This is a genomic window from Peptococcaceae bacterium (assembly GCA_024655825.1).
In the GTDB taxonomy this organism is placed as follows: Bacteria; Bacillota; Peptococcia; order DRI-13; family PHAD01; genus JANLFJ01.
This window is the reverse complement of the sequence record JANLFJ010000014.1, coordinates 1-56,424: the sequence shown is the minus strand read 5'-3', so window position 1 is coordinate 56,424 and position 56,424 is coordinate 1. Positions and strand designations below refer to the sequence as shown.

General features: G+C 58.0%; 66 protein-coding genes. 7 read left to right on the top strand and 59 right to left on the bottom strand.

All coding sequences use genetic code 11. From position 1 onward, the window contains the following. Positions 1–81: 81 nt before the first annotated feature. From NUV48_07210 to NUV48_07185, 6 genes are all read right to left on the bottom strand, one after another. Entirely contained in the window at positions 82–1,194 is a 1,113-nt protein-coding gene (locus NUV48_07210) for a PD-(D/E)XK nuclease family protein (protein ID MCR4441929.1), read from the bottom strand. A 75-nt stretch (positions 1,195–1,269) separates the two neighbouring features. Further along, the gene (locus tag NUV48_07205) at positions 1,270–2,241 is read right to left on the bottom strand and encodes a DUF3854 domain-containing protein (protein ID MCR4441928.1); all 972 of its coding nucleotides are present in this window, start codon (positions 2,239–2,241) and stop codon (positions 1,270–1,272) included. 14 nt (positions 2,242–2,255) lie between these two features. Continuing rightward, complete coding sequence (locus NUV48_07200; GenBank protein MCR4441927.1) at positions 2,256–4,214, bottom strand: hypothetical protein; 1,959 nt, start codon at positions 4,212–4,214, stop codon at positions 2,256–2,258. 35 nt (positions 4,215–4,249) lie between these two features. Beyond that, positions 4,250–5,650 carry a MoxR family ATPase gene (locus tag NUV48_07195; protein ID MCR4441926.1) on the bottom strand — a complete coding sequence of 467 codons (1,401 nt, stop codon included), beginning with the start codon at positions 5,648–5,650 and terminating at the stop codon, positions 4,250–4,252. Positions 5,651–5,747: 97 nt separating this feature from the next. Next, positions 5,748–7,385 carry a hypothetical protein gene (locus NUV48_07190; GenBank protein MCR4441925.1) on the bottom strand — a complete coding sequence of 546 codons (1,638 nt, stop codon included), beginning with the start codon at positions 7,383–7,385 and terminating at the stop codon, positions 5,748–5,750. A 720-nt stretch (positions 7,386–8,105) separates the two neighbouring features. Then, entirely contained in the window at positions 8,106–8,480 is a 375-nt protein-coding gene (locus NUV48_07185) for a hypothetical protein (GenBank protein ID MCR4441924.1), read from the bottom strand. 114 nt (positions 8,481–8,594) lie between these two features. On the opposite strand from NUV48_07185, the gene NUV48_07180 reads away from it, so the two are divergent. Beyond that, positions 8,595–8,951, top strand: coding sequence for a hypothetical protein (locus NUV48_07180; protein MCR4441923.1), 357 nt, complete (start codon positions 8,595–8,597; stop codon positions 8,949–8,951). A gap of 165 nt (positions 8,952–9,116) precedes the next feature. Here NUV48_07180 and NUV48_07175 read toward each other — a convergent pair whose 3' ends face one another. From NUV48_07175 to NUV48_07150, 6 genes are read right to left on the bottom strand one after another with little or no spacing between them, the layout of a single operon-like run. After that, positions 9,117–9,941 (bottom strand): replication-relaxation family protein, encoded by an 825-nt coding sequence (locus NUV48_07175; GenBank protein ID MCR4441922.1) that lies wholly within the window; start codon positions 9,939–9,941, stop codon positions 9,117–9,119. A 17-nt stretch (positions 9,942–9,958) separates the two neighbouring features. After that, positions 9,959–10,789, bottom strand: coding sequence for a M48 family metalloprotease (locus tag NUV48_07170; GenBank protein ID MCR4441921.1), 831 nt, complete (start codon positions 10,787–10,789; stop codon positions 9,959–9,961). Continuing rightward, positions 10,776–11,654, bottom strand: a complete 879-nt coding sequence (locus tag NUV48_07165; protein MCR4441920.1) for a topoisomerase C-terminal repeat-containing protein — start codon at positions 11,652–11,654, stop codon at positions 10,776–10,778. The genes NUV48_07170 and NUV48_07165 overlap by 14 nt, the downstream gene beginning before the upstream one ends. Then, a complete protein-coding gene (locus tag NUV48_07160) occupies positions 11,647–12,255 on the bottom strand; it encodes a hypothetical protein (GenBank protein MCR4441919.1) in 609 nt (202 codons plus the stop codon). Before NUV48_07160 ends, NUV48_07165 begins: the two co-directional genes overlap by 8 nt. Positions 12,256–12,289: 34 nt before the next feature. Continuing rightward, positions 12,290–13,156 carry a hypothetical protein gene (locus NUV48_07155; protein ID MCR4441918.1) on the bottom strand — a complete coding sequence of 289 codons (867 nt, stop codon included), beginning with the start codon at positions 13,154–13,156 and terminating at the stop codon, positions 12,290–12,292. A 45-nt stretch (positions 13,157–13,201) separates the two neighbouring features. Beyond that, positions 13,202–14,602 (bottom strand): TraM recognition domain-containing protein, encoded by a 1,401-nt coding sequence (locus NUV48_07150; protein ID MCR4441917.1) that lies wholly within the window; start codon positions 14,600–14,602, stop codon positions 13,202–13,204. Between the two features lie 169 nt (positions 14,603–14,771). On the opposite strand from NUV48_07150, the gene NUV48_07145 reads away from it, so the two are divergent. After that, positions 14,772–14,897 carry a hypothetical protein gene (locus tag NUV48_07145; protein ID MCR4441916.1) on the top strand — a complete coding sequence of 42 codons (126 nt, stop codon included), beginning with the start codon at positions 14,772–14,774 and terminating at the stop codon, positions 14,895–14,897. Positions 14,898–15,077: 180 nt separating this feature from the next. Here NUV48_07145 and NUV48_07140 read toward each other — a convergent pair whose 3' ends face one another. From NUV48_07140 to NUV48_07105, 8 genes are all read right to left on the bottom strand, one after another. Further along, on the bottom strand, positions 15,078–15,431 hold the full coding sequence (locus NUV48_07140) for a hypothetical protein (protein ID MCR4441915.1): 354 nt from the start codon (positions 15,429–15,431) through the stop codon (positions 15,078–15,080). Beyond that, positions 15,428–16,477: a MarR family transcriptional regulator gene (locus NUV48_07135; protein MCR4441914.1), complete on the bottom strand. Its 1,050-nt coding sequence runs from the start codon at positions 16,475–16,477 to the stop codon at positions 15,428–15,430. Before NUV48_07135 ends, NUV48_07140 begins: the two co-directional genes overlap by 4 nt. Before the next feature lie 435 nt (positions 16,478–16,912). Then, complete coding sequence (locus NUV48_07130; protein ID MCR4441913.1) at positions 16,913–17,677, bottom strand: helix-turn-helix domain-containing protein; 765 nt, start codon at positions 17,675–17,677, stop codon at positions 16,913–16,915. A 79-nt stretch (positions 17,678–17,756) separates the two neighbouring features. Beyond that, on the bottom strand, positions 17,757–18,056 hold the full coding sequence (locus tag NUV48_07125) for a hypothetical protein (protein MCR4441912.1): 300 nt from the start codon (positions 18,054–18,056) through the stop codon (positions 17,757–17,759). A gap of 314 nt (positions 18,057–18,370) precedes the next feature. Beyond that, on the bottom strand, positions 18,371–19,360 hold the full coding sequence (locus tag NUV48_07120) for a ParM/StbA family protein (GenBank protein ID MCR4441911.1): 990 nt from the start codon (positions 19,358–19,360) through the stop codon (positions 18,371–18,373). After that, positions 19,266–19,976, bottom strand: a complete 711-nt coding sequence (locus tag NUV48_07115; protein ID MCR4441910.1) for an HD domain-containing protein — start codon at positions 19,974–19,976, stop codon at positions 19,266–19,268. The genes NUV48_07120 and NUV48_07115 overlap by 95 nt, the downstream gene beginning before the upstream one ends. A 51-nt stretch (positions 19,977–20,027) precedes the next feature. Beyond that, on the bottom strand, positions 20,028–20,708 hold the full coding sequence (locus NUV48_07110; protein MCR4441909.1) for a hypothetical protein: 681 nt from the start codon (positions 20,706–20,708) through the stop codon (positions 20,028–20,030). Between the two features lie 32 nt (positions 20,709–20,740). Then, a complete protein-coding gene (locus tag NUV48_07105) occupies positions 20,741–20,980 on the bottom strand; it encodes a hypothetical protein (protein MCR4441908.1) in 240 nt (79 codons plus the stop codon). A gap of 76 nt (positions 20,981–21,056) precedes the next feature. Between NUV48_07105 and NUV48_07100 the strand changes: the two genes are divergently transcribed. Beyond that, on the top strand, positions 21,057–21,272 hold the full coding sequence (locus tag NUV48_07100; GenBank protein ID MCR4441907.1) for a DUF3231 family protein: 216 nt from the start codon (positions 21,057–21,059) through the stop codon (positions 21,270–21,272). A gap of 5 nt (positions 21,273–21,277) precedes the next feature. Here NUV48_07100 and NUV48_07095 read toward each other — a convergent pair whose 3' ends face one another. The 11 genes from NUV48_07095 to NUV48_07045 form a co-directional block, all read right to left on the bottom strand. Next, complete coding sequence (locus NUV48_07095) at positions 21,278–22,420, bottom strand: methyl-accepting chemotaxis protein (protein ID MCR4441906.1); 1,143 nt, start codon at positions 22,418–22,420, stop codon at positions 21,278–21,280. Between the two features lie 410 nt (positions 22,421–22,830). Further along, positions 22,831–23,205: a hypothetical protein gene (locus tag NUV48_07090; protein ID MCR4441905.1), complete on the bottom strand. Its 375-nt coding sequence runs from the start codon at positions 23,203–23,205 to the stop codon at positions 22,831–22,833. Then, entirely contained in the window at positions 23,202–23,489 is a 288-nt protein-coding gene (locus NUV48_07085; GenBank protein MCR4441904.1) for a helix-turn-helix domain-containing protein, read from the bottom strand. The genes NUV48_07090 and NUV48_07085 overlap by 4 nt, the downstream gene beginning before the upstream one ends. Positions 23,490–23,560: 71 nt before the next feature. Further along, on the bottom strand, positions 23,561–23,935 hold the full coding sequence (locus tag NUV48_07080; GenBank protein ID MCR4441903.1) for a copper amine oxidase N-terminal domain-containing protein: 375 nt from the start codon (positions 23,933–23,935) through the stop codon (positions 23,561–23,563). Between the two features lie 100 nt (positions 23,936–24,035). Beyond that, positions 24,036–26,891, bottom strand: a complete 2,856-nt coding sequence (locus NUV48_07075) for a hypothetical protein (protein ID MCR4441902.1) — start codon at positions 26,889–26,891, stop codon at positions 24,036–24,038. Between the two features lie 22 nt (positions 26,892–26,913). Next, entirely contained in the window at positions 26,914–27,786 is an 873-nt protein-coding gene (locus NUV48_07070; GenBank protein ID MCR4441901.1) for a hypothetical protein, read from the bottom strand. Between the two features lie 14 nt (positions 27,787–27,800). Further along, a complete protein-coding gene (locus tag NUV48_07065) occupies positions 27,801–28,841 on the bottom strand; it encodes a hypothetical protein (protein ID MCR4441900.1) in 1,041 nt (346 codons plus the stop codon). A gap of 419 nt (positions 28,842–29,260) precedes the next feature. Then, positions 29,261–31,426 (bottom strand): hypothetical protein, encoded by a 2,166-nt coding sequence (locus NUV48_07060; protein ID MCR4441899.1) that lies wholly within the window; start codon positions 31,424–31,426, stop codon positions 29,261–29,263. A 13-nt stretch (positions 31,427–31,439) separates the two neighbouring features. Continuing rightward, a complete protein-coding gene (locus NUV48_07055; GenBank protein MCR4441898.1) occupies positions 31,440–32,102 on the bottom strand; it encodes a hypothetical protein in 663 nt (220 codons plus the stop codon). Continuing rightward, entirely contained in the window at positions 32,044–32,460 is a 417-nt protein-coding gene (locus tag NUV48_07050; protein MCR4441897.1) for a hypothetical protein, read from the bottom strand. The genes NUV48_07055 and NUV48_07050 overlap by 59 nt, the downstream gene beginning before the upstream one ends. Before the next feature lie 17 nt (positions 32,461–32,477). Then, positions 32,478–33,437: a glycosyltransferase family 2 protein gene (locus tag NUV48_07045; protein MCR4441896.1), complete on the bottom strand. Its 960-nt coding sequence runs from the start codon at positions 33,435–33,437 to the stop codon at positions 32,478–32,480. Between the two features lie 173 nt (positions 33,438–33,610). On the opposite strand from NUV48_07045, the gene NUV48_07040 reads away from it, so the two are divergent. From NUV48_07040 to NUV48_07025, 4 genes are all read left to right on the top strand, one after another. After that, positions 33,611–33,784: a type II toxin-antitoxin system HicA family toxin gene (locus NUV48_07040; GenBank protein MCR4441895.1), complete on the top strand. Its 174-nt coding sequence runs from the start codon at positions 33,611–33,613 to the stop codon at positions 33,782–33,784. A 32-nt stretch (positions 33,785–33,816) separates the two neighbouring features. Next, entirely contained in the window at positions 33,817–34,203 is a 387-nt protein-coding gene (locus tag NUV48_07035; protein MCR4441894.1) for a type II toxin-antitoxin system HicB family antitoxin, read from the top strand. Between the two features lie 110 nt (positions 34,204–34,313). After that, a complete protein-coding gene (locus NUV48_07030; protein MCR4441893.1) occupies positions 34,314–34,535 on the top strand; it encodes a DUF433 domain-containing protein in 222 nt (73 codons plus the stop codon). Positions 34,536–34,546: 11 nt separating this feature from the next. Next, positions 34,547–34,924: a DUF5615 family PIN-like protein gene (locus NUV48_07025; GenBank protein MCR4441892.1), complete on the top strand. Its 378-nt coding sequence runs from the start codon at positions 34,547–34,549 to the stop codon at positions 34,922–34,924. Between the two features lie 56 nt (positions 34,925–34,980). Here the strand turns inward: NUV48_07025 and NUV48_07020 are convergent, their stop codons facing one another. The 28 genes from NUV48_07020 to NUV48_06885 all read right to left on the bottom strand — a co-directional run. Beyond that, positions 34,981–35,178 carry a hypothetical protein gene (locus tag NUV48_07020; GenBank protein MCR4441891.1) on the bottom strand — a complete coding sequence of 66 codons (198 nt, stop codon included), beginning with the start codon at positions 35,176–35,178 and terminating at the stop codon, positions 34,981–34,983. A 16-nt stretch (positions 35,179–35,194) separates the two neighbouring features. Further along, on the bottom strand, positions 35,195–35,941 hold the full coding sequence (locus NUV48_07015; protein ID MCR4441890.1) for a hypothetical protein: 747 nt from the start codon (positions 35,939–35,941) through the stop codon (positions 35,195–35,197). A gap of 40 nt (positions 35,942–35,981) precedes the next feature. Beyond that, positions 35,982–36,893 (bottom strand): hypothetical protein, encoded by a 912-nt coding sequence (locus NUV48_07010; GenBank protein MCR4441889.1) that lies wholly within the window; start codon positions 36,891–36,893, stop codon positions 35,982–35,984. Between the two features lies 1 nt (position 36,894). Beyond that, complete coding sequence (locus NUV48_07005) at positions 36,895–38,247, bottom strand: ATPase, T2SS/T4P/T4SS family (GenBank protein ID MCR4441888.1); 1,353 nt, start codon at positions 38,245–38,247, stop codon at positions 36,895–36,897. Further along, positions 38,225–38,974, bottom strand: a complete 750-nt coding sequence (locus tag NUV48_07000; GenBank protein ID MCR4441887.1) for an RcpC/CpaB family pilus assembly protein — start codon at positions 38,972–38,974, stop codon at positions 38,225–38,227. Before NUV48_07000 ends, NUV48_07005 begins: the two co-directional genes overlap by 23 nt. Further along, the gene (locus NUV48_06995) at positions 38,961–39,458 is read right to left on the bottom strand and encodes an A24 family peptidase (protein ID MCR4441886.1); all 498 of its coding nucleotides are present in this window, start codon (positions 39,456–39,458) and stop codon (positions 38,961–38,963) included. Before NUV48_06995 ends, NUV48_07000 begins: the two co-directional genes overlap by 14 nt. 44 nt (positions 39,459–39,502) lie before the next feature. Then, positions 39,503–40,057, bottom strand: coding sequence for an A24 family peptidase (locus NUV48_06990; protein ID MCR4441885.1), 555 nt, complete (start codon positions 40,055–40,057; stop codon positions 39,503–39,505). Between the two features lie 71 nt (positions 40,058–40,128). After that, complete coding sequence (locus NUV48_06985) at positions 40,129–40,881, bottom strand: Fic family protein (GenBank protein MCR4441884.1); 753 nt, start codon at positions 40,879–40,881, stop codon at positions 40,129–40,131. 18 nt (positions 40,882–40,899) lie between these two features. Beyond that, on the bottom strand, positions 40,900–41,163 hold the full coding sequence (locus tag NUV48_06980) for a Txe/YoeB family addiction module toxin (protein ID MCR4441883.1): 264 nt from the start codon (positions 41,161–41,163) through the stop codon (positions 40,900–40,902). Then, positions 41,163–41,408, bottom strand: a complete 246-nt coding sequence (locus tag NUV48_06975) for a type II toxin-antitoxin system Phd/YefM family antitoxin (GenBank protein MCR4441882.1) — start codon at positions 41,406–41,408, stop codon at positions 41,163–41,165. Before NUV48_06975 ends, NUV48_06980 begins: the two co-directional genes overlap by 1 nt. Positions 41,409–41,501: 93 nt before the next feature. Continuing rightward, complete coding sequence (locus tag NUV48_06970; GenBank protein MCR4441881.1) at positions 41,502–41,903, bottom strand: pilus assembly protein; 402 nt, start codon at positions 41,901–41,903, stop codon at positions 41,502–41,504. Between the two features lie 16 nt (positions 41,904–41,919). Beyond that, on the bottom strand, positions 41,920–42,594 hold the full coding sequence (locus tag NUV48_06965; GenBank protein MCR4441880.1) for a Tad domain-containing protein: 675 nt from the start codon (positions 42,592–42,594) through the stop codon (positions 41,920–41,922). Beyond that, the gene (locus tag NUV48_06960) at positions 42,594–43,064 is read right to left on the bottom strand and encodes a pilus assembly protein (protein ID MCR4441879.1); all 471 of its coding nucleotides are present in this window, start codon (positions 43,062–43,064) and stop codon (positions 42,594–42,596) included. The genes NUV48_06965 and NUV48_06960 overlap by 1 nt, the downstream gene beginning before the upstream one ends. A 91-nt stretch (positions 43,065–43,155) precedes the next feature. Further along, positions 43,156–45,162, bottom strand: a complete 2,007-nt coding sequence (locus NUV48_06955) for a PQQ-binding-like beta-propeller repeat protein (protein ID MCR4441878.1) — start codon at positions 45,160–45,162, stop codon at positions 43,156–43,158. A gap of 12 nt (positions 45,163–45,174) precedes the next feature. Continuing rightward, positions 45,175–45,753 (bottom strand): copper amine oxidase N-terminal domain-containing protein, encoded by a 579-nt coding sequence (locus tag NUV48_06950; protein MCR4441877.1) that lies wholly within the window; start codon positions 45,751–45,753, stop codon positions 45,175–45,177. A gap of 250 nt (positions 45,754–46,003) precedes the next feature. Further along, positions 46,004–47,053 (bottom strand): helix-turn-helix domain-containing protein, encoded by a 1,050-nt coding sequence (locus NUV48_06945; protein ID MCR4441876.1) that lies wholly within the window; start codon positions 47,051–47,053, stop codon positions 46,004–46,006. Positions 47,054–47,225: 172 nt separating this feature from the next. After that, positions 47,226–48,074 carry a topoisomerase C-terminal repeat-containing protein gene (locus NUV48_06940; GenBank protein ID MCR4441875.1) on the bottom strand — a complete coding sequence of 283 codons (849 nt, stop codon included), beginning with the start codon at positions 48,072–48,074 and terminating at the stop codon, positions 47,226–47,228. Positions 48,075–48,724: 650 nt separating this feature from the next. Further along, the gene (locus tag NUV48_06935) at positions 48,725–48,892 is read right to left on the bottom strand and encodes a hypothetical protein (protein ID MCR4441874.1); all 168 of its coding nucleotides are present in this window, start codon (positions 48,890–48,892) and stop codon (positions 48,725–48,727) included. Positions 48,893–48,913: 21 nt separating this feature from the next. After that, complete coding sequence (locus tag NUV48_06930; GenBank protein ID MCR4441873.1) at positions 48,914–49,753, bottom strand: type II secretion system F family protein; 840 nt, start codon at positions 49,751–49,753, stop codon at positions 48,914–48,916. Positions 49,754–49,760: 7 nt separating this feature from the next. Next, the gene (locus NUV48_06925) at positions 49,761–50,615 is read right to left on the bottom strand and encodes a type II secretion system F family protein (protein ID MCR4441872.1); all 855 of its coding nucleotides are present in this window, start codon (positions 50,613–50,615) and stop codon (positions 49,761–49,763) included. Between the two features lie 51 nt (positions 50,616–50,666). Continuing rightward, positions 50,667–50,840, bottom strand: coding sequence for a hypothetical protein (locus tag NUV48_06920; GenBank protein ID MCR4441871.1), 174 nt, complete (start codon positions 50,838–50,840; stop codon positions 50,667–50,669). Beyond that, positions 50,840–51,085: a hypothetical protein gene (locus NUV48_06915; protein ID MCR4441870.1), complete on the bottom strand. Its 246-nt coding sequence runs from the start codon at positions 51,083–51,085 to the stop codon at positions 50,840–50,842. The genes NUV48_06920 and NUV48_06915 overlap by 1 nt, the downstream gene beginning before the upstream one ends. A 14-nt stretch (positions 51,086–51,099) precedes the next feature. After that, complete coding sequence (locus NUV48_06910; GenBank protein ID MCR4441869.1) at positions 51,100–52,026, bottom strand: hypothetical protein; 927 nt, start codon at positions 52,024–52,026, stop codon at positions 51,100–51,102. Positions 52,027–52,194: 168 nt separating this feature from the next. Next, positions 52,195–53,532 (bottom strand): ATPase, T2SS/T4P/T4SS family, encoded by a 1,338-nt coding sequence (locus NUV48_06905; GenBank protein ID MCR4441868.1) that lies wholly within the window; start codon positions 53,530–53,532, stop codon positions 52,195–52,197. A gap of 11 nt (positions 53,533–53,543) precedes the next feature. After that, on the bottom strand, positions 53,544–54,239 hold the full coding sequence (locus NUV48_06900; GenBank protein ID MCR4441867.1) for a copper amine oxidase N-terminal domain-containing protein: 696 nt from the start codon (positions 54,237–54,239) through the stop codon (positions 53,544–53,546). Between the two features lie 76 nt (positions 54,240–54,315). Further along, positions 54,316–54,543, bottom strand: a complete 228-nt coding sequence (locus NUV48_06895) for a hypothetical protein (GenBank protein ID MCR4441866.1) — start codon at positions 54,541–54,543, stop codon at positions 54,316–54,318. Positions 54,544–54,555: 12 nt separating this feature from the next. Then, a complete protein-coding gene (locus NUV48_06890; GenBank protein MCR4441865.1) occupies positions 54,556–55,872 on the bottom strand; it encodes a response regulator in 1,317 nt (438 codons plus the stop codon). A 5-nt stretch (positions 55,873–55,877) separates the two neighbouring features. Next, positions 55,878–56,424, bottom strand: a 547-nt coding sequence (locus tag NUV48_06885; protein ID MCR4441864.1) for a hypothetical protein, incomplete at its 5' end; no start/stop codon positions are given.

The window sequence follows — 56,424 nt, the reverse complement described above, 5'->3', positions numbered from 1 at the left end:
ACCCTGGAATTGGACGTTTCCTCACCGCCCGACCAATCAGGCGGTCAGGGAACGCCCAGACCAGGCTGGGCGTTTTAAAAGTCAGCCTTTCCCGTTCCGGGAGAACTTCGACTTCACCCCGAAACGGGGGGTCGAAGGCTTGACCTTCACCACGGCGTCAAGGCCGCGGGAAAGGTGTTTCTTCACTCCCCGGTAGTTGATCGAAAGCACTTCCGCCAGCGGAAGGCCGTTCTCGATGCAGAAGTCCAGGACCCTGGCCACGTCGAACTCGTACTCGTTGGACGGGGAAAAGTCGTACACCTTCCCCTCCCCGCCTTCCGCCTCGATCGGCACCGGAGCGCCGGTCGCTTCGACGTAGGCCCTTAATAGCATCTCAAGCTCGGAAACCCGCTCTTTCATCTGGAAGGCTTCGCTGGCCAGCCGGGTCGCTTCTTTGAGGGAGCGCGGGCAGCGCTTGCCCTCGATGGGGCAGGTGTCGCGGAACCCGCAGTATTTGCAGTGTTCGCACTCCGCCGCCGGCCACTCATTTTTTAGGGCGGCGTCGTAAATCCTTTTGACCTGCTTTCGCGCCCACTCCAGGGCCGCCTCGATGCGGCCGCGATCGATGGGCGTCTCCGCCCACTCGTCGAACCGCAGGAAGTGCAGCACGCCTGTCCCCTCGTCAAGCCCCAGGCCCCAGAAGTAAAGCGGCAGCTGGTGAGTCCTGGCGGGGTTGAAGTAGACCCCGGTCTTTAGGTCAACCACCTTCGGGTCGAAGGGGTTCATCTCCAGACGGTCTACGCGCCCGTTCATACGGACAACGTGGCCGTCGATTTCGAGAAGTTCCCTCACGAAGGTCTTTTCGACCTCAACCTCGAAGCGCTTTTCCACCCTGGCCAGGGCGTTTCGGGCCATGTAGACCGCCTCGCCGATGCGGTATCCCGGCACCAGCGGGTACTTCTCCGCGATCGCGTCGGCGAACCTCGACGGGTCGATCTCCTCCATGATGCTCCGCTCGGCCAGCTCGTGGACGAACCCCCCGAACTGGGCGGCCTCGGTCTCCTCCTCCGGCCGTTCCAGCACGTACCTCTCGCGGAAAGCGTGCAGGCAGTCGGCCAGGGTGAGTCGGGAGAAGGATACCCCCTTGCCCTCGTTCTCCAGAACCTTCTCGACGATCTCCCGGGCGGATAACCCGGCGGAAATTGTTTCAGACATTTAGGCTCCCCTTGCCAGGGGCGGGAGGGTTCTCCCCCCGCCTGCTGGTAGGGGGATTCACCTCCCCTTTTTAAGTTAAGCTGGAATCAGCTTTATTTTTTCTCCGGCTACCAGGGCGTCGTCGATGCCCTTGTAGCTGGGGTTCCACTCGGCCAGGCAGACCTTGACGCCGCTTCTTTTAAGCTCGTCGGCGAGCATCTTCTTGTGCCGCTCGACGATGCGGCGCACCCCCGCCTTCTCGTCCTGGTCGTAGAAGATCACGACCTTCTCGGTCGGGACGGGAAGGATCGACCGCCAGTTCGAGACCCCGGGAGCCGACACGAACACGATCCCCAGCCGGTCGGCGGCGATGTCGGCCTTGATTTCGCCCTCGGTTATGCCGAGGATGTCCTGCCGTTTCAGGGTTTTCGGGAAAGCCCAGTGCGCTGGCAGTCCTGGCGATGCGCCGCCACGCCTTCGGACGCTGGAGACCAACTGGTAGCGCCCGCGGGCGTTCGGGTCGTCCCTTCTGACCTTTAAGGCGACGATCCTGCCCTCCCGGTCTTTAACGGGTATCAGGATGCCCCGGGGAGCGTAGAACGACCAGCCCCTTTTCACGGGGTAGAACCCGGGCACCCCCTCCGGCTCCCCCACCCTGGCGACCAGTTCCCGCACCAGCTCGCAGGCTCCCAGCGGGTCGAGCAAGTAAGACCGGTATCCGCGCCGCTCCTGGTCCTCCTGACCCATGCCCCTCCCCAGCATGTGCTCCTGGTGCTTCCAGGGGAGAAGTTTCAACCAGGTCGAGTACACCCGGTTGAGCCTCTCCGGTCTGGCCAGGCCCACGGTCTGGGGAAAGGTTTCGCTGTCAGCGGGCGCTGTTTGAATTGGCGGAACCACCTGAAGCGAGGCCCAGGACGTGAACCAACCGCCGTTTGAGGTGGGTTTGCCGTTCTCCGTCCGCATACAGACCACGCCGCGCTCGTTGTACCCGCACCAGTGATCCTGCCCGCAGCAGGGACAGCGGGAGTTCCGGTCCACTTCGTACCATCCGTTTCTCCTTGGCGGCATCGTCATCCCCCCTCTCACTTGAAACGCGACAGCAGCTGGCGCATTTTGTACGCGATCTGGTCGGGCAGGCGGTCGAAATCCTCCACTATCAGGAGGTTCGGGTAGATGAACATGGCCGCCTCCTGGTCGGAACCATCCTTGCTCACCAGCACGCCCTGGACGATCAGCCCGCGTTTGGTCGCCTCCTTGACCGCCGGGCGGGTGTCGTTGACACCGCGACTGTGCTTATAGCTGTCGTAGGCGTGGGCCGGATAGCCGTCGCTCAGCACGAAAAGGATGCGGACTTTTTCCCTTCGGCGGAGGAGTTCATTGGCTGCGACCCTTATGCTGTACCCGTCGCGGTTGTCCCCGTCGGGAAAGATCGATGGGATGCGGCTGAAGTCGCTGCTGCCCCAGTCGACAATGCGGCGGTGGGAGACTTGCGGGCCGTACAACAAGGCGGAGAAGGAAACCGCCGCGAACGGCACCCTGAGCAGCGAGAACGCTTCTGCGAGTATGGCGGTGGCTTTTTGAGCGTGGAGATATTTTCCCACATGACTCATCGACCCACTCTGGTCGATGAGGAAGAACACCGCCACGTCCAGCCTGTGCGAAGGCTGGTTTCTCCGCTCGAACACCGCGTCGTCACCGAGTTTGGGCAGCCGCCAGACCTCCGACGGGTCGAGCGAACCGCGCCGCAAACCCGACATCGTATCCTCGCGCCGCGGGGTGAACAGGGGTTTTAATAGTCTGGCCAGCCTTCGCGCGAGGGGCATGATTTTAGCCTGGATTTCGCTCTGATACTTGCTTGGCATAGATTTGCCAGGGGTTTCTACGAGCCTTATCCCGAGGTTTACATCCCCCAGCGGGATTTCCTCGTATTTGTTTTTGTCTTTCTCAAGCGCCAGCAGCCCGGAGATTTCTTTCTCCGCGCCCGCCAGCAGCTCCGTCATTTCTTCTTCGGTCAGGGTGTCGGGAGAACAGGCGGCCGAATCGGGTTTATCTTTGTCCGACCCGGGGCCTTTTTCGGCTCTCGGGGGTTCGCCGAAGCCGGTACTCCCTTCATCACCTGCAGAGGAGTCGTCGGAATCGCCGAAGCCGTCCCCGTCATCATCCGAAGGATCGCCGGAGATGCCCGAAGATTCGTCAGCGTCCCCCTCGGAATCTCCCGGAGAGGAACCATCGGAATCGTCATCCCCGTCCGCCCGTTTATCCTCCGCTGAGCCGTCCTTTTTCTCGTCGGAAGATTTCTTCGTGCGCTCAACGGTGGATTCAGCCTGTTTCTTATCTCCCGAGCCTTTTTTCTCGGGCTTCTTCGCCCTGAGTTCCCGGGCCTGCTCCGCAAGCTCCCCGGGAGCATCCTTCCCCTCGGTTTTGGGGAAGTCGGGCTTGCCGAAATCAATATCCTTCGGGTCTATGAGGTGCTTGGAGATTACGCGCGTAATTTCCGCAGCGCACTCCATGCACTCCCTGCAGGACCCGGAAGTTACCCCCCGGTCGAGGAGTTCCTGCACGCCGTCTAAAATCTCAGCGTGCTCCGGCTTTAAGCCCTTTATGTCTTTCCCGAGCGTGGCCCTGGAGATTAGGGACGCCAGCAGGTCTTTTTTTATGTCGCCGCTGGCCTCCTGCCGCTGCCAGTTCTCCTCGTTGACGAACCCTATCCACTTCCTGGTGCCAGGGCGGTCGAGAGTCCCCAGAAGCTCGATTCTACCGTCCTCCAGGATGTTGCTGACAATCGCCCCAAGGCTTTGAAGGCCCGGCGGCAGGGACTTGATCATCTTCTCTCTGGCCCTGAAATCCGACCAGAGGCAGTGGTAGACCTCGTGGTGCAGGAGGGCCAGCAGCCTCACCCAGATTTTCGCGGGAGAGTCGTTCCCGGCGAGCCTGGGGTCGATGGAGATGGTTTTGCCGTCGGTGTGCGCCGCCCCGTCTGACGCGATCTTCACCACGCAGTTGGAACGGGTGATGATCTGGGCCAGCCGCTGGAGCCTCAAGCGGACGGTTTCGGCGGAGAATATGTCCCTCACCATCAATCACCGCCCTTTTCCTTAAAGACCCCGTCGATCAAGTCGTCGATGGTCTTTCGGTCCTCGGAAAGCTCCTTCGACTCCAGGATTTTGTTGGAAATCCCGGCGCGGAGGCAAACCTCGATTGGGATCGCACCGCCGCTCATTATATACAGGTCTACGGCGTCGATGATGCCGCGGAAGGAAATCCCCCGGGAACTGTCGAGCCGCCGGTTCCCGACCGCTTCCATGAGGTCGCCGAACACCTTGCATAACTGTTTCACGAGAACCTTGTCCTCGGGGAGCATCTCGTCGAGAATTTCTTTTAACGCTTCGGGGTCGTAGGTGGTCTCCCAGGCCACCGTGCGGTCGAAGGTGGACTCGTTGGTCCCAAAAAGGCCCTCGTACCCGGTGTTGGTCAGGTAGATCACCATGAACCCGTCTCTGGCTTTTATCGTCCCGTGCCCCGGGATGTAGATGGAGCGCCGGCTGTCGGTGGCCGGGTTTATGCTGACCAGCACCTCCGGCTTGATGGCGGCGGCCTCGTTGATGACGAGAATTCTTCCCTCCATCATCGCCCGGGGCAGAACGCCCAGTTCCCGGTAGGTCTTGAAGGACCCGTCGCCCTTCCCCTCGGCCTCCCTGGAGTACAAAAGGTCGTCCTTGCCCGCGATCTCCGAGTAGCCGGAGATCATCAGCGGAACGGCCCCGAGACACCAGCAGAGAGTGCTCACGAGGGTATCTTTACCAGTGCTCTTGTGCCCCCAGAAAACGATGTTCTTCTGGAGCAGCGCCGCCACCAGGCCGAACTGGACGGTCTGGCGGCCGCGGTAGAGCCGCTCGGGCTTCGGAGGACAGTCCTTTCTCCGGTTGGCCAGCACCTTCGAGATGATTTCCCCGGGTATACCCTCGCGCTTTAAGTATTCGTAGACATCGAAGATGTCGGGGTCGGTGAAGTCGAAATACAGCATTGCGGGTTTCACGGGTTTCTCGGGCTTCACGGGTTTCTCGGGTTCTTTCGGTTCGCTTTTGGCCCCGGCGAACACGGCCTTCTTGAAGTCGCCAGGTCGCCGGATGGTCCGCGGAGATATATCCTGGGTGTAGGTCAGACCAGAAGGCTCCTGGGCGACCGAGATGACCTGATTCGGGGGCTTACCCTCCAGGTGTTTCTCCACCATGTAGCCGTAGGCCAGATGGCGGCAGGTCGTGGACGGGTTTTTCAGCGCCTCGCAGAAGTGCTCCACGCGGGGGATTTCCCCGGGGATATACTTCAGGAGCCGGTTTTCGCCCGAGCTGCTCACGTACTCGATGACGTAGTACATGGGGTCGGCGTTTATTCCCACACCGGTCACCTTGCCGCTCGCGAAATCCTCGTCTGCCTTCTTAATGCTGTTGCCGCTCAGTATTTTTACGAGTTCGGGCATTGCCCGCACCTCCCGTTAGAGGTTTTTTAAAGCAAAAAAAGGGAGACCAAAACGCACGGTTTCGATCTCCCCTTACGAACAGGACGTTCGTTGAATTTTATCCCCTGGTAATGCCGTGGAACTCCACGACATTCCAGTTGTAACCTTTGATCCCGACGACTTCCTCGAAGATGCCCTTCACCCGGTCGCCCGGCTGCACGGTCTTGAGGTGGCCGAAAACCTCGGCGGCCCCGGGTTCCATATACACGAGGCAGACGCCTTCGTGGTCGCCCTCCCGGGCATCGAAGTAGCACGCCGGAGGATTTGGCTCCATCTGGCGGATTTTCGCGTCAGAGGCAGCGGTCAGGACGAGCTCGCGGCGTGTCCTGGCCGGTTCGGACTTTTTCTCAGCGTCCGCTGATGGCTTGCCCGAAGTTTCTTCGGCAGGAGAGGCTTCAACCGGTGCATCCGCAGCTTCTTCAGCCGGTGTGTCCGCAGTTGGAGTGTACGCGGCTAGCGGCGCTTCCTCGGCAGCTTTGGCATTTTGGGCCTCACCGCTCTCGGCGGCCTTCTTCGGAACGGGCAGATTCAGGAATGTTTTGCCGTTCTTGGATTCGTATGGAGCCGTAAGCCGGTCACCGTTTTTGAACTCCTGGGCGTCAGCGAGCGCTACTATCTTCACGGTCTGGCCGTCCTCGGTCCGGCCGTAGGCGGTACGGTACTTGCCGCTGATTTTGGGGTCGCTGGTGATGACGACCGTTATTTCAGCGTCCGCCGAGGGTTTTTCAGCAGCAGCCGGTGCTTCAGCTGACGCATCCGTAGCCGGTGCTTCTTCGACAGCCTTTTCTTTTGGGTTCTCGATGCTGGTCGGGACGACTATCAGCCTGGCGGGTTGGTCGCCCCGCGGCGGTTCGCTCACCTGGTAGGTGCCGGTGATGACGCTGCCTTTGGAGAACTCTCCTTTATTCACGTTCACGGCGATCGCGACTTCTTCGCCCGCGGAATTGACTGCCCTTGCCATGCGGTAAGGTTTGACCAGGCGCGTTTCGCCGATCACCGTGAAGGTGTCGCGCTGCGGCATTTGCAGCACCTTGCCCCCTTCCGACCGATCTAGCGGGGCATCTTCTCCCCCGACCGCTTTAGGGAGCGCATTGGATGCCGGCTCGGAACCTGCCAGAAGGCCCTGCTGCCGGAGAGCGTTTTCGACTTCCTCGGCGCTGGCGACGCCGGTGCCGAGCAACCCGATGCCCACTCTGCCGTAAATCCTGCCGAGGGCGCTGGTGTAGGCGTTCTCGACGGGGTTGGTTTTGTTCGCCCCAGAACCGCCCCAGAAGATGGCCGAAACATCCTCCAGGACGCCGAACTTCTCGGAATTGACCCTCACCACCAGCGGGAACTGGGCAGGAGCGCTGCCCTTCTCCGCGATGATCCGGCAGAGGTCGTCCAGGTTGGACGTAATTTCGAATTTATAGAAGGAGCCGTCCTCTTTCTGGTGCTCCTTCATCCACCACAGGGTGCGCCCGGCGGTGGACATATAGGGCTGCTGTAGAGTGAGGAAGGTTCCTTCTTTGTTTGCCCACGCCCCGAGATCCTTTAGCTCATCGTTTAGTTTTGCTTCAAAAGAAAACAACTTCTTGTTTTCTTTTAACAACAGGATGAACTCATGATACTCCCTTGGGGTCCTGGCAAGAGCCTGGTCTATTCTTTTTGTTTCTTTTTCTTTTTCCTCTCTGATCCGTTTTTCAACGAAGTCCATCAAGGAACCACTCCTTTTTGAAAAAAATTCGAGCAGCCGAAAGCTGCTCGTAGTGTTTTGGGGGTCAGGCCCGTTTACTGCAGAAAGACAAATCTGCCCTCCTTTCAGTTGAAATTTTTTTGCGTTCGGTTATAATATGAGTGGATAGCTACCAGGGGGGAGTGCCTCATCGACCAGGGGCTTTAAGTAAATCAGGTAGCAGGCCAGGCGTTTGCCTGGTCTACTACTATTTACCGAGAGCTACAATGGCGATGACGACTTCCACCATAAGAAGAATGGCGGTAACAACCTGGATCACAAGTCTTGCGACTTGAAAATCTTTCGTTGGCGCCATATCCCGCCTCACCTCCTTTAAGGAGAAAACCCCTGGTCGGTGAGGCTCCTGGCGGCCACCCAAGATTAAAAACCGAGCGGACGGGGTTTCAATCCCGCCCGCTTAAAGTTTTTGAGGGTTCGGTGGAAGGTAGCCCAGCCTGCACACCCCCGGCTGGGCCTCGGCCTCTCTCACGCGCGGTGTCTGCGCCCATCGTTGTTCCAAACGGAGACGGTCCCCGGCGGGTGGGTTGCCGTCCTTTCGCCGCCAGTTGATGTGCCACACGCATCCGGGTCGACAACTGGTTCGTTGCCCGGCTTTCGGCGTCCTGCGGTTGCGCACCCCGGCCGCAGAAAGGCTCTCGTGTGCGGTGCCCAAAATGCCATGCCACCGTGAATTTTGCCCCCCTAGAAGGTGGTGAACTTCCGGGGGTTCATTCTCTTTTCTTGCGGGGGGACCCGCTCAAACCCCGGCGCGGGGGTCATAGCGAATACCCGCCCGGGGAACGCCTGGGCAGCGATGATGCTGCCGACGATTATGGCCCCCGGGTGCTCCGCCTCTAAAAGAGAAAGGGCTTTTTCCGACTCGGGATCGGCAATGAAGCTGGTTTTCACCAGCTTGGCCAATCCCCTTTCTCCTGCGTCAGATTCCACCGCCCGAGCGTTTATGACGACGCCCGAGCATGGAATTACCAGGACATCCCCAGAAGAATCCAGGAAGTTGATGAGGTGCGGGGTGGTGTTGACGATCTCAACCCCGTCTACAAAGAAACTTTTTGACATTTGATGCAGCCGCCTCCCGGCGATGGCTGCTTTCACCTCCCTAAAAATTATTGAGAAGGCGCAGCCGCCCGGGTGCGGCTGTTTTGATTTGTCCCCGTAGGGGGAAATTCCCTGGTGGCGCGATGGTGGCCCCCATCGCAGAACCTGCTCAGGATCCCCGGCAGGCATCGCCTCGCTGTGGCGTTTCGTGTGACCAACACGCCGTTTCACAGTCCGGTTTCAAGCCCACCCTATTCGGGGTGCAGGAGTCGAACCTGCGCCGACCACCAGGAAAAAATTGTTTCTCACGGCCCGTCCCGCAGGCCGCTTGGTTCTGGGACTATCGTTCTCGTCGAAGCCCCGCTGTTTCTTACGGCTGGATTTTCCGGCCGCTTGGTTTCCCGGCTTGCGCCAGGAACATATGTTCGACTCAGAAAAAACCTGGAAAAAGACAAAAACCTCCGAGGCGAATCGGAGGTTTTAATGGGTTAAGGTCGTTAGGTTGTAGAAAGACAAACTAAGACCTTTGGAGTCGAAGGTTCTCGCGTCCCGTCTCGCGGGCTGCTTGTTTTACAGGCTTAAAGCCTGTGAGAAGGTTACAGACCGTGCGGTCCAGCAGGGCGACGGCAAAAACCGTCACATACATTTTACCAAAGACTAGGAATCTGTCAATACCCTATTCGTGGAATTTTTCTTGGGAAGGAAGAATTCCTGGTCTGGTATCGGCTCGATGTTCCCCCCGTTCCACATGAGAAAGGCTTTATTCAAGTCTCCCTCATAGAGGAGGTCGTCGGTGGTGAAGGCGACCTTCCTGGCGTGTTCGTAGAGACACCGCGCAGCAACCCTGATCTGGCGCTCGTCGCAGCAGTTCAAAACGAACGCGGGGAACTCCTCGAAGTGCGACGAAGGTTCGTCGAGCAGGGCGCAGAGGTGGCCGAGCTTGCGGTCCAGGTCGTCATCGCCGGGTCTTAGAATATCGACTATCAGCTTCCTTTCGCGGCCTCCCACCCCGGCGTAATCGAACTCGGCCATCGGCATATAAAATCCCTTATGGGTGTTAAACCTCGGCCGGACGCGATAGGATACTATTCCCGGAGAGAGCATGATGTAGATTTCCGTCAGCTGGAGGTATTTGCAGATCGCGTTTACGTCCTGCACGTCCGCCCAACAGTTTCTCAGGCCAACCAAACGGGCACCAGTAATATCCAGCATGTAAACGGGCGGGAAATAAGTGGAACACTTCACCGCCAGGCGGTTTATCGCCCTGATCTTGTCCAGGAATTTCAACCTCCGCTTGCTCTGCACCGGGGAATCAAAAAACAGCCTCTCGGCTTGATACCTGGTCATAAAACGGTGTCGGCGGAGAAAAGAAAGCAGGCGATAGTCCCTCTCCCCCAAAAGGGCCATCCCGCGTTCCGCCTCGCGCTGGGTCAGCTGCGGGCGCGGACGGAACAGCACCTGCGCGTCGTCGTCGCGGATCACGAACTTGCTCAGACGGATTACCTCCCTTCGACGATCTGCTTGATTTTCTCTATCCGCTGCGCCGCGGGCGGGTGGGTGGCGTAGACGTTCGACCAGAAACCTTCATGCGCCGGCTGGGCGGTGCGGGACAGGAACGAAACCAGGCCAGCCCCGTACCCCGACTCGGCGGCGAACCGGTCGGCGCGAAACTCGTTCCCCCGATCGGCGGCCAGCATCCCCAGCCGGGAAAGCCACTTCAGGAAACTTATGAGCGCCCGCAGAAACCACACCGCAAGCATAGCGAAGAACCCGACGATGAACATGAAACTTAAGCCGCTACCCCGGCTGGTGCCTTCGAGGGCCTCGAAACCGGCCAGGGAAGCGAAGAACCCGGCCACGGCCACGGCCGCGGTGAGCAGCCAGGCGGAAACCAGACCCACGGCATTGGCCATGTAAGCCGCCACCTTCCACCTGGTGTCCCCGTTTCGGATGTGGCCGATCTCGTGGGCTATCACCCCCGCCAGCTCGTCGGGAGAAGCGTCGTTCACAAGCGGCCTGGTGAGGACTATCGTGCGCCGGCCGGTGGCCAGGCCGTTGGGGTACGGGTGGTCGCTCGCCCAGAACTCGGGAACCCAGTTGAGATTCAGCTTGCCGAGAACCGATTCGACAACGGGCGCTATACGGGCCTTCTCGTCTTTGGTCATCGGGCGGCCGCCAGCGGCTAAACGGAAGAAGTATTCGCCGATGGGGGTGAAACCGGCCCCCACGAAGGCGGCCATGATCAGCGCGGACGGAAGGACGGCGCTGGAGTCGGCCCCGCAGATCACGAAAAGAATGGCCCAGTTGAGGAGTATCTCAATAAGATACAACGTAACCACTCCTTTCGGCCTTTAGTTCGCCCCGGACCTTGTAGAGCCAGGCGTGGAGAGTATTCTTTTTGTTTATGGGAATCGAAAACTCGCAATTACCCACTTTCCGGCAGTCGTTGAAGGACGCTTTAAACTGGCAAAGCACGTCCGGAGAATCGGGAAGCGTTACAAAGACCTCGTTTTCGGCCAGCCTGATTTTTGGCTCGACCCACGGAAATATCCCCCGTGGAAACTCCCGGTTCCGATAATGCTTTTCAAGCTCGGAGCGTCTCGCTGAATCGCGGTATACCTCCAGACTGAAGGCGTCGAAACGCTTCAGGGAATCCTTGAGGCACCCCAAGGCTCTTTTGTGGTCCTTCCGGCTAGGCTCTCTCGCTCCCGACAGGTAAAGGCGGCCGCAATCGTCGCTCAGCGAGATATGCAGGGATGTCTTTGCCACGTTGGAAACCTGATACCATATAAAGTTTACCGCGGTTTGAACCCCCAGCATCTCGGCCATGCGGGGCGGCACATCGCCGTAGTCGACAAACTCACTGAAACAGTTCTCGACCGACACCAACGCGACGCCGAACGAACCCGACTCCACGCGGATGCGAAATTCTTTCTGTACCGGAGACAGATACTCCAGTTTCAATTTGCCGTCCTTTAAGGCCAGTATTGCCTTGTACCGCTTACAGGCTTTGCTGACGAACCCGTCCAGGATGCCGGTGCGCCCGTTGGTCAGCAGCTCCTCGACTATATCCGGGGTTATCGGCTTACCGCAGAATAGCTTGCCAATCTTCGTTTTTCCACAGCCCTCGCACAGGTAGAACACGGGCAGATTGCTCACATTTTCATTACAGAAAGGGCATTTGGCCTTAATCATCGATTTTTTCACCTCCTACGGTATTATTTTTTTCTTTGTTTTTTTCCGTTGCCCGGGGCGACCAGAAAGCGCCGAAAACGCGCCTTCTTTCACGGTCAACCCTCTTGACGCTGACCGCCATGTACCTGCCCCGGGCCGGCATCGTCCCGCCGTTGCACGGAACGGCCACCACGTAGCCCTCGGGCATGGCCCTGACGAACGTGAGGTTTCGGTGGTGGCCGATCACCACCCCGCCGATGACGTCGCCCACGGCAAGGTTTTCTGTAAGCTCGCTCCAGGGCTTGGCTAACCCCAGGTAGCGCCCGAAGATTTGTTTTCTCTCCTGATTGATCCTGATGATCCTGACGGATACCTCCTCGCCCAGCTTCGGGAGAGGAGGTCTAACCCTCGCCGCCAGGGCGAATAACAGCGGCCCCGCCTCGACGAGAACAAACATCATCGGGGCATCGCTGTCCAGGTGGTAGTAGCCGGTGACCGTGCCGGAGTATTCGTCGCCAACGGAAACGCTCTTTTCGATCGCTTTCCACTCAGAGCACTTAGCGCGCTCGACGCGGTTTGTTTCGGGTAGCGACATGCTGCCGCCGCACAGAGGACAGTGCAAAAACTCACTCCTTTCTTTGTGAGTCGCGATGGAATCAGATGGCGGTCACGTCCGAGACGTAGACCCCGTAGATGCGCCTGCGCTCGGAGTCGATCTTCTTGATCTTGACCACCACCTCCTGGCCCTTGGCGGGCAGCGCCCGGTTGTTTGCCGGGCAGGCGACGGTCACCCCGCCCGGGTCGATCGCCACAAAAACCAGCGGGTTCCCCCGCTTGACGTAGAAACCGGCGACAACACCGACGCGCAGGTCGTCGAGGGTGACGTTCCTCTGGATCATTTCCCACGGATCTTCGAGAACCTCCTTCAGGGATACCCGGATGTGCGGCTGCTTCTTTAAACGGTCGGTCCTGGCGTAGTCGATGTCGATTATCTTCACGTCCAGCCCTTCGCCGAGCTTTAAGTGCTCGCGGAGGTCCTTGACCGGGTTGTAGGAGAAATCCTCCCTCGCCAGGATGGCGGTTATCCCGCCGCCGATGTCCAGCACGGCGTGGCGCTGGTCGACGATCACGGCCTTGCCGGTCCAGACCTGGCCGATCCTGATTGCCTCCAGGGTGGCGTTGCTGCGCTCCTCGATGGCGGCCTTCCTGGATAACACCGCCTTCTTCTCCTTGAGGTCGACGCCTACGACCTTGAAGTAGACCTCGCGGCCGAGGAAGCGCTCCACCCTCGACCTCGGCAGCGGGTCGAGCTCCTCCTCGGGCATGATGAACTCCATGCCCTCGTAGACGACCTTGACGATCCTGCCCATAGAGTTCACCCCGGAACCGACGATGCGCCCCTCCAGGATGGCCCCGGTCCGCCAGGCGTCGTGCAGCTCTTTAATTATCTCGTCGGTGCGGTCGAACTTCTTGATCTTATCCTCTTTTAGTCCTTCGGGCAGAAACGGCTGAACGATACTCATTAAGACACCTCCTGTTTTTTAGTGGTTCGCCGGACGGCGATGGTTTTAGAAGAACCTCCCGGGTTCCCCGGCTGTCAGAGGCACCGTATCGGGTTTCGGGTTGAACACGGTTTCGCTCTTTATGTACCTCGACTTCCCAATGCTGGGTTCCTGGAGGTTGCCGAACTGAACTATCCGGTAGACAAACGTGTGCGGCGGCAGCTCCATCAGCTGGGTATATTCGTACCTCGGCTCCTTCTTCTCCCTGACGCTGTAGCGCTGCGGGAAAATCCGGGGTATCAGCGGGCGGTAGTCGTAGGTGGGCTCCTTGACCTCGGTCATCCTAAAGCCCATTTCGGCCTCGGCCAGCTTCGCGTCCGCGTGGTCCATACCGCCGAAGAATATCTTGTTCTGGCAGCTGTTTAGCACGACCTTCCTGAAGGCTTCGTTCATGCTGAACTCCATCTGGGAAAAACCCTGGATCGCCAAGGTGGTAGCGCAGCAGTAGCTTCGCGAGATGTTTAACAGCACCTCGAACCCCTCGTTCATGTAGCGCGGGAATTCGTCCACGTACAGGAAGTGGGGCGGCCGGTCGCTCTCGGTTCCCGGGCGGCGGAAGACGGCGTTCATCAGGTGCATGGAGAAAAATTTCCCCAGGGTGTCGCCCAGTTTCCCCAGGCGGCCCATAGCGGTATTGACCAAAAGTACCCCGCCCTCGGAGAGGTGCTTGTCCAAGTCGATGGAGTTTTTGCCCAGGAGGATTTTCCGCAGCAGATCGCTGCCGCAAAGATCTTCAAGCTGCACCCGCAGGCCGATAATGAACTCGCGGTACTTGTCCCGGTTCTTGCCCATCAACTCTTTCCTGAAGAATTCGGTCAAGTCGTCCTCGCCGCACTTGGTCTCTACCCCGGTCACGGTCCTGTCCATCTCCTCGTAGTCGCGCAGGCACTTTAAGACGTCCAGCATGTCCAGGTCGTCGCCTTTCAGCCTTTTCAAGAGCAGTATGGTGTTGCGGGCGGCAAGCTCCTGGTTGATGGAGAAGAACGCCTCCTGTTTGCCGAAGATGTTCTTTAAAACCGTCCGCGTGGACTCGGCGCAGATGTCGGCCGGCCCCATCATCGGGTTGAAATGCGCGGTGAAGGGGCTTAACGGGTTGATGTAATGAAACGGTATCCCAAGCTCCTGACAGCGGGCGGCCACCTCGTCCACCAGGTCGCCTTTAGGCTCCAAAACAGTCAGCCCCATCGGACGGCCTGCCCGCAGGGAGTCCTTTATCCGGTTTAGGTCCTGAAATATGTGGCTCTTTAGCGTTACCGTTTTGCCGGAACCAGGAGGCCCGACCACCAGGGTATTGCGGTAGCGGTAGACTCCCTCAAGGATCACCGGGCGCTTATGTTTGACGTCGATGCAGAACTCCAGGTCAAGATTCTCGGGCGGCGTGGTGTTCTTGATGATGTAGCCCACCATCGCGCCGACGTCGGAGAGGGGGGCCCTCTCTACCCCGCTTTTCAGTTTCACGTAGTCGAGCGCGGTTTTTAACACCCGGTCGATCAAGGTCTCCTGCCTCGGAAGGTTTCTCCCCGCCTGCTCGATCATCCGGGGCAGGCCGAACATGCCGGCTATCAGGGGAAGCAGCATGAGCATCTGGATTATCGGCCCGGGCCTCATCTCGATCACCCTCGAGGTCGAGATCACGTACCGGCTGATCTCGGGGGAAAAGCTCCCTATACTCCAGGCTGCGCCGAACAGGAGCGAGATGTAGTAGAGCAAGCCCTCTCTCCGGTCGCGGTCGCGGTTTAAGCCGACCGCCGAAATTAACGTCAAGAGCAGGGTCAACGGCAAAGGGGCGAACGGAGTCGGCAGGGAAAACATGGCCGCCGCGAAACCCAGAACGGACGCAGACGTCAGTGCAATCGGGAATGCCAACCTATCTCCTCCCTTCTCAGAGTTTTAGCTCGTCTTTTAGCTCCATCAGCGCACGGTAAAAAGGCTGCCGCAGTATCTCCGCCAGCGCCTCCTCGACGGACATGGTGCGGTTGCCCACCCGAACGTGGGTTCCTGGCGGCAGGGTGTTGATCATCTCAAGGAGGAAGGACTTAAACGCTCTCTGGTCGGAGAGCGTCTGCTGTATCTCCAGGAAACAGAGGTTGAAGGTGTACTCGGGGGATTCCGACTCGATTAAGGTCGGGAGGCTCCCCCGGGCCAGGTTCTTGACCGACTCCTCGTACTGCTTCTGCCTAAGTTCGTCGGCCAATTCCTGTTTGTCTTTGCTCGTTTTTAAGCGGACGACTTTCAAGACGGCATCGACCTCCTTTTTTCCTCGAACAGTTTTTCGATGTCCACCGTCTGCCAGACGAAGTGGGGGTAGTTTAGCCGGTCGAACAGCCGGGCGTAGTAGTCGAGCCGACTCTGTTCGGTCAGCGCGATCAGCCGCAGCCTTTCGCCGGCGTAAACATCGCGGGTGTAGTATCTCAGGGCCGAGATGGTCTCCAGGTTGTTGTAGAGCAGCTCGTTGACCAAAAAGCGCTCGCCGTTAATGACCGTCTCGTAGTGGGCGTAGCGCCGCGCGGTGTTTAATATCGGGTGCTCGCCGTAGACTCTGGCCAGCAGGGAGTAGGGCGACTCGTTCAGCGCCAGCATCTTCAGCCCCAGCTCGAAGGGCATGACGTACACCTGCCCGGGGCGGTACTTCTCGATGATCCTGTCCACGGTCTCCAGGTTCTCGCAGAGGACTATAGACTTGGGAAGGTTCCTCGCCGTGCGGACAAAAGAGACGCTCTCCTGGACTTTTTTCAAGGTCTCGTCCTCGGGGTTTTTGGACAGGAGGTACACGGCGTAAGCGTTTTCCCCGCTTCGTAGAACGCCCGCTATCGGGGTGGCGCGGTTCATCCTGAGCCTGGCTTTCACCTCGCGGCTGTCCTCCCAGTGCCACTCGGGGGAGAGGGTCGCGTAAATCTCGCTCCGCATGATGTAGTAGTCCTGCAGCTTGAGGGAGCTTTCCTCGTCTTTGTACTTGAACACGCTCGCCTGGTTCTTTTTGGCCCGGACGGCATCGTGGCCGATGGCCCGCGCCCCCTCGGGGGTGATGAAAAAACAGGTGTCGACCTTGCGGCCGTCTCGGATCACCTTGCTGGGCCTGATCAAGCCCGCCCGCTTTAGCTCGGAGATGCGGTTGACGCCGGTTGAGCCAGTGCCGTTGAAGTACAGCCTCCTGATCTGTTTGGAGGTGAGCGTCCGCAGACGCAGGATGTCTTCAAGCAGTTTTCTGTCTCTTTCGGTCAGCTTCACCCTCTTGGTCTTTTCGCTGGTTTTTTTCGCATCGGTCGTTTGCCTTGTCCGCATATGCCTCTGCTCAACACCACCTTTCCGCCAGAATCCCTAGAAAAACAAAAAGGCTTCCCGCCTTTCTGCCCGCTGTTGCCTGCTTTCTTGGTTGTCGTTTTTGGTTTTTTTCGTTGTGTCAGGGTTATGGTACAGAGGCATGGACTTGGTATGTTTTTGTGTGCTTTTTCTGCCTCAATGTTTGGCTCATGACCCCCGAGACCATGCCTCTGTACTTCGGTCCCGTAATCATGGTCTCGGGTAAAGCGTTCTAATTCTTGACTAATAAGAACTTGAGGGCACTACAACTCAGTAAAAAAGTGGGGTTTTACTCCGTATTTCTATCCTCGAAAAAAGGGGGTTTTTTACGGAGTAAAAATGCCGTTTTAGGGGGGTTTTTACGGACTTATGGAGACATTTCCTTCCTATGTTAATGTCAAAACAAAATTCCTTCTATTACATGGGAAAAATCCCCGCCTCTTTGAGCAAAGATTCCGGGCACTCCTTCTCCAGAAGGTAAATCTCTGTTCTCGGATACAGGTTGTCCACCCCTCCCACCTGAAGCAGCGAGATGTTCTCGTAGGTGTCATCCTCAACTATCCCCAGGTGGCGGATGGCGTTGATCACGTGGCTAACGGCCGCCCGGTTGTCGTTGTCCCACATCTCGCTTTGGGGGGTAAGAGTTCTAACCACGCAAAGCGCGTGCTTCATCTTCACCTCCATTTTCAGGCTGGAATAGGCGTGGATAATCAGTCCCATCCAGTGGTCCCTGCTCTCGGCGGTGTATATTCTGCCGCGAGGCAGTAGCTCGGGCACGGTAAACTTTAGCACGCAGTTCTCGTAAACCGCCGTTGCTCCGGGAACCCCCGGCACGTTCGGGTCGGGAATCTTGCTCAAATTCATCAAATCGCCCAACAGGTTGTAGGCGTTCAAAGTGTTGATATAGGCGCGTTGCAGTTTTTTGGACACAAGCTCTTTGAGCCATTGAACGTCCGTGTCGTTGCCCAAGTCGCCGAAGAAAGGCTTGTCTATATTGAAGAAGTCTTTTAGCGCGTGCTCCAGCTTGGCAGAGTAGTTGGTTCTTTCTCCTTGCTCAATCAAACAAAGGTACGGCTGGTTTAGCCGGACACCGTATCTCCTGCTTATTGCCCTGGCTGCCTCTCTTTGCGACAACCCCATGCTTTTTCTAGCCTCTTTGATTTTTTCTCCGATGTGTGACATATTTACCCCCTTTAATTACCAAGAGCAATCGCTGCGATATCTTTTGGCAATCGCGTTGATTGCTTGCGGTAATTTTGCGCTATCTCCCAGTAAACATTTTTCCGTTGATTATCGCCATCGCTGCTTCTTCCAAGTAACTGTCATCGATCTCAAGGTCGTTCTTTGCCATTTCGGGCAAAGGAGCAGGAATGGAACTTGCTCCTTCCAGCGCACGATCTAACTTTTGCTCGATCGAAGCCAGGCGTTCCCCGAAACACCAGTACCACAGGATGGCGGTTCTGATATAGTTTGACCTTTCTTTACCGCTAAGTGATTCCAGGTATTTCTTCAGGTCATCCGGGATTTTTTCGTTCAATCGGAACCAATAAGGCTTTTCCAAGGCAATACCACCTCCCGTTGACAAACGTTAAGTCAGCATTATCAAGGCTTTGCGCCTTATTTTTTGGATTTTTGTCTATATCCACCGTTGACAACCCTAAACCCAATATTCCCAAGGCTTTAAGCCCTGTTTTTTTGAAATCTGTCTACGCCCTACAGGAAAACAGCTAAAAATTTGTCTACGACACTCCGTATTTTTACCACTCAAAGCCTTGCCGCTAAAGGCTTTCAGCCTGTAGACAACATGTCGTAGACAAAATTTTGTTTTTTGAGGCTCTAATGCTTGTCAATGCTGGGCTTGAGGTTGTCTACGCCTCACATTACCCTTAACTGCGGTTCCCTGGTGACCAGCAGCTTCTTGTTCACCATGTCGTGGACGTGCATGAACCCGTACACGTTCGCGAACTGGCAGTTCTCCAACAGCACGGTGGCAGGGTGGATGTCCCTCAGCCCGCCGCTCAATTCCGCGCTGCCTCCGCCGCCCAGGAACACCACCCGGAAAAGGTCGACCTCTGAGCCCCAAAGACTGGAAAGCCGGTCCCTGATCGCCTGGGCGATACTGGCGCGGGCGTCCTCGATTATGCCGGTCAGGTCGTAATTCCTGCCCCGGTGGTAGAAAGCATTGGCGTTGGCCATGATAACCGGTATCCTGTTGTCTTCGAGCGTTGAGCCGACCTCCTCGCTGGCCATCTTCAGTATCTCCTGGTAAAGCGCCATCGTCCCGATCTCCAAAGTGGCGCTCAGCTGGTGCCGTATGACGAACCGGTCAGCCGTCTCGAACACGATCACGTCCGTGGTTTTCGTCCCGACATCGACCAGGCCGATCAGGTATCCCTTCTGGAAAAACGGCTTGTGCGTCCTGAAGGCGTGGTACACCGCGCCAGCCCCCTGCGGGAATACCGTCACCTGGTCGAATTGAACCTGTTTGCTGTATGCGTCCTTGCCGTCCTTGACGAAGGTGACTGTCGCGTCGAAGTTTTCCAGGTATCTCTGGAATTCGTCCTTCTGGCGGTAGAACTCCTCCAGCGGCAGGCCGCTCACCAGGTGGACCTTGCGGTTTTCCCGGGGCAGCAGTTTCCCGGCGGCAGTAGCCAGCAAAACCTGGGTATTCGGGTGGAATATCTTGTTGGTGTCGAAAGCCTGGGATACGTCCCGGCACTCCCGTCGGGCCAGGTCGCCCACGAAGTATTCCGCCGACCTTCCGGCGCTCTCAACTCTCACGTGCAAGTCTCTGTCGTCCCCGCTGGGGCCGAATATCTCGCCCAGGTACATCTTCCTGGCCGAACCCACCAGGGACGGGGCGATAAACGCTTTGTTGTCCTGGTTTAGCCCCTTCACATAACCAAATCCGAGGTCGATAGCCAATCCGTAGAGCATTGTCTTCCTCCTTCTTGATGATATATTCGACGGCCGCATCGACTACGGCCGGGTCGTACAGCACCCCGGCCCCCCTCTCGATCTCGCCCAGGGCTTTCTGTACGCTCAGGCCCTTTCGGTACGCCCGGTCGGTGATCATCGCGTGGTAGGAATCCGCCACCGCGATAATCCTGGCCGCAACGGGTATCTGGCTTTTCTTTAAGCCGTAAGGGTAGCCCTTCCCGTTCCAGCGCTCGTGGTGGAATCTTATCGCAAGTCGTACCGTTTCCCAGTCGGCGTCGCTCAATGTGAACAGCATCGCGATTCGAGTGACCAGTTCCTCGCTGACGACCGGGTGCAGTCTGACGACCTCCCACTCCTCAGCCGAAAGTTCCCCGGCCTTGAAAAGGATGCTGTCTGGAACCACGATCTTCCCGATGTCGTGGTTCAGGCCGGCAATGTAGACCGATTTGGCCAACCACGGGCATACCTGTTTTGCGATCCCCCACGCGATCTGCGCTACATTCTCCTGATGGACTATCAGGTACTCGTCCTTCAGACACACGACGTAGTTAACTGCTTGTTGCGGCTTGATCTGCCGACCCTCCCCCCTGAACTAGATGCTCGCTATCTTCCAGTCGCCGTTTTTTAATCGGGCAAAGACCAATGAAACTTCCACGTCCCGCCCGTTGACCCGGTAGCTCATAAGACACCTGCACAGGTCGCCGTCGCTCCATAGCACCTTTGACTGAAGCCCCGAGTAGCTCGCAACTATCGCGCCCTTGCCCAGGTACGACTCGCCCGCCTCATGGCTCTTTCTGGCCGGACCGACCAGATACCTGGACGCCCCTTTCAGGTCGCCGGCGGTCAGGGCCTTGAGATACCCTTCAAACGCCTCGTTTATCGCCGGAAGATGCTTGACGTCCTTGGCAACGCGCGTTCCAGACAGGGGTATCGCGGCCTCTTTGAGGTCGATTACCTTCCACCCGTCCTTTTTGATTACCTCCGCCTCGTACCAGCCGATGTCCCTCGTCCCGTCCTCCAGGACAAGCTCGGGTTCGACCACCACCTTGGCCCAGTCGGACGACGCGGCCTCGACACAGCTCCTCATGCCTGCGACGTTGGCTTTCGTCCTCCCCTCCCCCAGACCGTTCGCTATATAGGCGGCTTTCCCGGAGGAGATTTTCAGGGCGGTATCCCGGTCCTGTTCCGCCACGGCCCTTATATACGATTCAGCTGCGCTCACCGCCGGCAGGTGAACCGTCCTCCAGCAAGCGCCCAGGAACGCACCGATCAAAACGCCCACCAACAGGAGAATTTTTGCCGCCCTTATCGGGACCCCCTCCTTTTCGCCAGATTCTGCTCGCGCCAAGAGTTTTTCTCAACCGGATTCCTCTCAACGCACCAGCCCGTCCCCAGGGGATAAAGCTCACAGTCGGGAAAGGTGGGCCAGAGGCAGCGCCCGGCGTTCAGGCACTCCTGTTTGGCCATGTGTTTCCGAAACCTGTTGCCCAGGGTGTCTTCGTGATATTCGGAACCGTCGTTCAAAACGTCTTGCCAATTTAGCATTTTGTTCCCCTCCTCTACGAAATGGATTCCGTATGGATTCTGCTTAAAAACTTAAAACATAAAAAAACAGGGCTTTTTGTCCAGACCTTTCAACCGGCAACAGCCCTTGTTTATCTCGGTCATCAAATTTGCTACCAGTCTGCGGCACGGCTTGTCGGCCGCCTTCACCCGGGCGTTCGCCGAGGTCGCAGGCTACGCCCAGGACGGCATCAGCCTCATGATTGACAGCGGCTGGTACGAAGAGCTCCCCCGGGGCGTCGACCGGGATGAGATGATCAACCGCCTCTCCTGACCGCCCTACAGCCCCTTCGCCACCTCCGCCAGCCTTTCCGCCAGCTGCGCCATCTCCGACACCGATGCGGTAACCTCCTCGGTGGCAGCTGCCTGCTCCTGGCTCTGCTTGACCGTTCCCTCGGAGGCTTGGGTAACAGCGGTTATCTTGCTGTCGATTTCCCTAATTAGCTTGCGAATTTGCTCCGCTGTTTCTTTGGACTGGTCGGAGAGCTTCCGGATTTCCTCTGCCACCACACCGAACCCCCGCCCGTGCTCTCCTGCCCGGGCCGCCTCGATGGCCGCGTTCAGCCCCAGCATCTTGGTCTGGTCGGCAACGTTCTTGATAAAGTCGAGAATCTCATTAATCTGGGCCGAACTCTCCTGAACCTCCCGGATCTGCTCCGAGAGCTTCCCCTCGGTAAGGGTGATCTCCCCCGCCGAGGCGGCCATCTCCTGCATCACGCTCGCTATCTCCTGCGTGTTGGCGCTCAGCCTGGCGGCCATCTCCTGCAGGTTCTTGGCCATATTGCGGGGTACCGTGATGCCAAAAGTCCCGACCGTCTGCCCCGTCTCCTCGTCATAGAGAGGAATCCCAATCATCCTGATATTCCCGTACTTCTTGGTGGTAAAGTCCACCACCACCTTCTTGTTCTCCTTCAGCGTCCTCCAGGCCGTATCCCCCTCTCTTATCGGGGTTCCCACCGTAAACTCGGGCAGGTCGAACTTTGCCGAGCCATAGCGGTAGGCTATCTTCTGCAGGTCAGTCACCCCCACCCAGGCCCCCTCCGGCTGGGACTCGGCCACAATCGGGGCAAAAATGTCGAAGGCCCGGGCCACCACATGCAGCCTGGGCACAAACACCCCGTAGCTGCCCCTGACCTCCCCTGAGCCATCGTCGAACAGCGGCGCCGCCCACAGATGCAGCCTTATTCCATAGACGCTGCGGTCGATCGTCCCGGTCACCGCCTGTCCGCTCCGGATGCACCTCTCGATGTCACCTCCCCTGGTTATCCTTTCCCCCACCCGGATGCCGGCAATATCCAGATTGTGGCTTTTCACAAAATCGTAGCGCTCCCGGTCGGTGGTGAAATAGATGACTCCTTCCTTGCCGTAGGTCTGCACCAGAAAGTCGGCCAGGGTTTTAAACGCCTCCGCCACATTAACCACAGCAGTTCCTCCCTCAGCAGGATTTGGAAGTGCCAAAAGAAACTTCGACACCATATATGGATATTTTCCTTATTCTACCATATTACCCCTTCTTTAGAAATTCCTGCCGTAGAATAAGAACCGCCCGTTGCCCCCGCGTCCTTTCCCTCAAGGCAGACAGCAGCAACCGGGGCCAGCTCCTCCGAAATCGCAAAAGATCAATCCTGCGCGAATTAGTCGACAAACCGCTTTTTCAGAAGAATCAAGTAGCGTACAGACACCAGGAAACGAGAGCCGCCATAGAAACCACCAGCAACATGAAAATCAAAACTTTTATACGCACTCTGCTATTCCCCCCTCTAAAAAAAGAAAAACCTTCCGGGCCGTTAAAAGCTCGGAAGGCTTGTATCTTAGTTAAACCAGCCCGATAACTACCGCAATCGGGTTATCTCGGTGGCAGCCTTAACAATTTCTTCAAGTCGAACATAATTTATCCGGTACGACAGGGCATGATCGAAGCGGTTTTTGTCCAGCTTGTCCTTAACCAAAACGCCTTTCTTTTCAAGTCGACCAAGTATGCGGACTATAGTTGGTTTGCTCCAGAACGGAAACTGCGATTCTAACTGAGTTATCGTGTCGTTAATCCAGTAGTGTCCGTCTCGGTACCCCCTGTTTTCTTCTTGGTTCTCCTTTAGCCAATAGTGTATTTGCTGAAGGACAACAGCTTCATGGAGGCCAAGGAATTGCGCTAAATCCATATTTATAAACAGCGGTTTTTTGTTGTATAGAATCTCGATGCCTATCAAAACAAAAGCCTCCTTAACGAAGGATTTTCGGCTGTTTTTTCCAACAGCCCTTTTCTCTCCAAATTTTTAAGAGATAATTCAACGACACCAACGCTTATTTTGCATTTGGCTGCTATTTCTTCTTTGCCGAGACAGCTTTGACCGTTTTCGTCAGACGCAGAACAAAGAAATAGATAAACGGAAATATCGTGCCAATTTAGACCATCAATATCAAAAATCTCGCTTCTCGCCCAGAATCCAGCTCCGGTCTTTTTCCTCCTATCTATTAAAACCTTCTGATTCATAAGCAAAAACACCTCCCTGCAAATAGTTAATAAGCCAAAACGGGCAGCCGCCGGCTGCCCGTTAGGACGTTTTATTCAAACCTGATTTCTTCCGGGCCGATGACTACCGCGGTCGGGTTATCTTCACCGGGTTCACCCGGGTAAACCTGACTGACCTCCTGCGAAGTCACTATGACCTGTCTGGTCTCCGGCACCCACTTCACGTCCGCCCCCAGGGATTCCGAAACAAACCTCAGCGGCACGAACGTCCTACCTTCCTCTATCCTGGCGGGTTCGGCCAGGGCCACCGGCTGGTTGTTAACGTACCCGGTCCTGCTGCCGATCGAAAGGACGATTGCCCGGTCGTTTTTGAACGCGGTGACGGTTCTGGTCTCCTCGTCCCACCCGACCTGCGCTCCCAGGGCCTCGAATATCGCCCGCAGAGGGACGAGCGTGGTGCCGTTCACGATGAACGGCGCGGGCTGGCAGACGAGCTGGTTCTGGTTGACGTACACCTCTACGGCTTTAACAGTCGGCGCGACGACCATCAGCGCCGCCAGGACAAGGCTAAGAAACCCTGAATACCTGAGCATACTGCACCTCGCTTTCGTTGCCGGCGGAATCCTTGACCTGGACCCCGATGTCGTTGGCTCCCACCACCAGGCCGGACGCCGTTATCGAAGGGCCGGTCATCGCGGTATAGCTCGACCAGGAACCGCCGTTGACGCTATAGCGGTACTGGATGCGGGGAGCGCTGGAGTCGCTCGTCACCTGCGAGAAGTTGTCTTTGACCATGACGTTGAGGTTAACGCTCGACCCCGACACCGCGGTCGCCCTGTTCCTCACGCTTACCTGCTTTATCTCCGGCGGCGTGGTGTCCACCAGGAAGTATTTCGCCACCGGCTGGCTCCACTTGCCGTAGGCGTTCTGGAACTTAACGTACACCGCCTTGAGGCCGTCGCTGCCCGTGAAGGCGATCTGCTTGTCGTAGCTGCTGCCGCTCACGTCCTCCTCGGGCGACCAGGTGATGCCGTCCAGCGAATAGGACACCTTGCGGACGTTGCTAAGGCTGCTGGCGGTGATGGTCGCCTGCTGGAGCCTGGAGGAGTACACCCCGCTTAACCCGCTAAAGGTCACGGTCGGCGGCGGGCTACTGGGCGCTGCCGTCCCGCTGGGAGCAGTGCTGGAGGTCGACAGGGCTATGTGAGCCGATATGGTGCTGTAGTTGGATTGCGCGTCCTTCAGCTGGCAGAACACGGCTTTCCAGCCGTCACCGCTGGATAGCGTCCAGCTCTTTGAAGCGTTGAAGGTCTCCCAGGCCGACCAGCTGGTGCCGTCATTGCTGAAACGCATTTGTATCTGGGAAGGCTGGGTGAAATTGTCCGACACCGACAGGGTGAGCGAAACGCTCGTCGAGTCGGTGGTCATATCCCCGTTGTTGATAAGCAGCGTCCCCTGCGGGCCTTCCACGTCGTCCACCAGGAAGATGGTCGCCGATTGAGTTTCGCCGACGTTGCCGGCGTTGTCCTTGACCTTTGCGTAGACGGTCTTCTGGCCAGGGCCAGAGGTGATGTTCCAGTTCACGCTCGCTGAATAAGTAACCCACGTCCAGGTCACGTTGTCGTTGGACAGGCCCAGCTGGTACAGGCCGGAGGCGTCGTCGGCGGTGTCGGAGGTGTAGTTCGCCACCAGCGGGTCGCTGGCAGACACCTGAACCGTTACGCCGTTGCTGCTGGTCTTGGTGTCGCCGTTGTTGAGCATGAGTGAAGATATCGTCGGCGCTGCGCTGTCCGTCCGGTTGGGAAGCGTCGGTTGAGCCGCGTTGCTCTGCGGGGATTCACCCGACGAATTGTAGGCGGAAACCCCGAACCAGTAGTTGTTGGCGGAATCATACGTCGAGCCTACGGTCTTGCGGTATAGTTTATTAGGTGTATCCCTTAAATCCAGGCCACCCTGGACATGGTTGAAAGGGTCGCTTGAAACAGTGTTGTCTGCCTGGGAGTCAAGCCAAGACTCGCTCGGGTATATCCTCGCCGTCCTGGAATCCCAGGTGGTGACGTTGCCGACATCCCAGGAACGGTAGGCGTTGCCGTCCCAAACAAATATTTTATAGCCAGTTGCTCCGGATACCGCCGGCCAGGACAGAACGACGTAGCCGCGGCCTTCGCTGGTCGACCACGTTAAAGCCCCGGTCGTCGCGGTCGGAGTCGAAGGCGGCGGGGGTATCGTCCAGCGGTTTACTATCATGGCGCTGGGCATGTCGACGGTGATGCCGCCGCACTTGTGGGTGATCTTGAAGTAGTAAAGAGTGCCAGGTGTAAGAGAGTTTACGGTTACGGACGTTCCGCTGAAAGTCGTACAGAAGGTGTATGTCGCGTCGCCGCTTTTCTTGTACCATAGGTCGGCATTGACCAGTGGATTGCCGTCGAAAGACACGGAAAGAGACACCGACGTCTGGGTGGCTGAAGTCGCGCTGAATGAATAAGTGGGCACGTATTTATACGTTCTTGAGGTATTCGTGCTTATCCACACTTCCCCACCGGGCAAGACAGCCCCGCCTCCGGCCATTTGTCCGCTGAGAGAAAGCTCTATGGCTCTATTAGACGGGTTATAACGGTATATATTGTTATTAGGGTCATTAAAAGAGCGCACAAAAACAGCGCCGTCAGGTGTAGCACCTAATAAATTAAAGTTACCAAGACTACCACTCACATTGCCTAATAATGTCCTGGTTCCGTTGTAAAGTTGATATAATTCACCATATCTACCAATAAAATAAGCCTTGCCGTCAGTCCCGGAAATTGCTCCATCAAAAATACAGGTAAAATCGCTCCATTGCGTCCAGCTTCCACCATTGGGTTTGTAATAAAAATAACCGGGCTTGTTTGAGCCTACATAAATATTGCCGTTTCGATCAGAAGCAATAGTAAAGAAGTCGTAGCCGGAAGGAACTGTTAATAGCGTAGAAACCCAGGAAGAACCGTTGTAGTAAGCCACGTAATCGCCGTCTGTAGCCCACACAGTACCGTCCGGGTGTAGCGTGAGACCTCCAATACCGTAACAGCCGCTACTGCCAATACGTCCCGTATTGCTCCACGAAGAACCATTATATTTCCAAACGCCGTTATAATACATTACATAAATGTTATTGTTCAAATCGACTATCATAGAATCAGCGTTGCCAGAGTAAGGTACTCCCAGTGAGGTATAACTTCCTCCACTGTACCTGAACACTTCGCCGCTGGTGTACTTAGCCACAACAAACCCCGACCCATCGGGCAACGGGGCTGCTGGCCCACGCGATGCCGGCGACGACCCGACATCCACCCATGTACCCGCATAAGCCTTATTCTGCGCGAACGCTGAAATCGCTGCGAATGCCAGGACAGCCAAAATGATGCTTATGATTTTTCTGGCTTTCATTTATTTCTCTCCTTTCCCTTTTTTATCCTTGCAAGATTGATGGAACCTTTTTAACTTCAGCTGGCGGCTCGAGCAAAAAATAGAACCTTTCCCCTTCAAGCCCGAACCTGGACAGCTTCTCCCTGGCGTTTTCCTCCTCGTTGTCCCTCAGATACGTCACCACCAGGTAGGGCCTCTCCTCCGGCGGTTTTTTGGCCGCCTCCTTCAGCGCGTCGTCACAGTGGGAACACCAGGTCGCAAAGAGCAGGGCCTCCCTGCAGGAAATGTCCAGGCTGCAAGATTGCCCTTCGGGAGTCAAAACCTGAAGGTAGCGATGTTTAACCCCCTCTGTTTTCGCGGGTTTCCTGTCAGCGGCCGCTGATGCGTTTCTCGCATCGGCCTCCGGCCTGGGGGCCGGTTCCTCGCGGTTCAATTCCGCCAGAGAAACGCCCTGGTACTGGGCCAGAACGACCGCCGGCCAGGGAGCCGGGTTCGCCACGAGCAAGGCCAGCGCCGCAAGAACGAACGCAGACGACACCCCCGCCAGGGCGGTTTTGGCCGGCCGGTAGAAGTCGAGCAGATACCCCAGGCCGTAAAGGACAGTCAAACAGACCTCCAGCGCGAAGAATTTAAGACACAGGACGCACACCGACCGGGTTAGGGCGTACCCAACGACTACCAGGGCGGCGTGAAACGCCACCCCGCCCGCCAGAAACAGCAGAACGAGTTTATTTCTCCTCGCTGCCAGGATCACCGCGGCGGCGACCGAATAATAAAGCGCCGCCCACAGATACCACGACCGGCCGAGAAACCCCGGGATCTCCCGGCAGGCGTCCGCCGAACAGAAAGCGGCCGGGTCGTTGAACCAGACCAGCGCCGAAATGACGGCCATAACTAAAAACAGCACGCCGGGCACGGCATTGCCCCCTTTCAGTCCACTCTCCATATTACAACCGAATCGTTCTCGTAGACCGGTTCCCCCGGCAGCCGCGGAATGTCTCTGTCAACCCCTTTCCCGACCACCGCCCACTGGACCGGCAGCTTTATTTCGCCCCGAAAGAACGGCAGGACCTGTTTCTCCTTCTCCAGAAAGCCCAGCGTCTCGGACTGGTGACCCACCCAGGGTCGCGGGTGGGTCACATACATCGGGAGAACGCTGCCGGTCGCCCAGGTACAGGCCGCCGCGTCGTTCTCGCCGCTGTTTTCCTCAAGCCACCTTAGACCCTCCACCAGCCCCTGCGGGTGGTAGGAGTCGGGAGTCACCCGGTACATCTCGGCGAACATGAGGAACCCGCAGGCGCAGCAGGCGATCACCAGCGCCGGCAGCATCAGGTTGACTTTCAGGGTATTCACCCGCCGCGAGAATTCGACCAGCCAGGGTGCGGCGAGCATCGCCACCGGGATTGTGAGGAAGAACCCGAACTCCCGGCTGTTGGGGATAGGAGCGAAAACCAGGAGAACACCAGCCAATACGAGCCACACCGCCGACAGCCTCTCCAGCGCTTCGCCGCTGCGGACAACCCCCGGGATTCTAAACCATGCTACCGCCCCGCCCAGGCCGAAGGTGACAGCCAGCCGGAAACCGTCCCCAAGCAAACCGGTCTCGTGCGCCGTCTGGCTCCTCCAGATTCTCAGCCACTCAAACTTCTGGTAGGCCGCCCACATCGAGATAATAAACGGCAAAGAACCCAGCGCCGCGCACGCAGCTACAAGGAAGGCGTCCCTTAGCCTGTCCTTATCGAAAAGCGCAGCGTGCGCGATTATGACGGTCGGGAACAGGGCCAGCAGGAACGGGTGAACCATCCCCAGCCCCGCACCGACCAGCAGCGAAAGGACAGGGGCCTTCTTCCCGCCGTCCAGGTACGCCTCCAGGAACGCCAGGATCGCCAGGAAGTCCACCAGGTAGTGCGGGAACCCGATCATCCCGAAGTTGGCGGCGTGTCCCTGAACGTAGGTTTCGTATATCCGCATATCAGGCCCGAACAGCGCAAAAAGCCCGAAAGACGCCCATATACCCAGCAGGAACGCGGGCAGAGGGTATTTGCTGCGCTTCCTGCAGAACCTCCACCACCCCCAGGCGGCGAGGCTCCCCAGAAGGCTGCGGGCCAGGTGGAACACCCACAGAGTGGAAAGGCCACTCAGTTTGGCCAGGTGCCCCAGCGACAGGTAGAAGAAGTATATCGGGGCAGGCTCGGTTATTTCGGGGGTGTACCGGTCGATGTAGCTCCAATGCCCAAGTCTCCCCCACTCCATCTTGGCGATGAAGGTCACATAGTCCTCGTAGCCCATGAGGTGGCCGTTCGGAACGCACCCCTTCGGCGTCAGGGCCACCTGCAGGAGCCAGGGAAAAAGGAGCGCCGCGAAAGCCACCGCCAGGAAAAGCAGGTCCTTCAATCCTTCCCTTTCAAGATCACGAACCAATCCTCAAGCACCGTCCCCTGTATCTGGATTACCCCGGCAGCGTAGTCGGGCGTTTTCAGCCGCGGGTTGCCAGCGCCCGATACACCCTGCCAGTCCATGCCCACCGCCGTACCGGACGGGCAGCGCTCCACGCTGGCGTCGGTCCAGAAGTCCACCGTCCAGCGGTTGACCTTGCTGCCGGCCGGGTTCAGTTGACTGATGTCCCCTTTGAACGACTGATAAGCCCCGTAGGGGAACTCCACGGCAACCGAATTGAGCGGCCCCACGCTGTCTACGATCACCTTTACCCGCGCGCCGGCCTTCGCCCTGGGCAGGCTGGAAGCATCCGTCCCTGGCGCGATCACGACGTGCGTCGAAGGGGTTAAAGGGTCGGGCGCGGGCTGTCCCGCCGGCGGGCTTACGATCTCCGCCACGCGCGGTCGCTCGAAACCCACCACGCAGAAACCGACGTCTCCCGACCACGCGGACTCGAAACCGTTGCTGTCCCAGACCTTCACCCGCACGGTGAACTGGTACTCCCCCGAACTCCAGAGCGGACCGGCCACGTCGGGCTGGGCGCTGGTCGGCAGGGTGAACGAGTGGCTGCTGTTATACACCCGCCCGCTGTCATACACCAGAATTCCTCCGATCGTCCTCACCTGCACCTGGCAAGATCCCTGGGAATCGCCGTCGGGGTCGCTGTAGGTCCAGGTGAAGGTCGGTGTGGTGGTTAGATAACACCCTCCGCTGGACGACACGCCCGGCGGGTTGGGAGCGCTGTTGGTGTCCCACCGCACCGCCACCCCTCCCCTGGGATTGGTAGCTATCCTGGGCGTCACGGCGGGGTTGGTGGTGGCCAGCACCGCTTTCCACTTGACCGCGCGGCCGCTCTGGACGTTCGCCCACAGTTGGGCGTTGTCCGCCGAAGGCAGGGCGTCGCTGGCGCTCCCTATCGGCAACCACGAACCCCCCGAAAACACCTCCAGAACCGTGCCGGTCGGCGTTCCCCGCACCCTCCACCGCTCTACCCAGTTCACCCCGTCGGCGGTCACCGAGTAGGTCACTGAGGTCTGGTCGGGCAGCTCGTGGGCCGACCTCACCCGGACGTAGCTCACGTTGTAACCCGGGTCGAAGGCCAAAGACTGCGCCGCCGCGGACGCCGCGTAGTTTCCGCCGCTTATTATGTCGCTCACCGTGACCGACAGGCTGGGGTTTAATACCAGCGCCGAACCGGTCCAGGAGTAATACTTCACTTCGTTCCCGTCGACTATCAGGCGGTCGAAGCTCCCCGGCCTGATAGCGACCGCTTTCGGGCTGGTAAGCCCGGACGTCACCGACAGGGCCGAGTTGTACGCCATTGATCCCCCGGTGTAGCTGTAGCTCTTTACCTGGTTCCCTTCCACCACCGACAGGTCGTAGCCCGAGACGGGATCGGCGACCGCCAGGGCCACCGGGTTGTTGAGCCCGGTCACGGCCAGGGCGGGGTTTTCGGCCATGCCCGAACCGGTGAAGCAGTACCACCTCACCTGGTTGGCCTCCAGGACGGCCACGTCGTACCCGCCGCTGCCGAGCGCCAGGGAAAGCGGGTTGGCCGATAAAGCGGGTTCCAAAAGGCTGTTTCTCACCATGCTGGCTCCGTTGAAGCTGTAGTGCTGGACGGCGTTCCCGACCAGGGCGGCCACCTCGTTGGTTCCCGTAGCCCCCACCGTCACCACCCCGGTAAGACCGGCCACGGACAGGGCCGGGTTCTCCAGCATACCGGAACCGCCGAAGGAGAAGTGCCTGATCCCGGTGCCGTCGGCTACGATGACGTCGGGAAAGGGATTAGACGCGGCCAGCGATACCGGGTTTGAAACGCTCGCGTTTAGGAGCTGGTTCTCCACCATCGACGAGCCGTTGAACGAGTAGTGCCTCGCGCCGCTGCTGGTCAAGACCACATACTCCAGATCGCCCGACTCCCAGAAGGAAACCAGGTTGCCCAGGGTGGAAGGCAGTTTTATCTCCCGGGCCGCGGTGTCGATAGCCGCGCCGGTAGCCGAAGAATCGATTGTCGCTGGCGTGTCGGCGACGCCTATGCCGTAATCCCACACCGCACCCAGCGCCGGCCGGGATGAAAAGACGACCAGCAGCGTCAGGATTAGAACTATTTTCTTCACCGCCCCCACCTCCCTACCAGTAGTGAATCTGGGATGCCGTCCACCTGGTCGATATTACGCTTTCTTTCCCGGCGGCTTTTCTGCTCTCGGCTTTCATCCAGACCACGCAGCCCGGCCTCTGCAAAGTGACCCTGGCCACTCCCCCGAACCCCCCCTGGATGATGTCGTCGGCGTACACCGCGAACGTGCTGGGGAACCCCAACGCGGACAGGTCGATCGTGGTGACGCTCACCCCGTTAAAACGGTATATCCTGCCGGCCGGCGCTCCCTGGGCGGAGTAGGCGTTGTCGCCGTTGTAGACGACCAGGATGTACTGCGGGGCCGACTTGAGAGGAGAATTGGACAGCGGGGCCAGGGTATTGGGGTCTAACCGCAGAGTGTACGCTATTGAACTTCTGAAAGCGCTGTGGGCCTGGTCGACCAGCACGCGGGCGTCCCCGGCCGCCTGCGAACTCCTTTCCGCCTGGTAGTTGGCCGCCCGTGCCGCCAGGTCGATGGTGTCCCTCACGTCGTAGTCGCTCCCGGTTACCGCCTGGATGGTGTCACCCAAAAATACAATTGCCATGACGATAACCGGAATCATCATCAGCGCGAAGATGAGGGCGCTCCCCCTCTGGTTAAGGGTCGATCCGCTCGGAAAAAACCGTGATCTGCAACCGTATCCTCCAGCTGTCACCGACCGAATCACCTCCTATGAGAGCGCCTACCTTGAACGGGCGCTGAACGGGCTTGCAAACCACCGTAATCGGTATGGTGCTGGCCACCGGGTCGTTCGAGCGCAGTATCCGCGGCTCTCCCTCGGACTCCTTCTGGGTGTCGATGCTCTCCACGGTCAGGCCCAGCTGGGTCATCTTATTCCTGAATTCCGTCTCGTCGGTACTGGAGAGCCTGCCGTTCAACCTCACCCGGTCGGCATACTGCTTGAGGAGGTGCTTCGCGCCCTGGTGCTGGCCCAGAATCAGCGCCAGGTCGGTCGCCTGGAAGGAAAGGTAGGCGATGACGACGAAGATGAGGAGGAACTCGATCAGGCTCATCCCTCTTTGCCCGAAGATCAGTTTCCGGTGATGTTGGTAACGCTGTTGACCATAGAGTTGTGCGCCGCCTTCAGGGAATTTACCAGTATATTGCGGCAGACGTAGGCTACGGTCGCTATGACCGCGGTCGCCACCAGGTAGTCGATCACCCCAGCTCCGGTTTCTTCTCTTAAAACCTTTCGGAACTCCAGCAACAGGCATCTCAAAACACTCCTCCCCCCTTCCGGATTGATCGCCCGGATGTGCCCGGGCCGCATGAAAAGTTTCGCGTAGTCGAGCAGAGTCGCGGCGAGCCGCAGCTTGCTCCTGCTCTTTTTCAGGTCGTAGCGCAGGCAGACCGGAACCTCGGCTATCCTCCGCGCGTGCGCGGCCGCCCCGAGCAGCATCTCCGCGGTGAAGGCGAAGCTGCGGGACTTCGCGAACCGCCAGTCTTCGCAGATGATTTTCGCCGACACCCTGGCGCTGTAGGCGCGAAAACCGATGGTGTAGTCGCTAACCCCTTCCAGGGGGAACGCCGCCCGCAGCGCCAGTTTCGCGCCCGCGCTCAAAGCCCTTCGATACAGCGGAACGCCCACCTGCCTGCTCCCGGCTACGAACCGGGAAGCGATGGCTATGTCCGCCTCGTTCAGCACCTCATCGACCAGCCGGCGGATGACCTCCCCCGGGTGGGAAGCGTCGGCGTCCATCGTCACCACCACGTCCGAACGCATCCGAACCGCCTCGCCGATCCCGGTCAGGATGGCCTGCCCCAGCCCCATGTTCTGGACGTGGGAAACCGCCGACACTCTCCAGTTATCCCTGGCCCAGCGGGTGACAAGCTCCAGCGTTCGGTCGTCGCTGCCGTCGTTGACCGCTATTATGCGGTAGTCGCAGCCCTCGGGCAGGGCGAGGTTCCCGTCGAACATCGCCCGCAGGGACGGTATGGATTCCTCCTCGTTATACATGGGCAGCACGATGGCCACCAGGCGCTTGTCCACGGCGTCATCTCCTCTCGAAAAGTCGCACGCTAAACAAAAAGCGATAGCATGTTGCATCCTTACTTCCCTGACGTACATTTGCTTGACGTGATAATCGCGTCTCTTTGCAATTCTGGGATTTTTCTTGAGCTATACGCATTTATGCGTATAATATTGATTGAGGGGATGGAACAATGAAACGGAAGGACCTAATACGGAAACTGGAAACAAACGGCTGGTGGTTAGAAAGAAGGGGCAAGAAGCACGACATATACACCAACGGCATTAAAAGAAAATCCATCCCTTGCCATAACGAAATCGACGAAATGTTGGCCGCGGCAATCATAAAAAGACAGGGACTGAAATAAGCCCTCTACTAAAAAATGGAGGTGTAATATCCTTGAAAAGGGCATATCCCGTGATATTAACCCCCAGCAAAACCGGTTACGTGGTCTATGTCCCCGATCTTGAGATCAATACCCAGGGCGCTGATATTGTGGACGCAATCGAAATGGCGCGCGACGCTATCGGCATGTGGGGTATCAGCGAAGTGGACGCCGGCAGGACAATTCCCGCCCCTTCTATAAAAATTCCTGATCACGCCGACGACGAAATCGTCGCCCTGGTTGACATCGACTTCGATGCTTACCGCCGGGCACACGACAACCGCACCGTCCGCAAAAATCTAACCATACCGAGTTGGCTGAACGACCGGGCTGAAAAAGCCGGCATCAACTTTTCACAAGTCCTTCAGAAGTCTTTGAAACATGAGCTCGGCTTGGAGTGATAAAGTCGGAAGGCAAGCGATAGCATATTGCTTCCTTCTTCCTTGACGAACATTTGCTTAGCGTGATACTGTTAAGAATACCAAAAGACATTTGGAAAGCAGGGTAAGCGATGGACCTTTTGCAACGTATCAGCGTAAACCCGGAAATATGTCACGGAAAGGCATGTATCGCCGGCACCCGCATAATGGTTTCCGTCATACTCGATAACCTGGCGTCCGGCATGAGTCGCAAAGAAATCTTGAAAAACTATCCTTCCTTGCAGCCAGAGGATATTGATGCTGCACTTGCATATGCGGCTCTGCTGGCAAAGGAGCGCTCATTGGCGATATAGGAGGAAGGCTCTTGAAATTCAAAACAGACGAAAACCTTCCCCTGGATGTCGCGACAATGCTCAATGTAGCTGGTTACAACGCTGAGTCGGTTTATTCTGAAAAGCTCCAGGGTTGTGCCGACAGCTTCCTGATAGGCAAATGTCAGGAGGAAGGCAGAATCCTTATTACGCTTGACAACGATTTCTCGAACATAATCGCGTACCCTCCAGATAAAAACATGGGACTTATTGTGTTGCGCCCTAAAAGCCAAGGCAAAGAAGCTGTTCTAAAAATAGTCAGCGATCTGCTGCCAAAGCTATCCGACCATTTTGCGCCAGGGCAGCTCTGGATTGTCAACGAGAGAAGGATTAGAATAAGAGAAAGAGAGGCAAACTATCCTCCCATATAAAGCAAAAGCGGCCGAAGGGTTCACCCCTCAGCCGCTTTAAAAATAGTTGGGCAGATTTAGCTCCAGGTGGGAGTCAGTTTGCCGCTCACACTGGAACCCAGGTTGCTGGCACCGCCCTTGACGTAGGTCCCCACGGCGTTAACGCTCACATAGGCTATGGTCGCTATGACCGCGCCGTAGAGCAGCGCCTCGATGATGGTCACTCCCGATTCTTCTTTCCAGACCTTCTTGAGTTCCTCAATGACCTTCCGCATTGATTCTCACCCCCTCTCAACTGAACACATCGAAGATAACCTTAACCATGTCGATAATCTGGTATACCAGAGGACCCAGCACGATCCCCAGGCAGCCCACCAGCGGCAGCAGCCGAAAAATCGAGAACGCCAGCGGCTTGCCCGCCGCCTGGCTGCGAACCAGCGCCCGCATGAGATTGTTCAACTGTCGCGATCCTTCTTCGAGCGCTCCGTGTAGCCTCCCCGCCCCCATGTCCTGCACCTGCATCAGCACGGTCACGAAAGCGTCGGCTTCGGGCAGGTTGATCGCCAGCCTGAGATACTCCAGCGCCTCGATAGGATTCTTCGGCCACACCTCCAGGCACCTCTCCAGGTGAGCGGAAAGACCTGGAACCATGACCGACGCGCTGCGCAGGCTCTGCGGCAGAGAGTAGCCTGACTTCAGCCCCATCTCCACCAGCAGGTACAAGAGCGCCGCCTCGCGCATCCTCCTGGCCCGGGCGGAGTAGCCGGCAACCATCTGGTACACGTGGGCCGCGCCTGCCCCGAAAATCGCCCCGAGAACAAGACCCCCGGGCGAAACCTTTCCCTGGGCGATCAGAATAACCGCCAGCGCCCCGGCGCACCCGCCGTTGAGGTATACCCTGTTCCGGTCATCTTTTCGTTTCAGGGATTTCCTCTGCATGTTCTCGATCAATCTCTGGACGTCGTTTCTGGGCAGGGAAAACCGTCTGTCGCGGACGAGCAGGTATACGGCGACGAACGCCGCCAGCCCCGCCGACACCCCTGCCGCCAATACCGCTAGGATGAACCTTCACCTCCTCTCAGATTCCCCGGTTGACCATGCGGTCGAACAGAATGTTGGCCAGTGGCGAAGCCAGGCAGATGCAGGCCACCGCCCGGCCCACCGGGTTCTCCACCAGAAAAACCTTCGTCTCGGGGAATATCCCCAGCATGACGAGCAGGACCGGGAACATCATCAGCACCGCCGCCGCCGAGTACAGCCTCTCCTGAACCACGGTCTTTTTTTCTTCGAGTATGTCGTCCACCTGGGAGGCGATCTGCTCCGCCAGCCACCAGAGCAAATCCCGCTTTTGGGCGTCGTCGGCCAGTATCCGCAGCGAGTACACGAATATCTGGCCGTACTCGAAATCCAGGTCGTCGAGCATCTGAAGGAAAATCTGGTCGTGGGTACGCCCCGCCAGGAATCCCCGGGCAGCCCTGGCGAACACGTCCCTAAGCGGCGGGTCGAGCTTGTCCGCGACCCTTATCACCGCCCGGCTCACCTGCCCGGTGCCGGAGTGTTCGGCCGCCAGCACCCTCACCGCCGGCCCGAGCTGGAGCAAAAGCTGGTTCCTTCTTGATTCGACCTGGCTGCGGATGAAGTGTTCCGGCAGAATGAACGCCGTGGCCGCCAGTATCCCGAAAGCGACCACGTTCTTTAACAGGACGAACCCCACGAACACCGCCAGCGCCATCATCGCCGCCGCCATGAGCAGGTAGTGGACGGGCTTGAATCTTATCTGGCCCCTTCTCGACCTTTTCTCGGCCTGCTCCATCCACTGTTCCATCCAGGGAGGCAGGCCGCCCTCCAGCCGCCGCTGAAACTGTTTCTGGATTTTCTTCAGGGCAGATGGTGTTTTGAGGGTTTCGGCCTTCACCTGGCCGGCCCTGATTAGAAACAGGAAGGACGCGGCGGCGCTTATACCGGCCAGGACCATCATCGCGGTTTCCATCTTATCCCTCCCACCCCCACTCCCTCGCCACGCTCTGGGGCAGCCCGTTCTGGCGCATACGCGAGATCAGCCCCGGCGAAGGCGGGTTCACGAACTCCCAGTCGCCTTCGTAGTAATCCTCGCCCGACGGTCTCCATACCACCAGGTCGCGGCACACCACCTGGTCTCCCACCGGGGTTATCTCCGCTATCCGCACGACCTTCTTTATTCCCAGGTCGCGGCTGGCGGCCATGTGTATTACCACGTTGAAGGCGGCCGCCACCATCGTCTTGGCCATCTCCAGGGGTATGTTCGCGCCCTCGGTGATCAGGAGCTTGGCGGCCCCCTCGATGGCCCCCTCGACGGTCGAGAAGTGAGCCGTGGCCATCGAACCCTCGCAGCCCCGGGTGCAGGCGTTGACCGCCTCCCTAGCCTCGCCGTGGCCCCTAAATTCGCCCACGATCAGGATGTCGGCGGAGTAGCGCAGCACGTGGCGGAATATCCGTTCCATCGTCGCCTGGACGTTGGAATGCTCCTCGAACTCCACACAGTCCCGTTCGGGATAGTGCCTTTTTAGGTTCAATTCACGGTCAGTTTCGATGGCGATTATCCTCCTCTTGGGGCTGCTCTCGGCTACCAGGCGTCTTAACAGGTGGGTCTTGCCGGTGTTGGTGCCCCCGGCGATTAGCAGGTTGACCCCGTACCTGGCGAACGCCGCCAGCATATCCCAGGCGCGGCGGCTTATGGTGCCGTGCCGCTCAAGGTTCTCCGGCGTCATCTCGAAGGTGTCGTGCTTCCTCAGCACGAACGTCCAGTATTCGGTCACCGGCGGGCAGGTCGCGGTTACGCGCGTGCCGTCCTTCCTCATGCTCTCCGCCAGGGGTTGGGACTGGTCAAGCCCGACCGCTATGTCGTGCATCAAAAGCCGCCGGGCTATGACCTTTATCTCCTGCTCGTCCTCGAAATACCTCTCGGCCGGCTCGCTCACTCCGCGCCTCACCAGGTATACCTGCCCCGGCCCTGGACCGTTCACCCGGATTTCGTCTATACTTTTGTCGCGGTAGTATTCCTCCAGGATTCCCAGACCCCAGTTCCGCCGGTAGATTTCCTCGGCAAGGGAGTCTATGTCCCTGCCGGCCAGGTTCACTCCCTTTAGGAGCTTAAGCTCCTCGTTTAACAGCAGGTCCTTTATGAGGTTTATCAGCTTCAGGTGGGCGGTCGGCATACCGGCCAGCACGTTCTGCAGGAGGCCCTGTCTTTCCGACACTTCCTCCTCGGACCAGTATTGCTCGCCGGTTATCACGTCCTGGATGTAGGCTTCGATCTCCTCGAAGGTGCTTTCGCGCTCGGGTTTAACGGGCCGTCGGTTGAACAACGCTACCGACCCCCTTTAACAGGTCTTGGGCCGTCTGCATAAGTCCCGTTCCCGCCGGCGGAGGCGTCGGGGCCACTGTCTGCTCGGTTTCCTTGTACTTCTTGACCAGGGCGTAGTATATCTTCTCCTTCATAGAGCCGTAGACCACCTTGGACGCTTCCTCGGGTTTTACCAGCAAAAGGGCGATGGCCGGCGGCACTCCCTCCCTGGCCAGGCTGCCGTCAGCCCCGCGCAGGGATTTGACCACCGCGTTCTGGGCCACCAGCTCCCCCTGGGGCGTCCAGCTTGTGTCCTGCCGCAGGAAGTATACGTCCACCAGGTCGCCCGGAGACACCAGCCCGGAACGGGCCAGGTCGATGTTGATGGCCACCTCCTGGCGGTCGGCGGCGGTATCGGTCAATCGCTCGCGCCGTATCTGCTCGCCCTGGTAGATGGTGGAGGCAGCCCTTTTCCCGACTACCTCCGTGGCGCTCGCCGCCACGTTCTCAAGGACGTACTTCACCTGCTCGTCGGCTACGTCCCTTTCGGTTATCAAAGCCCCGGCGGGGATGGTGACTTTGGCCACCGGAGCGAGATACAGCCGGGTCTGCGCTTTCACCTGCTGCTGCAAGAAGAATATGGTTCCGCCGCAGATCGCGGCGGCGGTTACCCCCGCGGCGATCAAGGCCCAGGGGGTCTTTTTTTCCGAACCGACGATGACTCGTTCGGTTCTGCTAAAAAACCGCACTAATTCCGCCTCCCATCATCCACACTGTCCACGCGGCGACCACCAGGCAGGCCCCGGCGGGAACCACCCGGGGATCGTCGAAGGTATCCGGCGCGTCTTTTTTAATGCCGAACGTGAGAATCCAGACGCCTAGCGACTTGGAAAGCCACAACCTGCCCATCCCCCAGGCTATCCCTAAAAGCGAGCCGATGAGGACGACCAGCAGGACGCCCTGCGGCCCCAGCCAGGCCCCGATCATCCCGGCGCACTTGATGTCGCCGCCGCCCATCGGCTGCACCCTGCTTTCTCCCTGATCGGAATAGAACGCGAACAGGAGCCTGACCAAAAACAGCAGGCCGAACCCCACGAGAGAACCGGAGAGCGAAAACAGAAGATCGCGCTGGTACGCGGACCAAGCCAGGCCGCCCAGCCAGAGAGGGTACACTATCAGGTTGGGCAGACGGTAGTGTCTCGCGTCGGTGTAGACCAGCGCAAGGCTAGGGATTAGAAAGCCGAACAGCGTTACCAGGATAGGTCACCCCTTTCTCTCTAAATTTTTGGCGAACCGAGCCACACCAACAGCACCGCCGCCGCCAGAAACGCGCCGAAGGGTAGGGCGGTGTCGGGGGCGGGTTCGTCGTCGTCTTCGGGAAGTCGCGGCAGGAAAGGGTTGTCCCTCTGGCCGCGCGCCATCAACCAGAAACCGAACAGCGTCCCTTTGAACCACCCCAGCGTTTCCCCCAGCCCCCTGGCCCTGAGCATCTTGACCACTCCCCAGGCCAGACCGAGGACCGAGGCCAGGAAGATTACGGTTAAGGAGCCGTAGAAACCGAACCAGGTCCCGAGGGCGGTCGCGAACTTCAAGTCCCCTCCCCCGACGCCGCCCAGCAGCCCGACGAAGAAGAACAGCCCGAAGCAGATTGCGGCTCCCGCCAGGGCGTCCATTATCTTCCCGGTCGCCAGGGCATACAAAAGCCCCAGCGCGATCATGGGGCAGGTTATCTTGTCGGGAATGATTTGTTTCTTGACGTCAACGCAGGCTATCGCCAGAGCGGGCGCTATACAGCCGAAAAAGAAAAACGTGCGCTCAAGAATGTTTCCCACCTCCGAAAAATCTTTTCTGTAAAAAAGAAAAAACGCGGGGTTTCGTCTCCCGCGTCGGGTTCTCGCAAGCGTTATTTGTCTTTGGCTGAGGCCAGGTGTACCTTGAGGCTTATCTCCACGCAGTCGGCCACCAGGTCGGAGAACATTTCCACCGAATTGTCGGCCTGGTACGCCTCGATCGCTTCGAGATACCGATCGCGCATCCCCCGCTCGATGATCGCCGGCGGGTAGCCGTCTTTCATCAGCGAAAAATTGAGGAGCAGCCTCCCGGTGCGGCCGTTGCCGTCGATGAAGGGGTGGATGGTAACGAACTTCAGGTGGAGCCACGCCGCCCGGTCGACCGGGTGCATCACTTTGGCCAGGCTGTTGTATTCATCGACCATCTCCTTCACCAGGTGATTGACCGCGAAGTGAGGCGGAGGTTTATACCTGGTTCCCGAGATGGCCACCTCGACCTCCCGGTAAGCCCCCGACTCCTTCGGCGGCAGGGTGTTTTTGGTGACCAGGCGGTGGAGGTCGCGGATGAACACCTCGGTCAGCGGGCGTTTTTGAGCCAGATAATCCTCAAGATAGTCTATAGCGTCCCGGTGGTCGATGATCTCCAGGTGTTCCTTCAGCGACTTGCCGCCGACGGTGATGCCTTCCAGCACGACTTTGGTTTCCCGGAGGTTCAGCGTGTTGCCTTCGAGCGCCGTGGAGTGGTGCGTCCACTCCACCAGGTAGTATTCGCGGAGCCTGGCCGCCGCCGGTGGCGGAAGTGGGCGCAGCGCGTCAAGCCTGCTTTTTAAGCCGTCGATTATTTTCAGCTTCTCCCTGGCTGCCACTTCTCTACCTCGCGAGATTCATTCTTCGTAGTGCGTCCAAAGCCGCAGAATCCTAACGCAACGCCTGTCCTTGTCGACAGAATATACCAAACGGTGCTTTATGTTTATCCTTCGGGAATAAGCGCCCTCCAGGTCGCCTACCAGCTTTTCGTAAGGCGGCGGAGTCTGGTAAGGGTTTACCTTTAAGATTTCGAGCAACCCAAGGACATTTTCCTTTAATCCTGCACGCTTGATTAGTTCGACGTCTTTTACCGCGCGTCTGGTGAATTCGATCTCCCACATCACCAGCCGATCTCCTCGGCCTTCACGCATTCTTCGGGAGACGCCTTCATGCCTTCAATTATGGATTCCCTCATACCGGGCACGCTCAAAAGGTAAAGCGTTTCCTGCATGGCCTTGTAGTCCTCCTCGGAAATGATGACCACGTTTCCCTGCTTTGAAGTAATGGTTATCGGCTCGTGCTCGGTTATTGCCTTCTTAATGAGGCCGAACAGGTTCTGGCGAGCAGACGAGACATTCACGGACATGGGTTTGCCGCCTTTCCAAAAAGCGTTTTGTTGTACTACATATTGTACGATGCGGCGGGCGATTGGTCAACAAATTCGCGTATTTGGGGTTTTTCAGTTTTGTGGCGTTTCCTCGTACCGGAAGTACAAAACCTTGTGAAAGGTCAGGTAAGGCGACCATTCGTCCCCCAGCAGCCCCCCGATCATCGGCAGCAGCAGCGGCGAGTCGCAAGTTACTTCGGAGGCAATAAGGTTCTGAGCCGCCTGGTAGACCCGCACCGTGAACCTGCTCTCGGGAACGCCCGAAGATACCATCACCCGCTCGCCCACCTCGATCCCCAAACGCATATCCTTCGTTACCGCCGCCTGGCGGCCGGCTTCCCTGGCCGCAGACGCGACGGCAATCTTCTCCCGCAGCAGGAAGGCGCAGTTGCAAAGCATCGCGAACACCATAACCAGGACAAACGTGGACAGGACGAATTCCAGGAGGACAGTGCCTTTCTGTTTGTTTTTCACCAGCCGCGCCTCCCCTCTAGTCCTTGCAGGCGTCCTGCGGCGGGTCGTTCCTGCCCAGCAGCCAGCCGTTCACCACCACGTCGTAGAAGGTGGCAGATTGACCGCAGCGCTTGAAGGACAGATCGTTGATTCCTATGATATTTAGCAGCGCCGTCTTGACGTTCCCCCTGGCATCGACCTTTACAGAAGGCCCGTAAGCGCTTTTGGCGTCGTACACGGTCACGTTGGAACCTTCCTTAGCGCCGCCCCCCTCCGGGGTCAAGAGGCCGGGCCAGTTCATGTCCAGTATCTGGTTGGCTATGGACTTGGCATCAGAAGGGTATTCGATCCACCTTCGCTCTATGCCCAGAAACTTGTCGCCGCAGGTTCCCCTTCTCCAGCCGCCCTGGTCGACGAGTTTTTTCTCGGTGCCGACCAGTCTTACCGGCGGGTCAGTCGCACAGCAGCTAGAGCAGCTGTCCTCGAAGCAGCACTCGTAGGTATGGCCGTACTGGACGGTAACTTCCACCATCCGCACCGCGCTCATTGAACCAGCCAAGGCCGCCGAATCTACCGCCCCCTGGAGTTCTTCCCTCGCTACCCAGGCGCGGGCCAGGTCCACCGCGACGCCTGCGAACAGCAGGAGGACGACTAACAGCACAGCGGTCATCAACAGGATGTTTCCGCGTTCGCTTTTGAGGAGCCTTTTCATCAATCCCCACCACCCCGGCAGGAATACCCGACGCATTTCGGCTCTGGCTTTTTATAGCCGCTTCTCACCGGGTACTCGACGTAGTATTCGGTCTGCTCCTGAAGCGTTACCTCGCTGTCCCAGAGTTTTCCCCCCAGCAAGGCCCCCAGGCCAGGAGCAAGGATTGGAACCTTGTAGGTTACAACGCTCTTTATTCGGTCTATACCGGTCCTCGGCTGCTCGACGGATATGCTGGCCTTTCCCCCAAGGCCGCCGGTTTCTATGGTTTCGTTTCCCCTGGCCAAACCCTGGGAAACGCTCCCGGTGACAGCCACCGCGTTGGCTGCGTCCCTGGATGCTGATTTAGCGACGAGGCTGTTGTTCAGCAGCAGGGCCAGGTTTATGAACCCAATCACCATCGCAATGAAGATAGGCAGCACCAGGGCGCACTCCAACAGAGAGGTTCCTTTCTGGTTTCCAATCCATCTCACCTTAAATTAGCTCCCTCCTCAAACGCGCGAGGTTTTGGTACAAGGGGTGGTTTGGGCATCATTAATACCTTTACCACCCCCCTTTTTTGAATCACCTCGAAGAAACCAGCGCCACCCAGATTTTGCTGTCGGGGATCGGCATACTGGGGTCTTGCTGCACGTTTACAGATATACGCGCCCTGTTGTTACCCGGGGCGCAGTCTTCGACGCCCACCGGTTCAGCGGTGATAGTGAAGGTCGCTGTCCCCGGACGGTAGACGGTAGGCGTAATACTCACTCTTTTGGTTTCGCCTTTGCTGAGATTCACGGTCGTAGTGTGGCTGGACCCATCTGGCCCGGTAAAGACCACTTTAACCGGCACCGGTCCGTCCGGCCCCTGGTTGTCCCGCTTGACATAAGCGCCTAATTCAAACTTCATCCCCGTGTAAATATTGCTTCCAGATTTGTAATACGGGTTGACCACCGATATATCGGTGCACCTGGTCGGCAGCTTGACCTCGGCGAAGTTGTTGCCCCAGTCCAGTTCCCCCAGGGGTTTCTGTCGGGAAGGGTTGATGGCAAACACCACCTTGCCGGCAGACTCGGGCGGTACGTCCACCGTGAAAACGCGCGTTTCCCCGGGAGCAAACCCCGATATTTCGGCCTTGTTGGGCAAAAGCTGGAGGAGCTGCTCGGGAGTCATGGCCGCCAGGTCGGACAGAGGTTTGTCGAAAGAAATTATTTCCCAGGAAATATCAGTGTCCAGGGGGTCTTTCCCCAACAGGAACCGTGCGTCCACGCTGGCTTTAGTGCCCTCCTCGTTGTCCAGACGGGCGTTCTCCAGGCCCAGGTCTACCGGCCTAGACAGCCTCCAGCAGTAGAGCGCTCCCTCGGTTTCGCTCACGTTCGCCCCGCCCAGGAGGACGCCTTCGTCCATGCTCCCGGAGGACAAGGCGATCTGCGCCCCCGAGCCGGAGAACCGGCTGTAACCCGGCCCAATCTCGGCCCCGGTCATCTGGTAGGTCGGAGACACTTTGCCGTCCTTGAGGAAAGCCGGGTACGGGTCGCCATTGGCCCCGTTGAACACGTACATCTTGCCGTTGGTGTCCCCTGCTACCACAGCGCCCGCTCTGGCCCAGATGATAGGGCTGTTGGCTCCCTTGGCTTCCAGCCCCGCCGACCACACCGACTTGCCGGTGGCTTTGTCCACTCTCACCAGGCGGCCCTTGCCCTTGTAGTCGCGGATTGAGAAGAATACCCCAGTCGGGGAAACCGCCGGAGAGTCGTTGATGAACCCTCCGCTGAAGTCGGAGTTCTTCCACACCAGGTTGCCGCTTCGGTCGAGGCAGTAGAAATGGGCGGCTTTGTCGGAGAAGTAAATGCGGTCACCGTCCACCGAGATCGAGGCGGGAACCCCGGAGGTGGTTTTGAATTCCCACAACTTTGCCAGCATTGGCCCCCCGCTCTGGTCCACACCCACCCTGAACGCTGCCACCCGCCGATCGGCGTCAAACCCCATGACGAAGGAGTCCCCGCTCAGACGGCCAGCAGAGGAGGTTATGCGGCCAGTGCCTACCTGGAACGATTTTCTTTTCCCGGCCCCGCTGCTTAAGCCCCGCACGGCATAGATTTTCCCGTCACAGGTTGCGACCACAGTAATATCCCCATCCAGAACCAGGGGCGCGGTCACGATTTCGCTGGATAAATTAACATATACGGGGTCTTTTGTTTCTGGATCATAAAACGCCAAAGAAAAAACCCCTTTTTTATTGGCCCCCGTGCCGTAGTAAACCCCACCGTTGGCATAGGTCGGGTCGGAGTGGGAAGGTGTACCGCCGTTTCTGACTTCTTTGACGACCTCGTATTGGCCATCAGCCTTTGCGTCATACACCCAGAGCTTGTCCCCGCCCAGGTGGTAGATTCTGTCCCCGACCACTACCGGCTGGCTCATGCTGGCCCCCGCCTGGTGAGTCCAGGCCAAGTAAACCGGCGGCCCCATGTCCTCGGTGGAGTACCTCAACCGCTCGGGAGAGCCACCGAACTCAGTCCAGTCCTTCGCGAAAGCGGGCGCAGTCAAAACCGTCATCAAAAGCACGACCAACGCCATGAATCTTTTCACGCGAACACCCCCTTAATACCATACCCCAATGGGCATGTCGGCCAGCGAAGGCCCCTTAGATTCGATCAGCGGAAATTTGTCCGTTACATCAATCCCATCAACATGCCCCGGCACAACCTCCCTGGGTTCCAGCTTCGGATTCTCCATCTCCTCCCGCCTTTGTACCGCGTCCTTAACGGCCGCAGACACGTCCGGTTTCGCCTCGCCCTTCGGCCAGCAGATTACCGTCCTGGTGTCGGCGTCCCAGTCCACTTCGTACCCCAGGCCCTCGGCCACGAACCGGGCGGGAAGGTACGTCCTCCAGGACGGCTCGGACTTGATGACCGGAGCCACGTCTATGACCCTAGAAACACCGTCCGATACGATTTCAGGCTTGCCTACCCACATCTCCAGGGTAGCTTTGCCCTTGAGGGTCACTTTCTTGGCTTCCTGGTCCCAAGCCACGTCGTTCTCGGTCAGGCCCAGGGCGTAAGCCAGGTATCGCACCGGGACGAAAGTCCGGTCGTTCTCGATGAACGGCGCGGCGTCCATCTTGACACCCGGGGTCTTGTTGTCCACCCAGTATTCGTCTACACCGATGGCGAACACCACGGATTTGACCAGCTTCTCCCTCTCGTACACCTCTACCTGGTCGGCCAGGCAGGGCAGCGCGAAGGCTATGATCGTTACGACCGCGACGAACGCGATCAGGGCTTTGCGTTTAAGCATTTGGTTTAACCTCCTCTAGCGTTTTGTTTTTCGGCTCTTTGCTCTTTTTTAGAAATGTATTCGATTAGCGCGTCCTCAATATGGACGCCACCCCTGACACACTATAAACCTTGGTCACTATTTCACCTCCCGTCTACCATCCCGTGCCCCAGTCCTCAAACGAAACTCCAGCTCTAGATTTCGTTTTCCCCACTACCTTTCGCCCTTTTAACACATCCCCGACGATGTTGGGGCCTGCCACCAGAAGCCCGGCAGGGTTATCCACCTCACCTGCCTCCGCCAATTGTTGGATTTGTTCTATTACCGAAACTAGCTCCTCGTCCGTGCATTTGGTCCACTCCACCAGGGCTTCCACGCTGGACCCGTTTATGGCAACAGGCATACCTCTGGAACTGAAAATATTCCTGACCCTTTCGACTTCAGCCTTGGTCACTTCATCCAGCTTCGCTAGGGCCGAAAGTTTCCTGTTATTCGCTGAGAACCTTCTGCTCGCTCCAGCAGTTTTATCAATTCTTAAGTCGGGATAAGAATTAGTATTAACACCGGCACAACCACTTTTTTCCGGTACTCCACTCAAGTGACTACCATTCTCCTCCCGACTTTTCCTTATAGTTTGGCTCTCCTCGTTGGTATTGGTCCGGTTGTTACTGATAGGGCTGACAACAACACCTCCTCTTTTCCCTACCGGTACATAGCCCATTTCCTGATTGCTGTTGTTGTTGTTATTTTTTATTCTGTTAATTTTATATATCTTGTTATTATTATTGTTGTCTGGCTTTTCCAGGTCTGGATGAACCAGGTCTTGATTATCCATGTCTGGATTTCCCAGACATGGTGAAGATGTGGATTTATCCACGTTCTTCTCAACAACAACAACAACGGTATAAATATACCCTCCCAGTCTACCCTTTTCCCCTCGCTCCCTTTCAGCCAAAATAAAACCGGCGCTAACCAGCTCCTTGAGGCACTTCGAAAAACGCTCCTTTGACAGTCCTAAATCATTACAGATTTTAGTGCGGCCTGGCCAGGCCGTTTCGGTAGTACCCGCGAAGCTGATTATATATGCGTATAGTGCTTTCGCATTGATTGAGATACTCGGATCGGTCATGACTTTTTTGGCTAACAATCCGTACCCGTGCTCGTAGATGGTTCCCCCGAAATTGAGTATTAACCTATCAGCCATAATAAAGCCCTCCTTTCGCAAGCTAAGGCCGTTTCCGTTTTAACTGTGTAAAAATCAGCGCTTGAGGGCGCTGATTTTTTCTCACTTTTGTCACATTTTTGTCACGGACTATTTTTAACGCCTTGATTTTACTGGAATTTATATTAACACAATTGAATACAAGAGAAACGAACTATATTGACGAGTCCTTCTTAACGCTGCTCAACCACGCAAGGCAAGCAGACTTCGACGACAGCGGCACAGAGCAGGAAACGCGGTCTTTGGGCGCTGAATTCCTGATGGACGCCAGGAATTGCTCCTGCACGTCGGGACGGTCGGGAGGGAACGTGACTATCAGCTTGTCGCCGTCCTCCTTCAACCCGACGTTGATACCTGGGAATATCCCCTCCGGGAACCGGTCGCTGTGGGGACTCCCTGCCAACCGGACCCTTTTTTCCGGCGTGTACTGGGCCGTCCAGTTTTTGAACCTATCAAGAACGGCAAACAGCGTGTCCAGGGCGTCCCGCATCGCCATTTCGCGCGGAACCCGCTCCTTCAGTATGTGCCGGGAGAAGTCGAGGTTGTTCAGGCGTATATCCAGATTAACAAAAGCTATGTCCTTCAGGATGTGCCTGATCAAGAATACTGCGGTGATCAGCGCTAGACACTCGGCCATCCTGGAAGAAACGTGGCCATAATCCACGTGGAAGTCTCTGCGGACGACGCCTTCGATCGTGACCTGGGCGGAACCGGAGTTGCGGGAGATTATCCTGATCCTCGCCTCGCCGTTTTCTCCCTGTCTCCGGTCAAACTCGAACCTTACCTTCCCTTCTTCGTCGATGATCAGCGACGAACTGAATTCCTTGCCGTTCTTCCTGGAAACGAACCCGTGCAGGACACCGGTCCTCCTGTTGGCCAGCAATTCGAGAAGAATTTCCGGCGTTACCCGTTTCCCCAACATGGTCTTAGGGACGACCGCGCAGTCGCACCTGAACGAATTGCCGGCCTCGACTATGGTCTTGCCGCACGCGGGGCAATTCATCGTTTTTTTGCCTCCTCCCAAAAGAGCTTCTTAAAAAAAGAAAACCGCCAGAGGACGGTGGGCAGGAACAATTCGTTTGTTTGCAAAAACCAAAAAATATGATAAGCTAAAGGTGATAGCAATTGATCTACCGAAACCTTGCCACCCCAGGGTCAATGAGCTTAGGTTACAGCCCGAACCTAAGCTCGCTACTTTTAGCCTGGAGGTTGCTGAGAGCTCTCGGCCTCACCGGCTGAGGTTTTTAATCAACAAGGGCTGGACGCTGCAACGCCCAGCCCTTTACTTTGAGATGAAATATGGTAAAATATAAGTGGGTAGTTAGTTAGGCGCGATTGGGGCCTCGCTGCTCCGAGGGCTATAAGTTAACGGGCTTAGGTGTAGCCGCACCTAAGCTCATTACTTTTTTGAACCCTGCTGGAGCTGGAGGATGACTCCAATCAGCAGCAGCGTCGCGACAAACATCTGGACCATCAAATGGGCCGTATCGGTATCCATCACGCCGGCACCACCTCCTTTCCTCGAAGGATGGGTTCACCCATGCCCCCGAAGCGGCGAGGCGGGCCTCCTAACAACTACCCACACCTAAATTCTACCAGGAAATCCCCGTATTTTCCAGGTTTACCGCGCGTTTTGGCGGAAAGTCGGCAGTTTCAGTGCCCCAACCTTCCCCTTATGTCGCCGAACACTCCGCCCAGGCTCCCCCCGAGCAGGGTGACAGCGCCCCAGATCGCCAGCACGATCAGCACCCCCAGGGCCGCCCACTCCATCAATTCGATTCCTCTCTGGTCGGACAGAAGTTTCTTGGCTTTCTCAAGCATTTTTTTAGACCCCTTTCTTTTTCAGTGTCCTAAAATTACGGCAAACTGCCGCAGGGCGGGATATCCCACGAACACCAGTATCGGCAGGATGAAGAATATCACCATCGGGAAGATCATCTTCACGGTTTGCTGTTTGATCCTTTTCTCGGCTTCCCGCCGCCTTATCTCCCTGGTCTTGCCGGCGAACTCCCTCGCCGCCTTCGCCAGCGGCACGCCGTAGTATTCTGCCTGGACGATGGCGTCCATCAGCTGGGTGAACTCCTCCACCCCGCAGCGGGCGGCCATGTCCTTTAAGGCCAGGGAACGCCTCTTGCCCGTGTTCATCTCGTGCAGGGCCATCTCGATCTCCTTTCCTATCTCACCTCCCAGCGTCCTCCCCACCATCACCAGGGCGTTGATGATGTTGCCGCCCCCGGCCTCCAGCACGGTAGCCAAAAGAACGGCGAATTCCGGCGTGTCCCTCCGGATTTTCCTCTGCCTCTCCCGAATCTGCCGGTTAAGTTGCAGGTCGGGGAAAACGTACCCAAGAAAGGCGATCAGAAACACCGGCAGTGCGTTCTTGCCCGCCAGGGTCATCAGCACCCCGAAGGCCCCTATCGCCCCGCCCAGAAACAGCTTTAGCGACAGAAACTCGGACGGGGTGATGTCGCTTCTGCCCGCCCAAAGGAACTTCTTCGCCGTTTCCTCCCTCACCGCCTCGGGAAACACCACGGTCGTCCAGGGTCCCAAGGCGCTGGCCAGCCTGATCCCCGCGTCGAACTTTTCCTTGACCGTCGTTTCGGCCGGCTTAAATAGGGCGTAAAAAAAGAGCCCCATCGCCAGCGCCCCAAAAACGCTCGCTGTCGCCGCTATCTTCGCCACCCCCCTCCTAGTAGTCCACCTGCATCATGTTCCTGACGACCACCCACCCGACCGCCACCAGCGCCGAGCCGACCAAAAACACCGCCAGCCCGGAGGCCGTGTTGAACAGCGGGGCCATGTACTCAGGCGAAAGATACCTGAACAGGGCCACGAAAGCGAACGGTATCGCCGCCAGCAGGTTGGCCGTGAGGTTCCCCTGGGCCAGGTCCGCCTCCGCCTGGGCCTTGAAGGTCTGCTTGTCCCTGATGGTTTCGGCTATGTTGTTGTAGACGGAGGCGATGTCGCCCCCGGTCTGGGTGCAGAGCGTGGTGGCCGCCGCGATAACCTGGAGGTCGCGGGATTCCACCTGCCCCCCGGTGATCTCCAGCGCCCTGGCCAGCGAGTGCCCGGAACGGGTGAGCTTCACCACGTGCTCAAGCACCCTCCTCGCGGGGTACGGCGAAACCAGCGCGGCCTGCTCCCACGCCTGCTGCGCGTTGGCCCCCGCGATTAAGGCGGAGGACATCACGTTTAGCACGGATTCGAGCTGGGACAGAAACAGCCTGCGCTGGCCGTCCAGTTTCCACTTGACCCAGGCGCGGGGCGCGACCGCGCCCGCGGCAAGACCGAGCAGGGCGAAGTCGTACCGCCCGGTCAGAACGTACACGGCGGCCAGCCCCAGCGCGGCCCCGACGACGAAAACGGCCGCTTTCTGGGAGGAGGTCACGACGACGCCCGCTGTTATGAGGTCGCTGACCTCTTTGGCTTCCTGGGGTATCTCCCGCATCCGCTCGCGGATGGTCGCCCAGTGGCCCTCGATCTTTCTTTTCCGGATGCCCAGGATAAGAAACATCAAACTCAGCGATAGTATGACGTAAGCCAATAGCCGACACCCTCTCGAAAATACATTTGGAACCCGCGTTCGGGTTCCAGTTTAGATTTGTTCCAGTTGGCCGATCTGCCAAAGCTGTAGGTACTGGAGTTTTTTCAGCCTTCTTTCCAGTATTTTTCTTTCCCGAAGGTCTGGCGCGTTCGCTATCTGCTGTTTCGTCTGCAAAATTTCCTGCTTCGTCTCGTCGATGGCTAACTTCAGCTTTTCTCGCTCCATCAGTCCCAAACCCTCTCCAGCGCCCACTCGTCCCCCTGTTTCACCAGTTCGCAGACAAGCCCCTGTTTCGTCTCGCACCGATAACGGTCAGGCCCGGCGTACCGCTTGAAAACGAAGCTGTCCACCGGCGCTTTCTCAACGGTATAGCCTGTGACCAGGTAGACGTTCTTTCTCCAGATGAAGGAGCGCGGGCCTCCGTTTTCGTCCCTTGAAACTTCGATTTGTTCGTTGTAGAGCTTCGTCAACCGATCAACACCACTCATTTTTCATTCGCGAATAGAGGTATCTGTTCGGGTCGGGACAGGTGTTTGACGACCTTCAGGACGCGATGCTCGTTTTTTATTCCGCCCCTGCTGGTTGCTACCTGGGTGGTCTCCATTTCTATCTCCAGGACGTCCCCTTTTTTGAAGCTCTTGCCCGCGTCTACTTGGCTTAAAAACGACTCGTCGGCAATGGTCGCGTAGAATTTGTTGTCGCCGTCTGACAGCCTCCACTTCAGCCCTTCTTCAAAAGCCACCTCGACTAGATTCACGTACATCTTGCGAGTGACAACATTCGTCCGCTCCTGCTCCGGGACCTCCGGCACGTCGTAGTAACCAACCTCGTCCCTGGTTATCCTGTGGACGACTTTCTCTCCCTTCCGCACCGAAAAACCGTCAACGCCCTGTCTTTCGAGGGGCTTTAGCAGGCGTCGCAAGTTTTCCCTCACCAGGCGGTCCCGGTAAAGTTTGATCACCTTGTCCTGAACCCCTATGCAATCAAACTGCCCGTTCTCCCCGGTTAGCTCAAGGCGGGTGTTCCCGTTTTCGAGAATCGTCGCGCTCTTTACTTTCCTGCCGCGAAGGCGCTGCAAAAGCTCTATCAGAGATATTCCGGCGAAAGCGGCGAAGCCAGTCGCCGACAGCAAGGTTTCCGCAAGGTTTTCCGCTCTGCCTATATCGAAAAGCAGTTTGACCTGCTCAACCCATTTATATATCACCTCTAAGGTGATCTGGAAAGACCCCCTCTGAAAGCTCGACTTGACAACGACCTTCACCTGAGCTTCGGGATCGCCAATAACCCTGTTAACATTTTCAATCAGGTTGCCGAGCGCCAACAGGGAAGGGGCAAGCTCCCGCACGTCCATCGTGCCGTCGACAACCGCCGGCCCCTCGTAGGCAACCTCAAAAACAGCGCTCTGCCCCACTTCCTTCCCCCCTTAATTACTCTGTTTCAATCCACGCCCCCGCACGGGGAGCGACGATGCCGGTCCCAACTTTCCTCCCGACTTAAACAAGTTTCAATCCACGCCCCCGCACGGGGAGCGACGACCAGACGGCGGTAATAGCCGCGATAACATTTTACCTGTGTTTGACTATTCTGGATAGTCCAGCTTGTACTGTCGGGAGAACGGGTGGGCCGTCCTAATCCAGCCCTTGTCCCGGTCGTAGACGTAGGTTTCCCTGAGCGCCACCCCCAGGTCTCCGCTCGCTCTCCTCTCCAGCCCGACCACCTCGCAGATGTGGTCCACCCGCCGCACACCGTCTCTGCCCTTCTGCATGTGGATAACCAGGTCGACGGCGGATGCGATCATCTCCAGCACCGATTCCCGCTGCAATTCCACCGCCAGCTGCACCATCGACGGCAGCCGCGAGTTGATCATGTCGGCCGCGGAGTTGGCGTGGCCGGTCGACATGGAGCCGGCGTGCCCGGTGTTCATGGCCTGGAGCATATCGAAGGTCTCCCCCCGCCGGCACTCGCCCACGATTATCCTTTTCGGGGCCATCCTGAGCGCCATCGCCACCAGGTCGCGCTGGGTTATCTCGCCTTTGCCCTCCACGTTCGGCGGGCGGGCCTCCAGCCTCCTCACGTTGCCGTGCTGCAGCTGCAATTCCGCCGGGTCCTCGATGGTGATGATGCTCTCGTCCTCGGGTATGTAGGAGCTTAGGACGTTGAGCAACGTGGTCTTGCCCGAACCGGTGCCGCCGCTTACGAATATGTTGAGTTTAGCCCTCACGCAAGCCCCCAGAAAGTCCAATACCTCGCGGTTCAAAGCGCCGTTTGAAAGGAGCATCTCCCGGCTCGCGTCCTGGCGGAAGCGCCGGATCGTGATCTGCGTCCCCTCCACCGCCACCGGCGGTATCGCCGCCTGAAGGCGCGAACCGTCGGGGAGCCTCGCCCCTACGACGGGGTTGGATATGTCCACCCTGCGGCCGGTGGGCGTTAACATCCTCTCCAAAACGTCCAGGACGTGCTGCTCGCTCTGGAACCTCACCGGCTCTCCCCGCTCGTCGACAGCCAGGGAGGTTTTACCGTTCTTCTCTACCATAACGTGGTCGTATTTCCGCACGATGATTTCGGTTATCAGGTGGGCCTCCGGGCCGGTGAAGAACGGTTCCAGCGGGCCGTACCCCATCAGGTTGTCCACTATCTCCTTGGTGATCGAGATGAGGGTCGGGCGCGGCTTGTCGGGAAGGTTTTCCTCCACCACCTCCCCCACCACCCGCTCGACCTTCTGCCTGGCCGCAGTCGAGTGACGGTCGGCGATGTCGGCGGCGCTGATCTTCTCCTGCACCCTCTTTTGGGCCAGGATCATGAGTTCGCCCATGACCGCTGCGCGGTCGAAGTCCGGGGCCGGCTGCCGCGGGTAGAAGTCGCCCTCCGCCTGGGCGAGCCTGCGCTGAAGCGCCGAAGCGTTTCTCTGCCCGAGCATACAACACCCCCCTAGTACCATACCCCAATGGGCATGTCGGCCAGCGAAGGGCCCTTAGACTCTATCATCTTGCCTTTGTCCGTTACATCAATCCCATCAACATGCCCCGGCACGACCTCCCTGTGTTCCAGCTTCGGATTCTCCATCTCCTCCCTACGCTCCACCGCGTCCTTAACGGCCGCAGACACGTCAGGTTTAGGCTCACCCTTCGGCCAGCAGATTACCGTCCTGGTGTCGGCGTCCCAGTCCACCTCGTACCCCAGGCCCTCGGCCACGAACCGGGCGGGAAGGTACGTCCTCCAGGACGGCTCGGACTTGATGACCGGGGCCACGTCTATAGTCCTGGGCGCTCCGTCCGATACGATTTCGGGTTTGCCTACCCACATCTCCAGGGTAGCCTTGCCTTTGAGGGTCACTTTCTTGGCTTCCTGGTCCCAGGCCACGTCGTTCTCGGTCAGGCCCAAGGCGTAAGCCAGGTATCGCACCGGGACGAAGGTCCGGTCTTTCTCAATGAACGGCGCGGCGTCCATCTTGATACCCGGGGTCTTGTTGTCCACCCAGTATTCGTCTACGCCGATGGCGAACACCACGGATTTGACCAGCTTCTCCCTCTCGTACACCTCTACCTGGTCGGCCAGGCAGGGCAGCGCGAAGGCTATGATCGTTACGACCGCGACGAACGCGATCAGGGCTTTGCGTTTACGCATTTGGTTTAACCCCCTCTAGCGTTTTGTTTTTCGGCTCTTTGCTCTATCACAGCCTGGTCACTATTTCGCCTCCCGTCTACCACAAAACGTCCTGTTTGCTCTTGTGCTGCCAGGCCATCTCCAGCGCCATGCCGTCCACCCCCAGCGACTTGTGTACCTGGCGGATTTCCGAAAGCTGCCCGGCATCCATGATTTCGATTTTCCCGGATGGCATCGTGACGAAGAACTTTCCTTCCAGCAAGTGCGCCGAGAACCCGCACTTTGAAAGCGTCTTGAGTGTGCTGATAAGCTCGTTCAAATCCAAAGAAAACCCTCCCTACTTTCTTATCCCGAATAGACTCTTGAACAGAGAAACCCTTTCGTCCTGGCTCTGCTTTAACCCGCCCACGAACAGGGGCGTGAAGTAGTTGATGACCGATTTTATCTCCTGGGTGAAGGCGCTCTCGGGGTTGGTCAGGACGTGCGGCATCCCCCGCTGCACCCCCTGCGACACCGCCGGGTCGTAGGGCAGCTGCCCGATGAACGAAAGCCCGGTCAATTTGCTCACCTGCGCTTCTATGTACCCGGCGTCGGTGAATCGCGGGTCGCCCACCAGGTTCATCACCCCGTTCAATTTCGACGTGAGCCTCAGCTGCCCCATCAGGCCGTGGAAGGAGTACAGGTCCTTTACGTCCTGGACGTCGGGCTTGACCACCACCACGGCGGCGTCTGCGGCATCCACGGTCGCCCAGGTCGCCGGGCTTTTGGCCGAAGGCGGAACGTCGCAGATTACCAGCGTGCAGTGCTTCCGCAGTATCCTGATTATCTTCTGGATTAGCTCCTCGCCCACCTCGTCGTGCCTCTCGGGTGACACGACGGAAGGAACCACCAGGAGGCCCGACCCGCGGTGCCTCACCAGCATCTCGTCGACCTCCTCCCTCGGCGCGTCCTCGGAGAGATAAGCCCAGTTGTTGACGTTGTACGGAGCCAGGGCCTCGTCGTCGCCCAAATTCAGTTGCAGGGCCACGTTGCCCGACTCGTTGAGGTCGACCAGGGCCACCCTTATCCTCCCCGACTCCCTGGCCAGGGCCGCGGCAGCGCAGGCCATGCTCACCGAAACGGTGGTCTTGCCGGTCCCGCCCTTGGTGCCCGATGTGACCGCAACCACCATCTGGCGCACGGTGTGGGCCTGGGTTTCGGTCCAGGCGGTGCTGCCGAAAGGCCCCCTCCCCGGGGCGCGTTCAGGCAAAGAGGCGGCCCGGCGCTGCATCTCCTCCCGGGCGCTGTCCACCCAGCGCTCGATGCCGTCGGCCATGTCCGCCGGGGAAAGCCTTCTGTCCAGAACGTCCCTGATCCCCAGGGCGGTCGCTTGCTGCACCAGCCCCGCCCAGGGGTTGTCGGCGAGCAGGAAAGTAACCGTGCCCGGGGACACCTTGGCTATCTCCTGGGCCGCGGTCAACCCGCTCATGTCCATCAAGCCGTGGTCGACCAGGGCGGCGTCGGGCGCTCCGTCCCTGGCCCTCTTGACGGCATCCTGGCCGCTCTGGGTGAGGTAGGCCACCCTGATCCTGGGGTGGCCCTCGAAGCCCCTTTTAAGATATTCGCGGTAATCTGCGTCGTCATCGCAGATTAGAAGGCGGATTATTTCGCTCATAAAAACTACGCGGCGGAAACCCCGGAATTTATTCCTGGGAGGAAGCCGCTCACCCTCCTTTCGACCAGGAATGTGTCTGCTCTTTCGAGCAACTTCAGCCTCCTGCAATAGGCCGATGCGCTTACCTTGGTGCCGTCCAGTTTTCTCAGGTCGAAGTACCCGCTGGTTCTGCGTCCAAAGATAAAGCACTCCTGGCCTTCGTACAGTACCTTATCGAATAGCTGGAATCCAAACAAGGTTCTTGGGGCCTTGTTCGCCTTGCGGATGCCGCCCTTGACGGGATTTGCTTTGTGTAGTTGCCGGTTCTGCCTGCGAACCTGCTTGAAGAAATACCAGGTGTCGTCGGGTTTTGCGTGCGGGTTGCCGCTGACGCAGCGAGCATCGGTGCGGTGGTTTTTCTCTAAGCCATTGGCAATTCTGGTGTGTTTGGTGATATAACCATAAGTGAGTTGCACATTTGTATATATTGCCTTTAGCCTGTTGTAAACCGCCCAGCGCATAATTCCCATAAAAGCCGCATCCTTAGAAAGAGGTGGTGCGGAGCGACCTCGC

What these genes read in the sequence shown, in the direction of transcription:
- NUV48_07210 (MCR4441929.1), bottom strand. Translation starts at nt 1,194, where the DNA reads ATGTCTGAAACAATTTCCGCCGGGTTATCCGCCCGGGAGATCGTCGAG.
- NUV48_07205 (MCR4441928.1), bottom strand. Translation starts at nt 2,241, where the DNA reads ATGCCGCCAAGGAGAAACGGATGGTACGAAGTGGACCGGAACTCCCGC.
- NUV48_07195 (MCR4441926.1), bottom strand. Translation starts at nt 5,650, where the DNA reads ATGCCCGAACTCGTAAAAATACTGAGCGGCAACAGCATTAAGAAGGCA.
- NUV48_07190 (MCR4441925.1), bottom strand. Translation starts at nt 7,385, where the DNA reads ATGGACTTCGTTGAAAAACGGATCAGAGAGGAAAAAGAAAAAGAAACA.
- NUV48_07185 (MCR4441924.1), bottom strand. Translation starts at nt 8,480, where the DNA reads ATGTCAAAAAGTTTCTTTGTAGACGGGGTTGAGATCGTCAACACCACC.
- NUV48_07165 (MCR4441920.1), bottom strand. Translation starts at nt 11,654, where the DNA reads ATGATTAAGGCCAAATGCCCTTTCTGTAATGAAAATGTGAGCAATCTG.
- NUV48_07155 (MCR4441918.1), bottom strand. Translation starts at nt 13,156, where the DNA reads ATGAGTATCGTTCAGCCGTTTCTGCCCGAAGGACTAAAAGAGGATAAG.
- NUV48_07150 (MCR4441917.1), bottom strand. Translation starts at nt 14,602, where the DNA reads ATGGTGGGCTACATCATCAAGAACACCACGCCGCCCGAGAATCTTGAC.
- NUV48_07145 (MCR4441916.1), top strand. Translation starts at nt 14,772, where the DNA reads ATGAGCATCTGGATTATCGGCCCGGGCCTCATCTCGATCACCCTCGAG.
- NUV48_07135 (MCR4441914.1), bottom strand. Translation starts at nt 16,477, where the DNA reads ATGCGGACAAGGCAAACGACCGATGCGAAAAAAACCAGCGAAAAGACC.
- NUV48_07130 (MCR4441913.1), bottom strand. Translation starts at nt 17,677, where the DNA reads ATGTCACACATCGGAGAAAAAATCAAAGAGGCTAGAAAAAGCATGGGG.
- NUV48_07105 (MCR4441908.1), bottom strand. Translation starts at nt 20,980, where the DNA reads ATGCTAAATTGGCAAGACGTTTTGAACGACGGTTCCGAATATCACGAA.
- NUV48_07085 (MCR4441904.1), bottom strand. Translation starts at nt 23,489, where the DNA reads ATGAATCAGAAGGTTTTAATAGATAGGAGGAAAAAGACCGGAGCTGGA.
- NUV48_07075 (MCR4441902.1), bottom strand. Translation starts at nt 26,891, where the DNA reads ATGAAAGCCAGAAAAATCATAAGCATCATTTTGGCTGTCCTGGCATTC.
- NUV48_07065 (MCR4441900.1), bottom strand. Translation starts at nt 28,841, where the DNA reads ATGCGGATATACGAAACCTACGTTCAGGGACACGCCGCCAACTTCGGG.
- NUV48_07050 (MCR4441897.1), bottom strand. Translation starts at nt 32,460, where the DNA reads ATGAGCCTGATCGAGTTCCTCCTCATCTTCGTCGTCATCGCCTACCTT.
- NUV48_07040 (MCR4441895.1), top strand. Translation starts at nt 33,611, where the DNA reads ATGAAACGGAAGGACCTAATACGGAAACTGGAAACAAACGGCTGGTGG.
- NUV48_07030 (MCR4441893.1), top strand. Translation starts at nt 34,314, where the DNA reads ATGGACCTTTTGCAACGTATCAGCGTAAACCCGGAAATATGTCACGGA.
- NUV48_07020 (MCR4441891.1), bottom strand. Translation starts at nt 35,178, where the DNA reads ATGCGGAAGGTCATTGAGGAACTCAAGAAGGTCTGGAAAGAAGAATCG.
- NUV48_07010 (MCR4441889.1), bottom strand. Translation starts at nt 36,893, where the DNA reads ATGGAAACCGCGATGATGGTCCTGGCCGGTATAAGCGCCGCCGCGTCC.
- NUV48_06980 (MCR4441883.1), bottom strand. Translation starts at nt 41,163, where the DNA reads ATGTGGGAGATCGAATTCACCAGACGCGCGGTAAAAGACGTCGAACTA.
- NUV48_06975 (MCR4441882.1), bottom strand. Translation starts at nt 41,408, where the DNA reads ATGTCCGTGAATGTCTCGTCTGCTCGCCAGAACCTGTTCGGCCTCATT.
- NUV48_06965 (MCR4441880.1), bottom strand. Translation starts at nt 42,594, where the DNA reads ATGAAAAGGCTCCTCAAAAGCGAACGCGGAAACATCCTGTTGATGACC.
- NUV48_06945 (MCR4441876.1), bottom strand. Translation starts at nt 47,053, where the DNA reads ATGGCTGATAGGTTAATACTCAATTTCGGGGGAACCATCTACGAGCAC.
- NUV48_06940 (MCR4441875.1), bottom strand. Translation starts at nt 48,074, where the DNA reads ATGAATTGCCCCGCGTGCGGCAAGACCATAGTCGAGGCCGGCAATTCG.
- NUV48_06935 (MCR4441874.1), bottom strand. Translation starts at nt 48,892, where the DNA reads ATGCTTGAGAAAGCCAAGAAACTTCTGTCCGACCAGAGAGGAATCGAA.
- NUV48_06920 (MCR4441871.1), bottom strand. Translation starts at nt 50,840, where the DNA reads ATGGAGCGAGAAAAGCTGAAGTTAGCCATCGACGAGACGAAGCAGGAA.
- NUV48_06905 (MCR4441868.1), bottom strand. Translation starts at nt 53,532, where the DNA reads ATGCTCGGGCAGAGAAACGCTTCGGCGCTTCAGCGCAGGCTCGCCCAG.
- NUV48_06900 (MCR4441867.1), bottom strand. Translation starts at nt 54,239, where the DNA reads ATGCGTAAACGCAAAGCCCTGATCGCGTTCGTCGCGGTCGTAACGATC.
- NUV48_06890 (MCR4441865.1), bottom strand. Translation starts at nt 55,872, where the DNA reads ATGAGCGAAATAATCCGCCTTCTAATCTGCGATGACGACGCAGATTAC.